We start from the raw sequence: 55,415 nt of genomic DNA on the forward strand, positions 1-55,415 counted from the left end.
GCGCCGCAGGTTGATCTCGGCCGGGCTGCCCGCGCCCTCGCAGATCACCGCGTCGTGGGTGGCCCGCAGCTCCTCCAGACAGGCCAGCACCGGCTCGAAGAGCGTCTGCTGCCGCCCCCCGTGGTAGCCCTTGGCGCTCATCTCGCCGACCGGCCTGCCCATCAGGACGACCTGGCTGGACCGGTCGCCGCCCGGCTTGAGCAGCACCGGGTTCATCAGCGCGGTCGGCTCGACGCGGGCGGCCTGCGCCTGCATGGCCTGCGCGCGCCCGATCTCGGCGCCCTCCCGCGTCACGAAGGAGTTGAGGGACATGTTCTGCCCCTTGAACGGCGCCACCTTGACGCCCTGCCGGACCAGCCAGCGGCAGATGCCCGCCGTGACGACGCTCTTGCCCGCGTCCGAGGTCGTCCCGGCGACGAGCAGCCCCCCACCCCTCACTTCGTCCTCCGCTTCACCGTGGCGTCGAATACCGTGTCGGTCAGGATCCGGCCGCCCACGCAGGCGGCCAGGGTCAGCCAGGTCACCCGGCGGGAGAGCCGGACGGCCCGGTCGACGTCGGCGACCTCCACGGGCCGCCCCTCCCCGTTCAGGACGGGCCGGTGCTCGACCCGCCCGCCGTACGAGAGCGTCCCCCCGAGCCGTACCCCGAGCGCGCCCGCGAAAGCCGCCTCGACCGGTCCGGCGTTGGGACTGGGGTGCTTCCCGGCGTCCGCCCGCCAGGCCCGTACGGCCCCGCGCGGATCGCCGCCCGCGACGGCCGCGAGGGCCGCGGTGAGCCGGGCGCCCGGCCAGCCGGCCAGGTCGTCGAGGCGGGCCGAGGCCCAGCCGTAGCGGAGGTGGCGGGGCGACCTGTGGCCCACCATGGCGTCCAGCGTGTTGACGGCGCGGAAGCCGAGCAGCCCCGGCACGCCCGCGACCGCGCCCCACACGAGGGCGCCGACGACGGCGTCGGAGGTGTTCTCGGCGACGGACTCGACGACCGCGCGGGCCATCCCGGGCCCGTCCAGGTGCTGCGGGTCGCGTCCGACGAGGTGCGGCATCCGCTCCCGGGCGACCTCCAGGTCGCCGGCGGCGAGCGCCCCGCCGATGGCGCGGGCCTCCCGGCCCAGGGTCGTCCCGCCGACGACGGCCCACACCGCGGCGGCGGTCAGCGCGACGGAACCGGCGCGGCTGCCGCGCACCGCGCGGGCGGCCAGCGCCCCGGCGGCGACGGCGCCGCCCGCGCAGACGGCGGTGTGCAGGGCGCCCCGGCCCCGGTGGTCGCGCCACAGGCGCCGCTCGACGGCGGCGGCGGCCCGGCCGAAGACGGCGACGGGGTGCCCGCAGCGCGGATCGCCGAGGACCAGGTCGACGGCGAGGCCGGCGGCCGCTCCGTACGCGAAGACTGCGGTGGCTCGGGAAGCCACGGGGGTACGGCCGGGCATGGCGGCGTGTCCTCACTCAGGGTCCGCGCCCTGGGTCGACGTGACCGGCGGCGAGAGTTCCTGACTCCCGGAACCCGCTGGTCGCTGGGGTCCGGTCACAGTGGCGGGACCGCGCCGGAATCGCACCGGGCTTCCTCTCCATTGCCGCCGTATTGGCCCCGGCAGTCCACCACGCCCCGCGAACGGCCGTCAACTCACCCTTGACCTGCGACGGGTCACTGTGCGGAGCGCCACAGACACGAGGGCCGGGCCCGCCCTCGCGTGGAGGTGCGGACCCGGCCCCGGGGGCGTCGCGGGTCAGACGACGATCAGGTAGATGCCGTACGCGACGGCCGCCGCGCACAGCGCGAAGCAGGCGTAGGCGCCGGTGCGGGCGAGGGCGGCGGAGCCACCCTGGGCCGCGGCCTTCTCCTGCTTGCCGAGGCCGACGATCCCGAGGGTGAAGAGGCCCACGAGGGCGACGGTCGCCACGAGGCTGACTCCGAAGACGGAGCCGAGGGCTGCCCAGTCGATCTTCATGGCTTGGTTCCCGTTTCCTTAGGGGTGATCGGAGGAGTGCCCGGAGGTGCCCGGAAGGCTTTCCGGCACGGGCTCAGACCGCGGCGGCCGGGGCCGGGGGAGCGGCGGGGTCGCCGGGGGCCGGCGCGTGGATGGTGGCCTTGAGGCCGTCGTCCGCGACGGCGGCGACGGAACCGGCCGGCGGCGGGGTGACGGCGGCGATGGCCGTGGTCACGACGCCGGGGGTGCCGGAGTCGTCGCCGTCCAGGTCGTCGGCGGTGACGTTGTGGTGGTCGACCGGCTGGCGGCGGGAGAGCGCCCAGATCACGGCCGAGCCGCCGACGAGGAGGGCCGCGGTGACGGCGATGCCCCAGGTGCCCTGCTTGGTGAGGAACTCGGCGGCGGCGCCGACGAGACCGGCGGCCGGAAGGGTCAGGCCCCAGGCGACGAACATCCGGGTGGCGGTCGACCAGCGGACGACGCCGCCCTTGCGGCCGAGGCCGGCGCCCATCACGGCACCCGAGCAGGACTGGGTGGTGGAGAGGGAGAAGCCGAGGTGCGAGGAGGCCAGGATGACCGTCGCGGCGCTGGTCTGGGCGGCGAAGCCCTGCTGCGGCTGGAGGTCGGTGAGGCCCTTGCCCATGGTGCGGATGATGCGCCAGCCGCCGAGGTAGGTGCCGAGCGCGATCGCCATGCCGGCCGAGACGATGACCCACAGGGGCGGGTTCGAGCCCGGGGCGACGACGCCCTGGGTGACCAGGGCGAGGGTGATGATGCCCATCGTCTTCTGCGCGTCGTTGGTGCCGTGGGCGAGGGAGACGAGACCGGCGGAGGCGATCTGGCCGGCGCGGTAGCCCTTGGCGGTCGCCTTGGCCTCCGGGTCGGCCTTGATCTTGTACGTCAGCTTGGTCGCGGCCATCGCGGCGAGACCGGCGACGATCGGCGCCGCCACGGCCGGGATGAGGACCTTGGTGACGATGGTGGAGCCGTTCACGGCCGACCAGCCGGCCGACATGACCGCGGCGCCGATGAGGCCGCCGAAGAGGGCGTGGGAGGAGCTGGACGGCAGGCCCAGGAGCCAGGTCAGCAGATTCCACAGGATGGCGCCGACGAGGGCCGCGAAGATCACTTCCGTGCGGATGCCCTCTTCGTTGATGATCCCGCCGGAGATCGTCTTGGCGACCTCGACGGACAGGAACGCGCCCACCAGGTTCAGCACGGCGGACATGGCCACCGCCGTCTTGGGCTTCAGAGCGCCGGTCGAGATGGTCGTCGCCATCGCGTTGGCGGTGTCGTGGAAACCGTTCGTGAAATCGAACACGAGAGCTGTCACGACCACAATGGCGAGCAGCAGCGTGATGTGTTCCATTTACCCAGGCAATCGTTTGACGTCAGTGGCTGGTCGAACGTAAGCAACCTGAGTGAACGGAAGGTGAACTGGGCAGGGCTTCATGGTGTCCCTAACCGGGGCCGTGAGATTCCGCTTCCGCCGCCCGGCACCCCCCTGTCCAGCATCCGGTCACCCCGCGACCACGGGTAATCCCGCCCCCCACGGGGCGCACCGGCCCCGTGCCGCCCCCGTCCCGCCCGGCGCGTTCCGCCCGCTGGACGGAATCATCCGCACGGGGCACGCCCCGAGGAGACCCTCGTCACTCCCCGGAGGGAGCCCTCCGCTTCTCCGGCCCCGCCTCCCGCCCCCTCTCCCGCCTCCCCCCGTCCGGCCCCGTCCGGTGGCAGCCTCCACGGCCCCGTGGCGACACTGGAGCGTGCGCCCGGCTACAGCGACGGCAGCGGCCGTCACCACCCTGATCGGTGTCGGAGCGGCCGTCGTCGCGGCCGGCCGGCACGCCGGCGACGTCGCCCTCCGGGCCACGTCCGGCCGGCCCCTCCCCGGCGACCCCCGGCTCACCGTGCACGCCACGGGACCCGAGCGGGTCACCCTCACCCGCAGCCTCGCCTCGCTGCGCCCCGGCACGTACGGGATGACGGCCCCCGGCCTCCACGCGGTCACCGGCCCCGTCCTCGACCACGTGCCGCACACCGCCGACACCGTCGTCCGCCGGCTCGAACGCGTCGAACTCGGCGCCCTCGCGCCCGGCAGCCGGATCCGGCTCACCCCCCAGCTGCACACCGGCACCCCCGAGACCGCCCTCGGCCTCCCCCACGAGGACGTCGAGATCCCCGGCGAACTCGGCCCCCTGCCCGCCTGGCTCGTCACCGGCCCCCGTGCCACCTGGGTCATCGCCCTCCACGGCCTCGGCGCCGGCCGCGAGCACGCGCTGAACCTCCTCCCCTTCTACGCCCGCCGCCGCGTCCCCGTCCTCGTCCCCGCCTACCGCGGCGACGACGGCGCCCCCGCCCCGGCGGACGGCCTCACGCGGCTCGGCGACACCGAATGGCGCGACGTCGACGCCGCCCTGCGCTACGCGATCCGCCGCGGCGCGACCAAGATCGTCCTGCACGGGTGGGGCACCGGCGCCACGATGGCGCTGCGCGCCGCCGCCGAGTCGGGGGTGCGCGACCGGATCGCCGGCCTCGTCCTCGACTCCCCGGTCCTCGACCGCGAGGCCACCGTCCGCAACCTCGCCGCCGCGCGGGGCGTGCCCGCACCGCTCGTCCCGCTCGCCGTCCGCGCGGCCCTCGGCGACGCCGGGCCGCACGCCGACCACGAGGCCGCCGCCGATCCCGGCGCGCTGCGCGTCCCCGTCCTCCTGGCGCACGGACCCGACGACACGATCGCCCCCTGGGAGCCCTCCGTCGAACTGGCCGCCCGCCGCCCCGACCTCGTCAGCCTCCTCACGGTCCGCCAGGCCCCCCACACCGCCATGTGGAACGCCGACCCCCTCCGCTACGAGGAAGCCCTCCGCCGCTACCTCACCCCTTTCCTGTAACCGGCCCCGCCGTTCCGTCGTGGGCGGTCGTTCCGCGAGGTGCGGCGCCTCCGTTCCGTCGTGGGCGGTCGTTCCGCCGGGGCGGAACGGGTGGGCACGACGGAACGGCACCCTTCGCGGGTGCCTCCGCACATGTGCCTGGACCCGCACCCCAAGTGCACCGTGCACGGGGTGCGGGTCCAGGCCCGGAAAGCCTCGGCCCGGCAGGGGGCGCCGTCCCTGTGCCCACCCGTCCCGCCCTGCGGGACGCCTGCCCACAGGGACGACGACGGGGACGCGGCCCGCGGAGGGACGGCGGGGCGGCACGGGTCGTGGGGGTGGCGGAGGCGGCGGCCGGGACGGCGCGGGGGATTCCGATTGGGCTTTCGGGCCGTCAGGGGGAAGACTGCCCCAGTGACGTCTCGAAAGCCCGATGAACCATTGGCGCGCAACTCCAGACTCCGACTCGTCCGTCCGCGGTCACTGGCCACCGCCCGACGGGCCGCGACGACGCGGCGCACCCGGCCTGCCCCGAGGCCGCCCGAGGGCACCCCGCCCCGCGCGGAACTGGCCCGCCAGGCCAGGCTGGTCCTCGCCGACGCGGTCCGGATCGCCCGCTGGGCCGCCACTCCGCGGGGCCCGCAGGCACGTCCCCGTACGGCCTCCTCCCCGGCCTCCGCCCCCGCTTCCGCTTCCGCCGCGACGGGCCCGCTCGACACCTCCGCCGCGGTCGAACGGGCCGCCGCCGACCTGGACCTGACGCCGGAACGGATCCGGGCCGGCTGGGACCGGGCCCGGCTCGCCGGCCTGGTCGAGCTGCACGGCGCGACGGTCCGCCCCGGCTGGCGGCTCCAGGCGTGGGACCGCGACGACTCCGCCGTGCTCCGCGGCTGGGTCGCGCTCCTCGACGCCTGGTCCCTGGTCCATCCGGCCCCGGAGGGCGTCGCGCCGGGCGCGGTCGCCGAGGTGGTGGAGGCGGTGCCGCAGGTCCTGTCCCTGCTCCAGCTCTCCCACGGCCCGGTCCTGGTCCCCGCCCTGCTGGACCTGCTGGGGCAGCGCGTGGACGAGCTCCGCGAGGAGCGCTGCGAGGTGCCGGGCGACGGCGCCCCGGACCAGCGGTCCGCCCCCGTACCGGCACCCGCCCCGGGCGAGGGCCTGCCCGCCCTGCTGGACTGGGCCCTGGAGGGCCTGGCCGAGGTGGGCGCGCTCACCCTGGACGACCGGTCCGCACCGGAGGGACGTCACGCGACCCTGACCCCGCTGGGCAACTGGGCGGTGTGGGTCAAGCTGGAGCAGATCTGCGTGGCCGCGCAGAGCCCCGCGGGGAACATCGAGCAGTCCGCCGCCGACATGCTCCGCGGCTGCGCCCGGCTGACCCCGGGCCCGGCCCGGGACGAGTACCGCGCCTGGCTCGCCGCCCGCACCCTGGCCGGCGCGATCGCGGAGCTGCTGGCCGCGGCGCGCGGCGAGGACGCCCTGCTGCGCGGGCTCGCCTTCGAGGCGCTGCGAGTCGTCGGCGCCCCGGCGGAGGCGGAGGTCCGCGCCGCGGTGGCCGAGCCCTCGCTGCGTCCCTACGCCCTGCTCTGGCTGGCGGAGTACGAGGGCGCCGACCCGGAGGAGGCCCCCGAGGTCCTCACCCGCGAGGAGGCGACCTGGCTCTGGGTGGACACCGCCGCCGCCGTCGCCGACCACGGCGAGAGCGAGCTGCTGGTGCGGCACCTGGATTCGGCCGTGCAGGGCACGGTGCCCGCGCTGCTCGACGAGGTGCGGGCCGTCGGCCACCCCCGGACGGTGCAGGTCCTGGTGGCGCTGGCCGCCGCGCACCCGGACCCGGCCCTGGCCAAGGCGGTCCGCCGGGCCGCCTTCCAGGTCCACACGGGCGGCGCCTGACCCCACGCCGGGCCCCGGCACGACCCGGGCCCCTCGTGCCATGGACCGGCGGTCCCGGTCCGCCGGCCCCGGGGCGCGGGCGCCGGAGCTCCCCGCCCCCGGCGTCCCGGGAGCCGTGCTCCCGGCCGGTGGGCGGGGTGACGGTCTCCGCGCCGTGCGCCGCCGCGCGCACGTGGTGCTCGTCCGGGACCCGGACGCGGACCGCGGCGGAAGGCGGTCAGCGGAAGGTGTTGCACCGGGCCATGTCGCCCGTCCGGTAGCCCGTGTAGAACCACTGCTGCCGCTGCTCGGCCGAGCCGTGGGTCCAGCTCTCCGGGGTCACCCGGCCCTGGAAGCGCTCCTGGATCCGGTCGTCGCCGACGGCCGCCGCCGCGTCCAGGCCGTCGCGGATGTCGGCGTCGTCCAGCCGGGTGAGCAGCGGCCGGCCGGTGGACTCGTCGGGGGTGCCCGTCGCGTGCCGGGCCCACACGCCCGCGTAGCAGTCGGCCTGGAGCTCGACGCGGACGGCGTTGGAGTCCGCGCCGGTCCGCCCGTCCTGGGAGCGGCTGAGCGTCCCCATCAGGTTCTGGATGTGGTGTCCGTACTCGTGGGCCACCACGTACGCCTGGGCGAAGGGTCCGCCGCTGGAGCCGAACTTGGTCCGCAGCTCCTCGAAGAAGCCCAGGTCCAGGTAGACCTGCCGGTCGCCGGGGCAGTAGAAGGGGCCGACCGCCGAGCTCGCCGCGCCGCAGGCGGTGTTGACCCGCTGGCTGAAGAGGACGGTGGAGGCGGGGGCGTAGGTGCCGCCCCTGCGGGTGTACTCGCCCCGCCAGTAGTCCTGGAGGCTGTTGACCACGGCCACCGTCCGGCAGTCCTGCCGGCTGTTGGCGTCGGCGCCGGTCCGGCACGCCTGGTTCACCTGGGCCGCCGAGGAGGCGCTGGCCGCGGGCTGGTCCTCGTCTCCGGAGGAGAGGCCCAGCTGCTCGGGGCCCACGCCGAAGAGGACGCCGAGGACCAGGGCGATGAGGCCGATGACCCCGCCGCCGACGGTCGCCCTGCCGCCGGGGATCCGGCTGCCGCGGACGTCCTTGACCTCCGAGGTGTCCAGACGGGCGTCGTCGTCGAACTGCACGGTCCACCTCCGCGTCGCCGCGGCGGCCCTCGCCGCCCTCCGCCGAGTATCGGCCGACCAGAGCCCTCTCGCCCCTTTTGTTCCCTCTGTTGGGCAGTGAGAGAAAAGTCCCGATATCGCCCTGTCGCCCGCATGGCCGAAAACCAGTTGCAGGCGCCCGATAGAATGGCCGCATGGACATTCTCCCCTGGGACATCCTCCCCTGGGTGCACTAGCGGCGTCGCAGCCCGTCACCAGTCGTCATCCGCCGTACCCCCACCGCCCTGGAGTCTGTCCGTGATCACCGCTTCCGGCATCGAGCTGCGCGCCGGCGCCCGCATCCTCATCGAGAACGCCTCCTTCCGCGTCGCCAAGGGCGACCGCATCGGCCTCGTCGGCCGCAACGGAGCAGGCAAGACCACCCTCACCAAGTGCCTGGCCGGCGAGGGCCAGCCCGCCGCCGGCACCATCGCCCGCTCCGGCGAGGTCGGCTACCTCCCGCAGGACCCGCGCACCGGGGACCTCGACGTCCTCGCCCGCGACCGCGTCCTCTCGGCCCGCGGCCTGGACGTCCTCATCCGCAAGATGCGGATGAACGAGGAGCGGATCGCGACCGGCTCCGGCGCCACCCGCGAGAAGGCCCTCAAGCAGTACGAGCGCCAGGAGACCGAGTTCCTCACCAAGGGCGGGTACGCCGCCGAGGCCGAGGCGGCCACCATCGCCGCCGCCCTCGGACTGCCCGACCGGGTCCTCGGCCAGCCGCTGCACACCCTCTCCGGCGGTCAGCGCCGCCGCATCGAGCTCGCCCGCATCCTCTTCTCGGACGCCGACACGCTGCTCCTCGACGAGCCGACGAACCACCTCGACGCCGACTCCATCACCTGGCTGCGCGACTACCTGAAGGCCTACCGCGGCGGCTTCATCGTCATCTCCCACGACGTCGACCTGGTCGAGACCGTCGTCAACAAGGTCTTCTACCTGGACGCCAACCGCTCCACGATCGACGTCTACAACATGGGCTGGAAGCTCTACCAGCAGCAGCGCGAGGCCGACGAGAAGCGCCGCAAGCGCGAGCGCCAGAACGCCGAGAAGAAGGCCGCCGCGCTCAACTCGCAGGCCGACAAGATGCGCGCCAAGGCCACCAAGACCGTCGCCGCGCAGAACATGGCCAAGCGCGCCGAGCGCCTGCTCTCCGGCCTGGAGGCGGTCCGCGTCTCCGACAAGGTCGCCAAGCTGCGCTTCCCGGAGCCCGCGCCCTGCGGCAAGACCCCGCTCACCGCGGAGGGCCTGTCCAAGTCGTACGGCTCCCTGGAGATCTTCACCGACGTCGACCTGGCCATCGACAAGGGCTCCCGGGTCGTCATCCTCGGCCTCAACGGCGCCGGCAAGACCACCTTGCTCCGCCTCCTCGGCGGGGTCGAGAAGCCCGACACCGGCCAGGTCACCCCCGGCCACGGCCTCAAGCTCGGCTACTACGCCCAGGAGCACGAGACCCTCGACCCGGAGCGCACGGTCCTGGAGAACATGCGCTCCGCCGCCCCCGACCTCGACCTGGTCGAGGTCCGCAAGACGCTCGGCACCTTCCTCTTCTCCGGCGACGACGTGGACAAGCCGGCCGGGGTGCTCTCCGGCGGCGAGAAGACCCGGCTCGCGCTCGCGACCCTGGTCGTCTCCTCGGCCAACGTGCTCCTGCTCGACGAGCCCACCAACAACCTCGACCCGGCCAGCCGCGAGGAGATCCTCGGCGCGCTGCGCACCTACAAGGGCGCGGTCGTCCTGGTCACCCACGACGAGGGCGCCGTCGAGGCGCTCGACCCGGAGCGGATCATCCTGCTCCCGGACGGCGTCGAGGACCTGTGGGGCCCGGACTACGCGGACCTGGTCGCCCTCGCCTGACCCGGGACTGGATCATTCGGCGCAGCGCCGGATCCGTCATCTGAGTGAGAAGGTCTCGTACCTCCGTCACGGGCCCTGCCGAATCCTTCCGGCAGGGCCCGTGGCGTATGCGCGCGCTCTTCACTCCGCTGACCTGCCGGTCCCTTGATCCATTCGCCCGAGGGGCGGGTTCCGGCCGTGCGGAATGGGGGGCTCCGTTCGTGAGGACGTCCTACTCGTCCGCAAACCCGGCAGGACGGACCTTGTCGAATGGGTGGCCAGGACGACGGGTAGGGGTGATCATGAGAAGTCCAGAGCGCACTTCCCATGAGGAGGCACGGGTGGCCGAGACTCTGAAGAAGGGCAGCCGGGTGACCGGCGCCGCGCGCGACAAGCTCGCGGCAGACCTGAAGAAGAAGTACGACTCCGGTGCGAGCATCCGGGCGCTGGCCGAGGAAACCGGCCGCTCCTACGGATTCGTCCACCGGATGCTCAGTGAATCCGGAGTCACGCTGCGCGGTCGCGGCGGGGCGACACGAGGCAAGAAGGCAGCCTCGGCCTGACGCCGGGGGCGGCTCGGCCGGGTCCATCGGGACGTCCCCGGTGGGCACCCGGTCGGTCCTGCGACCGGCCGGGTGGTTACTGTGCAGTCACTTAGCATCGGATGCAGTGCTGCACCGGAACCGGAGGCGCCCCATGACCACGCCCGACGACGCCCAGCTCGTCTTCGACAAGGACGGTGTACGGCTCACCGTCGAGGACGCCGTTGCCACGGTGACCCTGACCAATCCGGCGAAGCGCAACGCCCAGTCTCCCGCTCTGTGGCGGGCGTTGACGGAAGCCGGCCGGTCTCTTCCGGGCAGCGTGCGGATCGTCGTCCTGCGCGCCGAAGGCCAGTCCTTCTCCGCGGGACTCGACCGACAGGCCTTCACGCCCGAGGGCTTCGACGGAGAGCCGTCCTTCCTCGACCTCGCACGGGGTTCCGACGCGGACCTCGACGCGGTCATCGCCGAGTACCAGGAGGCGTTCACCTGGTGGCGCCGCAGCGACCTCGTGTCCATCGCGGCCGTCCAGGGCCACGCCATCGGTGCGGGCTTCCAGCTCGCCCTCGCCTGTGACCTGCGGGTCGTCGCCGAGGACGTGCAGTTCGCGATGCGCGAGACCAGCCTGGGCCTCGTCCCGGACCTCACCGGGACGCACCCGCTGGTCTCCCTCGTGGGCTACGCCCGCGCGCTGGAGATCTGCGCCACCGGCCGCTTCGTCCACGCGGACGAGGCCGAGCGCATCGGCCTGGCCAACATCGCCGTGCCCGCCGCCGAACTCGACGCCGCGGTACGGGACCTCGCCGCCGCCCTGCTCGCCGCGCCGCGCGACGCGGTCGTCGAGACCAAGGCGCTGCTCCAGGGCGTCGCCGGCCGCTCCTACGAGGAGCAGCGCGTCGCCGAGCGCGCCGCCCAGGCCCGCCGCCTGCGCGACCTCGCGGGCCTCGGCGACTGACACGCCCTAGCGCAGCTCCGTCACGAGGACGGTGACCGCGGCGCCCGAGGGGGCCGCCGCGGCCGCCGCCGTGCGCGCCGCCCGGGCCACCTCGGCCGGCGGGCGGCCCGCCGTGACCGCGCACTCCACCCGCACCGCGTCCGGGCCCCGGTGCACCGGCGGGCCCAGCGCGTCCGTCACCCCCGCCACCCCCGGCACCCGCAGCACCGCCAGGGCCACCGGGTCGTCCGTCGCGGGCGAGGTCCGGCCGGGCGCCGGGGGAGCGGGCTCCTCCTCGGGTGCCCGGTCCAGCAGGTCCGTCACCCGCAGATCGGCCTCCGTCACCGCCAGGCCCAGCCCCTCCGCCGCCGCGAGCAGCACGGCCCGCACCTCCTCCGCCGTCTCCGGCAGCGGTCGTCCCGCCACCGCCGCGAACTCCGCGTCGATCCGCAGCGGCCCCGGCGGCAGGCCGCCCGGCGGCACCGGGAAGGACCCGTCCGGGGGCGCGGCGAAGGCCCCGCCGGCCGGGCCCCCGTCCGCCGCGCCGATCCGCAGCGCGCCCGGCACCGCCCCCCGTACGGCCGAAGCCGCCCGGAGCAGTACCTCCCGGGCCGCCCGCTCCGCGAGCCAGGTCCCCTCCGCCGCCGTGCCGAGCGGCAGCAGCCTGCCCGGCGCCAGGCGGTCGCGGACCGCCGCCGTCCATCCGTCACCCGTCGTCATTCCCCCAGCCTGCCGTATCCCCGGAGCGAGGTCGGGTAACCGGCCTTAGTGTGAGCGAAGAAGCCCGAAATATCCCAGAAGGGGCTGAATCTGATGACGGACAGCGAACGCAGTGCCGAGAACAACCCGATCGCCAAGCGGGGCGGCGGCGCCCCGGCCTCCCGGGGCCGGACGACCATCGCCGACGGGGTGGTCGAGAAGATCGCCGGAATGGCCGCCCGTGACGTCGACGGCGTCCACGCCATGGGCAGCGGGTTCTCCCGCACCCTCGGCGCCGTGCGCGACCGCGTCCCCGGCGGCGGGAACAAGGCCGGGGTCACCCGGGGCGTCAAGGCCGAGGTCGGCGAGGTGCAGACCGCCCTCGACCTGGAGATCGTCGTCGAGTACGGCTTCTCCATCGCCGACGTCGCCGGGGCCGTCCGGGAGAACGTCATCACGGCCGTGGAACGGATGACCGGCCTGGAGGTCGTCGAGGTCAACATCGCGGTCAGCGACGTCAAGCTGCCCGACGACGAGGACGAGGAACCCGAGTCGCGGCTCCAGTAGCCGGCCGGCGGGGGAACGGGGACCGAAGAGCCCGGAAAGGGGTTCAGGATGAACATGGCGGTGGTCGGCCTGCTGGCCGGCATGGGTCTCGGCTTCGCCGGATACTTCGGCGGCTTCGGGGCGTTTCTGCTGGTCGCGGCCCTCGGCGCGATCGGCTTCGTGGTCGGGCGCTTCCTCGACGGCGACCTCGAACCCGGGGACCTCCTCCGGGGCCGCGACCGCGGCGACCGGCGGCGGTGACCGCGGGTGGCCACGGACGTCACGGAGCGGGTGCCGCAGCCGGCCCCGGTGCGCGAGCGCGGGGCGACCACGATCGCCGACCGGGTGGTCGCCAAGATCTCCGCACGCGCCGCCCGGGAGGCCCTGGGCGGCGTGCCGGAGGGCGGCCGCCCGCCGCACGCCTCGGTCGTGGTCCACCGGGACGCGGCCCGGATCTCGGTCAGCGTGGAACTCGGCTACCCCGCCGACGTGGGCCGCCGCTGCGGCGCCGTCCGCAGCCGGGTCCGCAGCCGGGTGGAGCAACTGGTCGGCATGGAGGTCCACGAGGTCGCCGTGCACGTCGAGCGCCTCCACTCCCCGCGCACCGCCCCCACCGCCAGGAAGGGCCGGACGGCATGACCACACCCGAACGGCCCACCGTCCCCGCCCCGGCGCCCCCCGCCCCGGCGGACGGACCCGGCGGCGCCGAGGACGTCCCCGTCCTCGCGGGGACCGGACCGGACGCCGAACGGGTCCGCCGCTTCTGGTCCGCGCGACGGATCCCCGCCGCGCTGCTCGCCGCCGTCGTCCTCGGCGGCGCCGGACTCCTGCTGTACGACGTGGCCGCCGTCCGCGCCGGCCACACGGCCATGAGCTGGCGGCGCGAGCTCGCCGACGGCCTCGCGACCCACTCCCTCGACGACACCGCCGTCCTCGCGGGCGCCGCCGTCGCCGTCCTGCTCGGCGTCTGGCTCCTGGTGCTGGCGGCCACCCCCGGCCTGCGGTCCGTGCTGCCGATGCGCCGCGAGCACCCCGACGTCCGGGCCGGGCTCGACCGTGAGGCCGCCGCGCTCGCCCTGCGCGACCGGGCCATGGAGGTGTCCGGCGTGCAGTCCGTGAAGGTCCGGGTCGGCCGCTCCAAGGCCGCCGTCCGGGCCGTCTCCCACTTCCGGCCGCTCGACGACGTCCGGACCGAGGTGGAGGCCGTCCTCGCCGGCGGCGTCCGGGACCTGGGGCTCGCCCGCCCGCCCGCACTCACCGTCCGGGTGGACCGTCCGTCCGACAAGAAGGGGTGAGGAAACCGCCGTGAACGCCCCCGTCACCGCCGTCCTCCGGCGCGTCAACAGGATCCTGCTCGGCCTCGCCGGGCTGCTCCTCGTCCTCGTGGGCGGCGCCGTCCTCGCCGCGGGCCTCGACCTGTCCGTGCCGTCCTGGTGGCCCTGGTCGGGCCCCTCCGACGTGCTGCTGTCCGCCGCCGACCGGCGGCGGTGGCGCGACGAGGGCTGGTGGTGGCCGGCGGTCATCGCGGCCCTCGGGATCGTCGTCCTGCTCGCCCTGTGGTGGCTGCTCGCGCAGTTCCGCCGGGCCCGGCTCGCCGAGGTCCTGGTCGACACCGGCGACGGCGACGCCGCCGTGCTGCGCGGCCGGGCCCTGGAGGACGTCCTGGAGGCGGACGCCGCCGCGCAGGAGGGCGTGGTCCGCGCGAAGGCCGTCCTCACCGGCCGCCGCACCGCCCCCCGTACCCGCGTCGCGCTCCTCCTGGAGCCGTACGCCTCCCCGGGCGACGCCCTGACCGGACTGAGCGGCGAGGCGCTGGCCCGCGCCCGGACCTCCGCGGGGCTCGCCGCCCTGCCCACCGAGGCCCGCCTGCGAGCCGTCAAGCACCGGGCCCGCCGGGTCAACTGACCCGGCGCCGGCCGACGGGGGCCCGGGAGCCGCGGCGACGAGGGCTCAGAAGCCGTGGCGGGCGCCGCCGTCGACCGGGAGCATCACCCCGGTCAGGTAGGAGGCGGCGGGGGAGAGGAAGAAGGCGGCCGTGCGGCCGAACTCCTCCGGCGTGCCGTAGCGGCGCAGCGGGATCCTCGCCTCGTTGGCCGCCCGGGCCGCCTCCGCGTCGCCGGAGAGCGCGTCGAGCTGCCGGACCCGGTCCGTGTCGATCCGGCTCGGCAGCAGGCCGATCACCCGGATCCCGCGGGGACCCAGGTCGTCGGAGAGGGACTTGGCGAAGCCGGCGAGACCGGGGCGCAGCCCGTTCGAGATGGTCAGGCCCGCGATCGGCTCGTGCACCGACCCCGACAGGACGAAGCCGATCACCCCGCCGTCGCCGAGCGTCTCGGCGGCCGCCCGGGCGAGCCGCACCGCGCCGAGGAAGACGGTGCCGAAGGCCGCCGCCCACTCCTCGTCGGTGTTGTCCGCGGCGAAGCCCGGCGCCGGGCCGCCCACGCTGATCAGGATGCCGTCGAAGCCGCCGAACCGGGCCCGGGCCTCCGCGATCAGCCGCGCCGGGGTCGCCGGGTCGTCGTTGTCGGCGGCGAGGCCCGCCGCCCCCTCGCCCAGCTCCGCGACCGCCTCGGCGACGGTCGCCTCCTCGCGCCCGGTGACCAGCACCCGGGCGCCCTCGGCGAGCAGCGCCTCCGCAGAGGCCCGGCCGAGCCCCCGGGTCGCGCCGGTCACGACGTACACGCGGTCCTTCAGTCCAAGATCCATGGGCCTATCCTGCCGCCTCGTCCCCGGCGAGGGCGAGCGCCGTGCCCACCAGCCCGATGTGGCTGAACGCCTGCGGGAAGTTGCCGAGCTGCCGGCGCGTCACCGGGTCGTACTCCTCGGCGAGCAGCCCCACGTCGTTGACCAGCCCCGCGAGCCGCTCGAACAGCTGCCGGGCCTCCGCCTCCCGGCCGGTCGCCCGCAGCGCGTCCGCGAGCCAGAAGGAGCAGACGAGGAAGGCGCCCTCCTGGCCGGGCAGTCCGTCGACCGCGCCCGGGCCGGGGGTGTAGCGCCGCAGGAAACCCCCGTGGTCGAGCCCGGCGCGCACCGCGTCCACCGTGCCCACCACCCGGGGGTCGTCCGGCGGCAGGAAGCCGACCCGGGGGATGAGCAGGGTGGCGGCGTCGAGTTCGGCCGAGCCGTACGACTGGGTGAAGGTGTTCCGCACCGGGTCGTACGCCCTCGCGCACACGTCCGCGTGGATCTCGTCCCGCAGCGCCCGCCAGCGGCCCGGGTCCCCGGGCAGCGAGGGGTCAGCCTCCAGGGTGCGCACCGCCCGGTCGGCCGCGGCCCAGGCCATCACCTTGGAGTGGGTGAAGTGGCGGCGGGGCCCGCGCACCTCCCACAGCCCCTCGTCGGGCTCGCGCCAGTGCGACTCCAGGAAGCCGAGCAGGCTCAGCTGGAGGTTCCAGGCGTGCCGCTCGGCCGGGATCCCGGCCTCGCCCGCGAGGTACAGGGTGTCCATGACCTCGCCGTACACGTCGAGCTGGAACTGCTCCACGGCCGCGTTCCCGGTGCGGACGGGGAGCGAGTCGGCGTAGCCGCGCAGCCAGGGCAGCGGGGTCTCGGGGAGCCGCCGCTCGCCGGCGGGCCCGTACATGATCTGGAGGTCGGCGGGGTCGCCGGCGACCGAGCGGAGCAGCCAGTCGCGCCAGGCCGCCGCCTCGTCGGCGTACCCGGCGGCGAGCAGCGCGCCGAGGGTGAGGGAGGAGTCGCGCAGCCAGCAGGCCCGGTAGTCCCAGTTCCGCACCCCGCCGAGCTCCTCCGGCAGGGAGGTGGTGGGGGCGGCGACGATCCCGCCGGTGGGGGCGTAGGTGAGCGCCTTGAGGGTGATGAGGGAGCGGATCACGGCGGAGCGGTACGGTCCCCGGTAGGTGCAGCGGGCCGTCCACTCCCGCCAGTCGGCGAGCGACTGCTCCAGGGCCTCGAAGGGGTCGACGAGCGGGGGCCGCCGCTCGTGGGAGGGGTGCCAGGTGAGGACGAAGGCGACCTTCTCCCCGGCGGCCACGGTGAAGGAGGAGCAGGTGGCGTACTGCTGGCCCCAGGTCTTCACCGGCGGCTCGCTGCGCAGCCAGACGGCGTCGGGGCCCGCGACGGCGACCCGGTGCCCCTCGGACCTGCGCACCCACGGCACGATCGAGCCGTAGTCGAAGCGGAGGCGCAGCACGGAGCGCATCTCCACCCGGCCGGTGACGCCCTCGACGATCCGGACGACGTCCGGGGCGCGGTCGCGCTGGGGCATGAAGTCGGTGACCCTGACGGTGCCGGTACGGGTCTCCCAGAGGGTCTCCAGGACCAGGGAGTCCTCGGCGTAGCCGCGCGAGGCGCAGGTGCCGGCGCCCTGGGGGGCGATCCGCCAGTGGCCGTTGTCCTCGTCGCCGAGGAGGGCGGCGAAGCAGGCGGCGGAGTCGAAGCGGGGCAGGCACAACCAGTCGATCGAGCCGTCGCGGGCGACGAGCGCGGCGGTCTGGAGATCGCCGATCAGGGCGTAGTCGTCGATGCGTCGGGTCACGCTCTGGGCTGTTCCCGCAAGCGGCGGCGGTCAATCAGCGGGGCGGGGCGGCCCCGACCGCGCCGGCCTCCTCGCCGGTCTCCTCCCGCGGTGTCCCCGGGGCGCCGCCGGGTTCCGCGGCGGCCGCCTCCCGGTCGCGCTTCTCGCGGCGGGCGAGGACGAACCAGCCGACGGGCACGCCGGCGGAGAAGAGCCACCACTGGACGGCGTACGCCATGTGGGCGCCGATCGAGTCGTGGTCCGGTTCGGCGATCTGTTCGGGGGAGCCGCCGGCCGGTTCCGGCGCGGTCTGCTCGACGTAGCCGCCGAGCACCTCACGGCCGATCAGCTCGGCCTGCTGCCGGCTGCTGATGAGCATCACCTGGCGGTCGGGCAGGCCCTTGAGGTCCTTGATGCCGCTGGCGCCGGTGGTCTCGTCGGCCTTGAGGCGGCCGGTGACGGTGACCTCGCCCCGGGGGGCGGGCGGGACGTCGGGGTAGTCGCGCTGGTTGGCGGCGGCGGGCACCCAGCCCCGGTTGACCAGCACGATCCGGCCGTCCTTCAGGACCAGCGGGGTGAGGACGTGCGCGCCGACCCGGTCGTCGGAGGAGGTGCGGCGCCGGACGACCACCTCGTGGGCGGTGTCGAAGGTGCCGGTGGCGGTGACCCGGCGCCAGTAGTCCTCGCGGGGGACGACGTGGCCGGGGGAGGTGAGCTCCTCGACCGGCACCGGCCGGGCCTCCAGGTTGTCCGCGATCAGGGTGTTCTGGGCGACCCGGCGTTCGTGCCGGTGGAACTGCCAGAAGCCCAGCTCGATCATCACGGGGATGAGGACGAGGGCGACGAGGGTGAGGATCACCCACTGCCGGGACAACAGGAAGCGGTACACCCCACGACCGTACGACACGGGCGCGAGGTGTCCGCACACGGGGTCGGGTGCCGGAGCCACCCGCTCAGGAATCGTTTCCTCACGTGCCGTTCCGGGTCACACCCGGTCGACGATGCCCGCCTTCCCCTCGGCGCGGGCGCAGTGGGCGCCGCAGTACCACTTCCCGTCGGCCTCGACGCCCTGCCCGATCACCTGGACCCGGCAGTGCTCGCAGATGGGCGCCATGCGGTGGATGGCGCAGGCGAAGCAGTCGAAGACGTGCACCGCGCCCTGCGCGTGCACCTCGAAGGACATGCCGTAATCGTTTCCGCAGACCTCACAACGTGCCATGCGCCACAGGGTGGGCCCCCGGGCCCGCGCGCGCCGCGCGGCACGCCCGCCGGGGGCCGGGGCGTCACCCGTCTGCCGGGGCCACGTCCCGCAGCAGGTGGGCGTAGGCGGCCTCGTCGACGACCGGGGTGCCGAACGCCTTCGCCTTGACCGCCTTGGAGGTGCCGGCGTCCGGGTCGTTGGTCACCAGGAGGCTGGTCAGCCGGGAGACGGAGGTGGCGACGTGCAGCCCGGCCTCGACCGTGCGGTCCTCCAGGAGCTCGCGGTCCACGGAGGTGTCGCCGGAGAAGGCCACCCGCATGCCCTGCTTGAGCGGCTTGTCGGTCTCGTACCGGCCGGGGTTGGGGTACGGGCAGGCGGGCCGCTTCCGCGAGGGGCGCCAGCCCCCCGCGCGGTACGCGGACCCGGCCGGGGTGCGGGCGGGCGAGGAGGCCCACTCGGTGAGCGGACGGCACTCCAGGAGGGGCAGCCGGACGCCCCGCTCGGCGGCGGCGCGCAGGCTCGGGCGGAACGCCTCGGCGAGCACGCGCGCGTCGTCGAGGGCGTTGTGCGCGCGCTGCTGCACCACCCCGAAGTGGGCGGCCAGCGACTCCAGCTTGTGGTTGGGCAGCGGCAGCGACAGCTCCTTGGAGAGCGCGATGGTGCACAGCCGCTGCCGCACGGGCGCGGTGAGCTCGGCGCGGGCGTACTCCCGGGCGATCATCTGCCAGTCGAACATCGCGTTGTGCGCGACGAGGACCCGGCCGTCGAGCCGGGCCGAGAACTCCTCGGCGATCTCCGGGAAGAGCGGCGCCCCTTCGAGGACGTCGCTGGTGAGGCCGTGGATCCAGACCGGGCCGGGGTCCCGCTCCGGGTTCACCAGCGTGTACCAGTGGTCCTCCACCTCGCCCCGCGCGTCGAGCCGGTAGACGGCGGCGGAGACGATGCGGTCGTCGCGGGCGAGACCGGTGGTCTCCACGTCGACCACCGCGTACCCCTGCGGGTAGGCGGTCGGCCACGTCGCTGCTGTCGTGCGGTCGTCGAGCATGGTCATTGAGAATACGGCCCGCGACCGACACCCCCGCCCCCGCTGTCCTCGATGTCCGCTATGTCACTCCCGGTCGGGGTGCCGGGGCGGGGGCGGGACCCTGTCGGTGGTCGGGACTCCACCAGTGGTCGGGGCTCCACCGGCGGCCGGGATCCCACCGGCGTCCGGGCCTCCGTCGGCGGCCGGGGCCCCGTCAGCGGCCGGGAGTCCACCGGCATCAGGGACCCCGTCCCCGTCCGCCAGGAGCCCCCGCACCAGCGCGCGCACCGAGGCCGCGAAGAGCCGCCCGGTGTCCGGCGGGGCCGCCAGGGCGCGGGCCAGCGGGGGATCCGCGTCGGCGGTCTCGGTGCGCCACAGCTCCTCCTCCGCCGGGGACTGCGCGGGCGACCGCTCGCGGTTGCGCTCCAGGAGCACGTGGCCGACGGTCTGGAAGGAGACCGCGCGGACCAGCTCCGCCGCCCGCTCCCCGCGCAGCCCCGCCGCGTGCGCCTCCCGGACCAGGGCCCGCTGGGCGGGCAGGAACATCCGCTCGGTCAGGCCCCGCTCGTGGACCATCGCCACCAGGTGCGGGCGCTCGCGCAGCGCCCGGCGCAGGGCGTGCGCCACCGAGGCGATCCGCTCCACCGGGTCCCGCCCGCGCGGCCGGATCGCGCTCAGCTCGGCCACCGTCCGCTCGGCCAGCGCGTCGAGCAGCGACTCGCGGTTGCCCACGTGCCAGTAGATCGAGGTCACCGCGGTGTCGAGCGCGGCGGCGAGCCCCCGCATGGTGAGCCCGTCCGGGCCGTGCGCCCGCACCAGGGCCGCCGCCGCGTCCAGGACCTCCTCGCGGCTGAGCGCGGGCCGTGCCATCCCCATCCCCCTGACGTCCCGTCAATTCCCGTCGTGCACGGGTCTTCACCCTTCATCGACGGCGGTGTAACAGTGTTACAGGCCGTCGCCCCGACAGGTCGGGGAGGCCGGCGGCCGCATCCGTCCGGAAGGGTGGTACGACATGGCACGCGTACGGTACGGGGCGCGCACCGCGGCGGAGACCGCCGTCGCCCGCGCCGCGGCGGCGAGGCTCCCCGACATCTGGTCCACCGGAGTGGTCGCCCTCTGGGAGACCGACCCCGACGCGGTGGCGGCCGTCCTGCCGCCCCCGCTGGAACCCACCGGCCGCCCCCTGGTCCGGGTCACCATCAGCCGGGTGGACCTGCCGGGCTATCCGCTCGGCGCCGGCTCGGTCTCGGTGGCCGCCGCCCACGGCGCCGTCGAGGGCTGGTACCCGCTGGTCATGCCGATGACCCACGAGCGGGCCCTGATCGGCGGCCGGGAGGTCTTCGGCGAGCCGAAGAAGCTCGGCGAGGTCGTCGTGGAGCGCGACGGGCTGGTGGTGAACGCCCGCCTCGCCCGGCACGGCATCGCCTTCGTGGAGGTGCGCGGCGCCGTCTCCGGCCCGCTGCCGCCGCCCGCGCCCGCCGAGAGGACCGACTTCTACTTCAAGTTCCTGCCCGGCGTGGAGGGCGCCGGCTTCGACGCCGACCCGGTCCTCGTCCACTGCGTGCGGGGCGAGAAGGTGCGCCGGCTGGAGCGGCTCACCGGCGACGTCGTCCTGCGCGAGTCGATGTACGACCCCGTCGCCGACCTCCCGGTCCGCCGGCTCGTCGAAATCACCCTCGGCGAGAAGACCACCGACCAGCGCGGCCGGGTCGCCGGACGGGTCTCCGCCGAGGCCCTGCTGCCCTACGTCCACCAGCGCTACGACGACCCCGCGCAGATCCACGACGGCCCGCCGGAAGGAAGCGTCTGATGGAGCTCGGGGAAGGACAGGTCGCCGTCGTCACCGGCGCCGCGAGCGGCATCGGCCGGGCCATGGCCCGCCGCTTCGCCGCCGAGGGCCTCGCGGTCGTCCTCGGCGACGTCGAGGAGGGACCGCTCGCCGAGGCCGCCGAGGAGCTGGCGGCGGACGGGGCGCAGGTGCTCGCCCGGACCGTGGACGTCTCCGACCGGGACGCGGTACGGGCCTTCGCCGACGCCGCCTACGAGACCTTCGGCGCCGTCCACGTCCTCTGCAACAACGCGGGCGTCGGCTCCGGCGCCGAGGGCCGCATGTGGGAGCACGAACCGAACGACTGGAAGTGGGCCTTCGCGGTCAACGTGTGGGGCGTCTTCCACGGCGTCCAGGCATTCGTCCCCCGCATGCTCGCGGGCGGCGAACCCGGCCACGTGGTCAACACCTCCTCCGCCGACGGCGGCATCGCCCCGCTGCCCACCGCCTCCGTCTACGCCGTCACCAAGGCGGCCGTCGTCACCATGACCGAGTCCCTCTACGCCCATCTGCGGGCCGAGCAGGCGCGCGTGGGCGCGTCCGTCCTCTTCCCCGGGCCCCACATGCTCCGCACCGGCCTGTGGGAGTCGCACCGCAACCGGCCCGGGCGGTACGCCAAGGAGCGCCCGCGCCGCACCCCGTACCGCTCCCTCGACCAGTGGGAGGCCGCCATGAAGGAGGCCGGCCACGAGATCGCCTTCACCCCGGTCGAGGAGGTCGCCGAGCACGTCGTCGAGGGGATCAGGGCCGACCGGTTCTGGATGCTCCCGGCGAGCGGGCACAGCGACCGGCAGATCACGGCGCGCTCGCGGTCCATGCTCGACCGCGCGAACCCGTCCTACCTGGAGAGCTTCATCCTCGACTGACCCGACCGAGGGGCATGGCCATGAGCTATGAGGACCCGTACCTGATCATCTCGTCCGACTGTCACGCCGGGCTCCCCACCGAGGAGTACCGGCCCTATCTGGAGTCCCGCTTCCACGGCGCCTTCGACGACTTCCTCGCCGGGCGCGAGGCCCGCCGCGAGGCGATGACCCGCCTCGGGGTCCGCAACGAGGACTTCGCGCACCAGTGGTTCAGCGACCACGAGGAGGGGCTGCGCGGCGGCTGGGACCACGCGCAGCGGATCAAGGAGCTGGACGGCGACGGCGTCGCCGCCGAGGTCGTCTTCCCCGACGCGGACGCCGTCGACAGCCAGACCGCCGCCCCCTTCGGCGTCGGCCTCGGCCTCTCGGGCGACCAGGACCCCGAGCTCGGCATGGCGGGCGCCAAGGCGCACAACCGCTGGCTCGCCGAGTTCGTCGCCCACGACCCGGCCCGGCACTGCGGCGTCGCCCTCCTCCCCGTCACCGCCGACGTCCGCGAGGTCGTCGCCGAGATCCACCGGGCCAGGGAGTCCGGCCTCGGCGCCCTGATGATCCCGTCCATGTGGGTCGACAAGGCGCCCTACCACGACCGGCGCTACGACCCGGTGTGGGCGGCCGCCGCCGAGACCGGGATGCCGGTCGTCACCCACTCCGGGGCCGCGCCCCGCGAGGAGTACGGCGACCACCTCGGCATCTACGTCTCCGAGGTCACCTGGTGGCCCGCCCGGCCGCTGTGGTTCCTGCTCTGGTCCGGGGTCTTCGAGCGGCACCCGGGCCTGCGGTTCGGCGTCGCCGAGTCCGGCTGCTGGTGGCTGCCGAACCTGCTGTGGTTCATGGACCGGCTCTACCTCGGCGCCCACGGCGGCAAGAAGCTCTCGCCCTTCGCCGAGCTGCGGCGCCCGCCGAGCGAGTACCTGGACCGGCAGGTCTTCGTCTGCGCCACCAACACCAAGCGGCGCGAGCTGGCGCAGCGGTACGAGATCGGCGTCGACAACATCCTGTGGGGCTCGGACTTCCCGCACCCCGAGGGCACCTGGCCGAACACCCGGGCCTGGCTGCGCAGCACCTTCCACGACATCCCGGTGGGGGAGACCCGGCGGATGCTGGGCCTGGCCGCCGCCGAGGTCTTCGGATTCGACGTCCACCGGCTGGATCCGATAGCCAGGCGGATCGGTCCCACCCCCGCCGACCTCGGCCAGCCCGCCGACCAGACCGCCGTCGAGGCGTCCTGGGCCCGCTCCCGCGAGACCGGCCGGCACTGGCTCACCGGCGGCGACTTCCCGGTCACGGGCCCGGCCGCCGGTCCGGCCGCGGGGGTGACCCCGTGACCGACCGCCCCGCCGCGGCCCCCGCCGACCGCTACACCGTGATCTCCGCCGACTGCCACGCCGGCGCCGACCTCCTCGACTACAGGCCGTACCTGGAGAAGCGGTTCCACGACGACTTCGACGCCTGGGCGGCCGCGTACGTCAACCCGTACGAGGACCTCCTCGCCGACACCGCCGACCGCAACTGGAACTCCGGCCGGCGGCTGCGCGAGCTGGAGGAGGACGGCATCGTCGCCGAGGTCGTCTTCCCCAACACCATCCCGCCCTTCTTCCCCTCCGCCTCCCTCATGGCCCCGGCCCCCACCCGGGAGGAGTTCGAGCGGCGCTGGGCGGGCCTGCGCGCCCACAACCGCTGGCTCGCCGACTTCTGCGCCGAGGCCCCCGGCCGCCGGGCCGGCGTCGCCCAGATCCTCCTGAACGACGTGGCCGAGGCCGTCCGGGAGATCCGCCGCGCCCGCGCGGCCGGCCTCACCGGCGGCGTGCTGCTCCCCGGCACCCCGCCCGGCAGCGGCCTGCCGGAGCTGCACTCGGAGACGTACGACCCGATCTGGGCCGTCTGCGAGGAGCTGGACGTCCCCGTCAACCACCACGGCGGCTCCGCCTCCCCGCCGCTCGGCGACGAACCCGCCGCCCGCGCGGTCTTCATGGTGGAGACCACCTGGTTCTCCCACCGGGCCCTGTGGCACCTGGTGTTCGGCGGCGCCTTCCGCCGCCACCCCGGCCTCAGGCTGGTCCTCACCGAGCAGGGCTCCGGCTGGATCCCCGGCGTGGTCGAGATGCTGGACTACTACCACGGGCGGCTGGTCGCGGCGGCGGGCCGGGCGGCCACCGCCGAGTCGAAGTTCGGCGCCGGGCTCGCCGACTCCATGGGCCGCAGCCCCGGCGAGGTCTGGCGGGACAACTGCTTCGTCGGCGCCAGCTTCATGCGCCCCCACGAGGTGCCGCTGCGCCACCGGATCGGCCTCGACAAGATCATGTGGGGCAGCGACTACCCGCACGACGAGGGCACCGCCCCGTACTCGCGCGAGGGGCTCCGCCTCGCCTACGCGGGCCTGCCGCGCGCGGAGGTGGCGGCGATGGTCGGCGGCAACGCGGCCCGCGTCTACGGCTTCGACCTCGCCGTCCTCGACCGGCTCGCGGCCGTCCACGGCCCGTCCGTCGAGGAGGTCGCCACCCCGCTGGAGAAGGTCCCGGACGGCGCCACCAGCCCGGCCTTCGCCCCGGGCGGGTCGGTCCGCGTCTGGTGACGCGGGGGGTGCGACCCTCCAGAGGTGACCGCACCCCCCGCACACGAGCCCCACGGCGGGGCACTCGGCTCCCGCCTCAACTGGCTCCGGGCCGCCGTGCTCGGAGCCAACGACGGCATCGTCTCCACCGCCGGCCTCGTCGTCGGCGTCGCCGGCGCCACCGGGGCCAGGGACGCCCTCCTCACCGCCGGCCTCTCCGGCCTCCTCGCGGGCTCCCTCTCCATGGCGGTCGGCGAGTACGTCTCCGTCTCCGTCCAGCGCGACTCCGAGACCGCCGCCCTCGCCACCGAGAAGCAGGAGCTCCACGAGAGCCCCGAGGCCGAGCTCGACGAGCTCACCGCCCTCCTCACCGCCCGCGGCCTCACCCCCGGCGTCGCCCGCGAGGCCGCCGAACAGCTCACCGAACGCGACGCCCTGCGCGCCCACGCGCGCGTGGAGCTCGGCATCGACCCCGACGACCTCACCAACCCCTGGCACGCCGCCTGGGCCAGCTTCCTCGCCTTCACCGTCGGCGCCCTGCTCCCGCTGCTCGCGATCGTCCTCCCGCCCGCCTCCCTCCGGCTCTGGATCACCGTCGGCTCCGTCCTCACCGCCCTCACCCTCACCGGCTGGTGGGCCGCCCGCCTCGCCGCCGCCCCCGCCCCGCGGGCCACCCTCCGCACCGTCGCGGGCGGCGCCCTCGCCATGGCCGTCACCTACGCGGCCGGCTCGCTCCTGGGCGTGGCCGGGGTGTGACCGGCGCCCGCTTGTCGGAAGCCGCCAAAGCCTGCTGACAAGCCGTCTCGCATACTTGTCGGTAACGGCGTCTAGCCCTCCGCGGGGGCGGGACCTACCGTCGACGCATGCCGAACCTGCCCGATGTCGTGCTCTGGTCCATACCGGCGTTCGTCCTGCTCACCGTCGTGGAGATGGCGAGCTACCGGTTCCACCCCGACGAGGACGCCGCCGGGTACGAGGCCAAGGACGCCGCCACCAGCATCGGCATGGGACTCGGCAGCCTCTTCACCGACCTCGTGTGGAAGGTCCCGATCGTCGCGGTCTACGCCGCCGTCCACGAGCTCACCCCGCTCCGCGTGCCCGTCCTGTGGTGGACGGTCCCGCTGATGCTGCTCGCCCAGGACTTCCTCTACTACTGGTCGCACCGGGGCCACCACGTCGTCCGGCTGCTGTGGGCCGGTCACGTCGTGCACCACAGCAGCCGCAGGTTCAACCTCTCCACCGCCCTGCGCCAGCCCTGGACCGGCTTCACCTCCTGGCCGTTCTACCTGCCGATGATCGCCCTCGGCGTGCACCCCGCCGCCGTCGCCTTCTGCTCCTCGGTCAGCCTCGTCTACCAGTTCTGGATCCACACCGAGCGCGTCGACCGGCTGCCCCGCCCCTTCGAGCACGTCCTCAACACCCCCTCCCACCACCGCGTCCACCACGCCTCCCAGGGCGGCTACCTGGACCGGAACTTCGGCGGGATCCTCATCCTCTGGGACCGGGCCTTCGGCACCTGGACCGGTGAGACCGAACGGCCCGTCTACGGCCTCACCAAGAACATCGAGACCTACAACCCGCTCCGCGTCGCCACCCACGAGTACGCCGCCCTCGCCCGCGACGTCCGCGCCGCCGGCGACTGGGGCGAACGGGCCGGCCGGATCTTCCGGGGCCCCGGCTGGCAGCCGGGTCCCCGCACCGCCCCGTCCCCCGACCCGACCGCCGCCCCGGAGCCCGCCGCGTGAGCACCCCCGACACCACCGCCCCCGACACCACCGCCCCCGACACCACCGCTCCTGACGCCACCGCCCGCACCGCCACCCCCGGCGCCCGCACCGCCGTCCCCGCCGGCCCCCTCGCCCTCCCGCGGATCCTGCTCGGCGCCTTCCTCCTCGCCGCCCTCGTCGACCTCGGCTCCCTCCTCGCGGGCGCGGACACCGGCCACCTGATCGCCAAACCGCTCCTGCTGCCGCTGCTCGCCGCCTATGCGGCCGTGCGGGGCGCCCCCCGGCTCCTCGTCGCCGCGCTCCTCCTCGGCTGGGGCGGTGACGTCCTCCTCATGCTCGACCCCGACTGGGCCTTCCTCGCCGGGATGGGCTCCTTCGCCGTCGGCCACGTCTGCTACCTGGTCCTCTTCGGCCGCCGCCGCACCTCCCCGGCCCTCGGCGTCCTCTATGCCCTCCTCCTCGCCGGCACCGTCGCCGCCCTCTGGTCCGGGCTCCCCGCCGACCTGCGGATCCCCGTCGCCGGCTACTCGCTGCTGCTCACCGCGACGGCGTACCGCTCCAGCTCGCTGGGGGCCGTCGCCGGCACCGGAGGCGCGCTGTTCCTGCTCTCCGACACCCTCATCGCCACCGGCATCGCCGGCCTTCCCCAGCTGCCGGCTCCGGACTTCTGGGTCATGCTGACGTACATCGCCGCCCAGTACCTCCTGGCCACGGGTGGCCTGAAAGCGATGTACGGTAAACGTCGTACAACAAGCTGACCCGGACGAGGAACCATGCGCGCCACCACCATTCACGCCCCCTTCGACATGCGCGTGGAGGAGGTGCCCGACCCCGTCGTGCAGGACCCCGCCGACGTCGTCGTGCGGGTCCTGCGCGCCTGCATCTGCGGCAGCGACCTGTGGGCCTACCGCGGCGAGTCCGCCCGGCAGCCCGGCCAGCGCATCGGCCACGAGTTCCTCGGCGTCGTCGAGGAGACCGGCTCCGAGGTCCGCGGCTTCCGGCCCGGCGACCTCGTCGTCGCCCCCTTCGTCTGGTCCGACGGCACCTGCGACTACTGCGCCGAGGGCCTCCAGACCTCCTGCCCGAACGGCGGCTTCTGGGGCTCCGCGGGCTCCGACGGCGGCCAGGGCGAGGCCGTCCGCGTCCCCTTCGGCGACGGCACCCTCGTCAAGCTGCCCGCCGACGCCGCCTCCGACGACCGGCTCCTGACCGCCCTGCTCGCCCTCTCCGACGTCATGGGCACCGGCCACCACGCCGCCCTCGGCGCGGGCGTCCGCCCCGGCTCCACCGTCGCCGTCGTCGGCGACGGCGCCGTGGGCCTCTGCGGCGTCCTCGCCGCCAAGCGGCTCGGCGCCGAGCGGATCATCGCCCTCGGCCGCCACCCCGCCCGCACCGACATCGCCCGCCTCTTCGGCGCCACCGACGTCGTCGCCGAGCGCGGCGAGGCCGCCGAGGCCGCCGTCCGCGAACTCACCGGCGGCCAGGGCGCCCACGGCGTCATCGAGGCCGTGGGCACCGAGCAGTCCATGCGGACCGCCGTGAACATCGCCCGCGACGGCGGCTCCGTCGGCTACGTCGGCGTCCCCCACGGCTCCGGCACCGGCCTCGACCTCTCCGTCATGTTCGACCGGAACATCGCCCTGCGCGGCGGCGTCGCCCCCGTCCGCGCCTACCTCCCCGAGCTGCTCGCCGACGTCCTCGACGGCCGCATCGACCCGTCCCCGGTCTTCGACCTCACCGTGGACCTCGACGGCGTCCCCGCCGGCTACCGGGCCATGGACGAGCGCACCGCCCTCAAGGTCCTCGTCAAGCCGTAGGACCGCCCGGGGCCGCCCACACCGGGGCGTCCGCCCCCGCGACGCCCGGCGGACGCGACCAGCCCGCCGGGCCGCCCTCGTACGCCACCGGTGACACCGCGTGCCGCAGCCGCCCCAGCGGCCCCTCCGACTCCGCGAGGTGCCGCCCGGGGTCGTACCGGGGCAGTCCGTGCGTCAGCCAGTGCCCGGTCTGCGCCAGCGCGAGGCGGACCAGACGGCTGCCGCCCTCCCGCTCCTGCTCGGTCAGCGAGCGCAGCACGGCCGCCGCGAGGAGGTAGCCGCTGCCGTGGTCGAGGGCCTGTGCGGGCAGCGCGCCCGGCTCCCCGGCCGTGCCCTCCGTGACCGCGATGCCGGTGGCCACCTGCACCAGGCTGTCGAAGCCGCGCCGCCCGCCCCACGGGCCGTAGTCGCCCCAGGCCGAGAGCCGGGCGGTCACCAGACCGGGCCGGTGCAGGTCGAAGCGGTCGAGCGCGCCCGGCCGGTAGCCGGTGACCAGCACGTCGGCCGCGTCGAGGAGTTCTCCGAAGGCGCGCCGGTCCGAGGGGCTGTCCAGGTCCAGGGCGGCCGTCCGCTTCCCGACGCCGGTGTCCGCGTGCTGGTCGGGCAGTTCCGGGCTGTGCGGCGGGTCGATCCGCAGCACGTCCGCGCCGAGCAGCGCCAGGGTCCGGGTGGCGACCGGGCCCGCGATCACCCGCGTCAGGTCGAGCACCCGCAGCGGCCCGTCCGCGCGCCGCCGCGGCGCCGCCCCGTCGAGCCGCTCCCGGGTCAGCAGCGGCCGGCCGGCCACCGCCCGGCCCTGCTCGTGGGCGGCCCACTCGCCGGGCGTGCGCAGGGCGACGGCCAGACCCCCGGCCGCGTACACCGCCGCCTCCGTCTCGACGGCGGTGCGCTCGCCGATCGCCTCCGCCACCGCGTCCACGGAGTCCGCGACGCCGAGCGCGGCGAGCAGCGCGGCCTTGTGGTGCGGGTAGTTGGCATGGGTGCGGACCCAGCCGTCGGACGCCCGCCAGAGCCGCGACAGCGGCGCGAAGTTCACCGGCGCCCGCCCGTCCACCCGCAGGTGGCGCTCGCTCACGAAGGCGGTCGCCACCGCCCCGTCGTCCACCCGTACGGGCCCCGGAAGCCCGGCCCGCTCCACCGCCGCGAGCCCGCAGACCGCCACCGTCGCCCGCGCCAGGTCCATCACCGGCAGCCGGGCGGGCAGCAGTCCCGACACCCCGCCGAACTCCACCCGGTCGACCAGGGCGGGATCGCCGCCCAGGACCGCCCACAGCGCTTCCGTACCGCTCCGTACCGTGCTTTCCATGCCCGCACTATGGCACTGAGTGCCACCCCTGGACGCGGAAAGGGCCCCGATGTGGCACACCACACCGGGGCCCGCCGACGTCAGGACGTCAGCGCCTCAGCACCTCACGACGTCAGGAGGTCGGCACCTCAGGACGTCAGCGCTTGCGGACGGCGTCCAGCGCGTCCACCAGACCGGCCCCGTAGAAGCCGTTCTTCTGCTTGCCGCCCTCGCAGACGGCGTCGATCTTGCCGTCGCCCTCGATGTCGTACGGGTTGGTGCACGCGTGCTCGTCGGCCTGCGCGTACAGCAGCGCCTTCAGCGCGGCCGGGCTCGCCTTCGGGTGCGTCGACTTCAGCAGCGCGAGCACACCGGCGGCGTGCGGCGACGCCATCGACGTGCCGCCCTTGTAGACGTAGCCGCCGTTGACCGTGGTCGACAGGATCAGACCGTTGGTGGCCGGGGCCTCCGGGGTCTGGTAGGCGGTGCGGTCGCCACCGGGGGCGGCGACGTCGACCACGCCCAGGCCGTAGTTCGAGTAGGACGCCTTCAGGCCCTTCGCGCCGGTCGCGGAGACCGTCACGACGCCCGGCAGCTGCGCCGGGTAGTCGTAGCACTCGCTCGGGTCGATGATCCGGTCGCCCGGAGTGGTGTCGTTCGGGCTGGAGTTGTCCAGGATCGCGTCCGACGCGAGGTCGAACTTGGAGTTGCCGGCCGCGGCCACGTTGACCGTGCCCTTCTTCTCCGCGTACCGGGTGGCCCGGGTGACCGCCTCGATGAGGGCCTTCTGGTCCTCGTCCGTCTTGCAGGCGAACATCCACGGGTCGGTGTAGTAGCTGTTGTTCGTGATGTCGACGCCGTGCTCGGCCGCCCACACGAAGCCGCAGACCACGGCCTCGGTGTAGAAGTAGCCGTCCGGGGTGGACACCTTGATGCCGGCGATCTTCACGCCCGGCGCGACACCGGTGACGCCGACGCCGTTCTTGGCGGCGCCGACCGTGCCGGCGACGTGCGTGCCGTGGTCCGACTCGCCCGGCTTCGGACGCCACGAACCGGCGGTGGTGTCCGGCTTGCCGGAGACGCAGTTGGCGGACGCCTTCGCGTCGAAGTTCGGCGCCAGGTCCGGGTGGGTGTCGTCCACGCCCGTGTCGATGACGCCGACCGTCACCCGGCTGCTGCCGAGGGTCTTCTCGTGGGCCTTGTCGGCCTTGATGGCCGGCAGGTCCCACTGCAGGGGCTCCAGCGGGTCCTGCCCGTCCGTGGCGCTCGCGGCGGCGGCGGTGGCCTCGGCGGCGGTCAGCTCCTGCGAGCCGCCGCCGACCGAGTCGTCGCCCTGCACCGAGAGCGGGGCGGTCCGGGTCGCGCCCGCCGACACCACGCCGCGCGCCGTGCGGATCTGCTGCGCGAAGGCGGGGTTCTGCGAGTGGACGACGACGACGCCTATCTGGTCGTACGCGACGACGACCTCGCCGCCCGCGGCGGCTATCGCCTTCTTCACCGAGGCGGCGGTCTTGCGACCCCCCTCGACGTTGACGACGTACGAGAGCTTCTCGCCCGTCGCCACGGCGGTGGCGGCCGCCGGGGCATCGCTCAGCTCCGCGGCGGAGGCGGCGCCGGAGGGAAGGAAGCCGAGCGAAGCGGTGAGCGCGAGACCAGCAGGCAGAGCAAGTGCCCGGCCGCGCCTCGATCCCAGATGAGCCATGGGTTCTCCACATCATCCGTCTGTACCGCCCGGACGCGGGGTTGCGCGCGGGCGGGTGCATGACGGCTGAAGCTATCGCCGATCTTCCCTGCTCATCAATGAGTTGAGAGGGGCTGATGAAGATTTCCTGAAGAAATTCTTTCCGCTGAACCGCTTCGCATCCGGCGCCGTGCCGTTGAGCAGGGGAGGGGCTCCGGCCGGAGCCTCCCGCTCCCGCACCCCAGGTGAGGTCCCCGTTGATCCAGCCGTCCGCCCCCGCGTCACGAGGAGATTCCGTGGCTACCGAAGCAGTACCACCGCAGAGAAAGGCCACCGAGACCGCTCCCGGTCCCGGCCCCGGTTCCGATCCCGGTCCCGGTCCCGCCCGGCCCACCACGGAGCAGTTCGTCGAGGTCCAGCAGAGCGAGGAGTTCGGCGAACTCCGCCGCACCTACCGCTCCTTCGCCTTCCCCCTGACGGTCGCCTTCATCACCTGGTACCTGCTCTACGTGCTGCTCTCCAACTACGCGGGCGACTTCATGGGCACCCGCCTGTTCGGCAACATCAACGTGGCGCTCGTCCTGGGCCTCGGCCAGTTCGCCACCACCTTCCTCATCGCCTGGCTCTACTCCCGCCACGCCGCGCTCCGCCTCGACCCCAAGGGCGAGGCCATCAAGGCCCGTATGGAGGGCGACGCATGAGCACCCCTGCCGCCCCCCTCCTGCTCGCCGCCGGCGACGCCACCACCGAGCACCGCCCGCTGATCATCGGCCTCTTCGCCGCCTTCGTGATCGCCACCCTGGCCATCACCGTCTGGGCCGGCCGGCAGACCCGCAGCACCGCCGACTTCTACGCCGGCGGCGGCCAGTTCACCGGCTTCCAGAACGGCCTCGCGATCTCCGGCGACTACATGTCCGCCGCGTCCTTCCTCGGCATCAGCGGCGCCATCGCCCTCTTCGGCTACGACGGCTTCCTCTACTCCATCGGCTTCCTCGTCGCCTGGCTCGTCGCCCTGCTCCTGGTCGCCGAACCGCTGCGCAACTCCGGCCGCTTCACCATGGGCGACGTCCTCGCCTACCGGATGCGCCAGCGCCCCGTCCGCACCGCCGCCGGCACCTCCACCATCGTGGTCTCGATCTTCTACCTGCTCGCGCAGATGGCCGGCGCCGGCGTCCTCGTCTCGCTGCTCCTCGGCATCAAGAGCGACGGCGGCAAGATCGCGATCGTCGCCCTGGTCGGCGTCCTGATGATCGTCTACGTCACCATCGGCGGCATGAAGGGCACCACCTGGGTGCAGATGGTGAAGGCGGTGCTCCTCATCGTCGGCACCCTCCTCATCACCTTCCTCATCCTGCTGAAGTTCGACTTCAACCTGTCGTCCCTGCTCGGCGCCGCCGCCGACAACAGCGGCGCGGGCGCCGCCTTCCTGGAACCCGGCCTCAAGTACGGCGTCAGCGCCACCTCGAAGCTCGACTTCCTCTCCCTCGGCATCGCCCTCGTCCTCGGCACCGCGGGACTGCCGCACATCCTCATCCGCTTCTACACGGTGCCCACCGCCAAGGCCGCCCGGAAGTCGGTCAACTGGGCCATCGGCATCATCGGCGCCTTCTACCTGATGACGATCGTCCTCGGCTTCGGCGCCGCCGCCCTGCTCAGCAGCAAGACCATCCGGGAGTCCAACCCCTCGGGCAACACGGCGGCCCCGCTCACCGCCCTGGAGGTCGGCGGCGGTGCCGGCTCCACCGGCGGCGCGATCCTCCTCGCCGTCATCTCGGCCGTCGCCTTCGCCACCATCCTCGCCGTGGTCGCCGGCCTCACCCTGGCCTCCTCCTCGTCCTTCGCCCACGACATCTACGCCAACGTGATCAAGCGCGGGAAGGCCACCGAGAAGCAGGAGATGCGGGCCGCCCGCCTGGCCACCGTCCTCGTCGGCGTCGTCTCGATCGGCCTCGGCGCCCTCGCCCGCGACCTCAACGTCGCCGGCCTGGTCGCCCTCGCCTTCGCGGTCGCCGCCTCGGCCAACCTGCCGACGATCCTCTACTCGCTCTTCTGGAAGCGGTTCACCACCCAGGGCGCGCTCTGGTCGATCTACGGCGGCCTGGTCTCCTCCGTCGTCCTCGTCCTCTTCTCCCCGGTCGTCTCCGGCGGGAAGAACTCCATGTTCAAGGGCGTCGACTTCCACTGGTTCCCGCTGGAGAACCCGGGCCTGGTCTCCATCCCGCTCGGCTTCCTCCTCGGCTGGCTCGGCTCCCTCCTCTCCAAGGAGGAGCCCGACCGGGGCAAGTACGCCGAGCTGGAGGTCAAGTCCCTCACCGGCGTCGGCACCGCCGCCGCGGTCGAGCACTGACCGGGTCCGCGCGCTGACCGGCGGGCCCGTCCGGACCGCAGCGCAGTCGCCCGTATACGTTCCGCAGCGATCCACCGGCCGCGTCGTAGAGTTCTACGACGCGGCCGGTGCCGTCCTCGTGACAATCGGCCCGTGCCCCGTGTCCGACCGGTCACGTAGGCTCGGACGAGAAGCCAACCTGGAGAAGAGGAGGGGGGACCGGTGCTCCTCGACACGTACGGCCGCATCGCCACCGACCTGCGGGTTTCCCTCACCGATCGGTGCAATCTGCGGTGCACCTACTGCATGCCCGAAGAGGGCCTGCAATGGCTCGCCAAGCCCGACCTCCTCACCGACGACGAGATCGTCCGGCTGATCCGGATCGCCGTCACCGACCTCGGCGTCACCGAGGTCCGCTTCACCGGCGGCGAACCGCTGCTCCGCCCCGGCCTCGTCGGGATCGTCGAGCGCTGCGCCGCCCTGGAGCCCCGCCCGAGGATGTCCCTGACGACCAACGGCATCGGACTCAAGCGCACCGCCGCCGCCCTCAGGGCCGCGGGCCTCGACCGGGTCAACGTCTCGCTGGACACCCTGCGCCCCGAGGTCTTCAAGACCCTCACCCGCCGCGACCGCCACCACGACGTCCTCGACGGCATGGCCGCCGCCCGCGACGCCGGCCTCACCCCGGTGAAGGTCAACGCCGTCCTGATGCCGGGGCTCAACGAGGACGAGGCCCCCGACCTGCTCGCCTGGGCGATGGAGGAGGGGTACGAGCTCCGCTTCATCGAGCAGATGCCGCTCGACGCCCAGCACGGCTGGAAGCGCGACGGCATGATCACCGCCGGGGACATCCTGGAGTCCCTCCGCACCCGCTTCACCCTCACCCCCGAGGGCGACGGGGAGCGCGGCTCCGCCCCGGCCGAGCGCTGGGTCGTCGACGGCGGGCCGCACACGGTCGGCGTGATCGCCTCCGTCACCCGCCCGTTCTGCCGCGCCTGCGACCGCACCCGGCTCACCGCCGACGGCCAGATCCGCACCTGCCTCTTCGCCACCGAGGAGACCGACCTGCGGGCCGCCCTCCGCGCGGACGCGCCGTCCCCCGCCTCGGACGCCGCCGTCGCCGAGCTGTGGAAGAAGGCCATGTGGGGGAAGAAGGCGGGCTCGGGCCTCGACGACCCGAGCTTCCTCCAGCCGGACCGCCCGATGTCGGCGATCGGCGGCTGAGACCCCGGCGGGCGATGGGCGGCAGACTCCTCGGGGGGCGATCGGGCGGCCGCCCCCCCGGGGGGTGATCGGCGGCCGAGGCCCCTGTCGACGACAGGGACCGGGCCCCCGTCAGTGCCCGGAGTCCGCGTCCCCTTCGGCCTCCCACGCGGCGAAGGACACGACGTCCTTCAGGAATCCCCGCACCCCCAGGAACTGCGACAGGTGCTCGCGGTGCTCCTCGCACGCGAGCCACGTCTTGCGCCGCTCCGGCGTGTGCAGCTTGGGGTTGTTCCAGAGGAGGACCCAGACGGCTTCGGTCCGGCATCCCTTGGCGGAACAGATCGGCTTCTCTTCGCTCACTGGACCATTGATCACCCGGTCATTGTCCAGCAAGGGCGATGCCGAGCAGCCACGGGGGGAGCTGCCCGGCATCGGTCCGTCGCTCCGACGGGGGATGCGGAGCGCGTACGCAGTATGTCACGGCACCCCGGGTGCGGTGCACCGGAACTTCACGATTGATCTGAGCTTTTCCTGAGGTTCCCGCAGCCCTTCCCGCCACGCTCCGTCACCGGCCCGGGCGGCCCCGCCGCGGCCGCTCCCTCAGGTGCGTTCCGCTCCGGGTTCCGCCGGGCCGTCGCCCGCCCCGAGCGCCGGCCGCACCGGCGCCGGCATGAAGGTCGAGGGGAGCGAAGGGGCGCTCTCGCGGCCCGCGTTGGCGATCACCACCGCGATGTACGGCAGGAGCACGCCGAGCGCCAGCGCCACGACCGCCACGTGCCGTTCCACGTTCCACAGCACCGCCGCGGCGATCACGGAGAGCGTCCGCACCGACATGGAGATGACGTACCTCCGCTGCCTGCCCCGGACGTCGTCCGCGAGCCCCTGCCGGGCCCCGGTGATCCGGAAGACCTCGGGTCCGCCCTGCTTCCGCATCGTGTTCCACCACCCGCCGCTCGCGCCGGGCGCTCCCCGGGCCCGGACCTCGCACCACCGTACGCCCACCCCTCCGGACGGACGAGACCGGGGCACGGACGGCGGCGCCCGACATGCGCCGTATGGCCGAGGGAACGAGACTGGGGCCACACCCGCACGAGGAGGCACGGACATGAGTTGGTTGTGGGCGATCATCGTGGGTTTCGTCCTCGGTCTGATCGCGAAGGCGATCCTCCCGGGGAAGCAGCAGATCCCCCTCTGGCTGACGACGATCTTCGGCATCCTGGGCAGCGTCCTCGGCAACGCGGTCGCGACCTGGATCGGCGTCAACGACACCAAAGGCATCGACTGGACCCGGCACCTGCTCCAGCTCATCGGCGCCGTGGCCGTGGTCGGCGTCGGCGACATGGTCTGGGCCTCGCTGAAGGGCAACCGGCGGCGCGCCTGACCCGCCCGGACACGCCGGAGGCCCGGTACGGCGCTCGCCGTACCGGGCCTCCGGCGCGTCCGTCAGGACCGCCGCGGACTAGCCGGCGTACTCGATCGCGGCCAGGTTCTTCTTGCCGCGCCGCAGCACCAGCCAGCGGCCGTGCAGCAGCTCGCCGGCCTCGACGACGGCGTCCTCGGCGGTCACCTTCACGTTGTTCACGTAGGCGCCGCCCTCTTTCACCGTGCGCCGCGCGGCTGACTTGCTCGCCACCAGGCCGACCTCGGCGAACAGGTCCACGACCTGGCCCAGCTCCGTCACGCGCGCGTGCGGCAGCTCGGAGAGCGCGGCGGCCAGCGTCGGCGCGTCCAGCTCGGCCAGGTCGCCCTGCCCGAACAGCGCCCTGGAGGCGCCGATGACGGCCGCGCACTGCTCGGCGCCGTGCACCAGCGTGGTCAGCTCCTCGGCGAGCGCCCGCTGCGCGGCCCGCGCCTGCGGCCGCTCGGCGGTCTGCGCCTCCAGCTCCTCCAGCTCCTCGCGGGACTTGAAGGACAGGATCCGCATGTACGTCGAGATGTCCCGGTCGTCCACGTTCAGCCAGAACTGGTAGAACGCGTACGGGGTGGTCATCTCCGGGTCCAGCCAGACGGCGCCGCTCTCGGTCTTGCCGAACTTGGTGCCGTCCGCCTTGACCATCAGCGGCGTCGCGAGCGCGTGGACCTCGGCGCCCGGCTCCAGGCGGTGGATCAGGTCGAGGCCGGCCACCAGGTTGCCCCACTGGTCCGAGCCGCCCTGCTGGAGCGTGCAGCCGTAGCGCCGGTACAGCTCCAGGAAGTCCATGCCCTGGAGGAGCTGGTAGCTGAACTCGGTGTAGCTGATGCCCTGCTCGGACTCCAGCCGGCGGGCCACGGAGTCCTTGGTCAGCATCTTGTTGACCCGGAAGTGCTTGCCGATGTCCCGCAGGAACTCGATCGCCGACAGGCCGGCGGTCCAGTCCAGGTTGTTCACCATGACCGCCGCGTTCTCCCCCTCGAAGGAGAGGAAGGGCTCGATCTGGGAACGCAGCCGGTTCACCCAGTTCGCGACCGTCTCCGGGTCGTTCAGGGTGCGCTCGGCGGTCGGCCGCGGGTCGCCGATCTGGCCGGTGGCCCCGCCGACCAGCGCCAGCGGCCGGTGACCGGCCTGCTGGAGCCGGCGGACGGTGAGGACCTGGACCAGGTGGCCGACGTGGAGACTGGCCGCGGTCGGGTCGAAACCGCAATAGAACGTGACGGGACCGTCCGCGAGCGCCTTGCGCAGGGCGTCCTCGTCGGTGGACTGGGCGAAGAGCCCGCGCCACTTCAGCTCGTCGACGATGTCCGTCACGGTCGTCAGTCTCCTCGGATCGTTGCGTGGTGAAGGCCCAGTCTAGGCGGGTCAGACGCCCTTGCTGACCGAGCTCATGTTGAAGTCGGGCACCCGCAGCGCGGGCATCGCGGCCCGGGTGAACCAGTCGCTCCACTCGCGCGGCAGGGTCCGCTCCGTCCGGCCCGCCTCGGTGGCCCGCGACAGCAGGTCCACCGGGGACTCGTTGAACCGGAAGTTGTTGACCTCGCCGACCACCTCGCCGTTCTCGACGAGGTAGACGCCGTCCCGGGTCAGGCCGGTGAGCAGCAGCGTCGCCGGGTCGACCTCGCGGATGTACCAGAGGCAGGTCAGCAGCAGCCCGCGCTCGGTGGCCGCCACCATCTCCTCCAGGGAGCGCTCGCCGCCGCCGTCCAGGATCAGGTTCCCCGCCCCCGGCGCCACCGGCAGACCGGTGAGGCCCGCCGTGTGCCGGGTGGTGATCAGCCGGTCGAGCACCCCGGCCCGCATCCACTCCACCGGAGCCACCGGCAGGCCGTTGTCGAAGACCGACTCGTCGTCGCCGGAGGAGTGCGCGATCACGAAGGGCGCGGACTCCAGGCCCGGTTCGTTCGGGTCGCTGCGCAGGGTCAGCGGCAGTGGGGAGAGGGTCTCGCCGAGCCGGGTGCCGCCGCCGGGCCGGGAGAAGACCGTCCGGCCCTCCACCGCGTCCCGGGCCATCGACGACCACAGCTGGTAGATCAGCAGGTCGGCCACGGCGGTCGGCGGCAGCAGCGTCTCGTACCGGCCGGCCGGCAGCTCGATCCGCCGCTCGGCCCAGCCCAGCCGCACCGCCAGCTCGGCGTCGAGCGCCGCCGGGTCCACGTCCTTGAAGTCCCGGGTGGAGCGCCCGGCCCAGGCGGAGCGCGTCCTGTCGGGCGACTTGGCGTTGAGCTCCAGGGTGCCGTTGGGCTGGTCGTGCCGCAGCCGCAGCCCGGTCGAGGTGCCCAGGTAGGTGGAGGTCAGCTCGTGGTTCGCGAAGCCGTACAGCTCCCGGCCCCCCGCCCGCGCGCGGGCGAAGGCCTCGCCGAGCGCCGGGGCGAAGTCGGCGAAGACGGCGGAGGAGGTCTCGGCGGGCGCGTCGGTGAAGTCGGGGGAGGAGGGCACGCCCTCGACCAGCGGCTGCGCGTCCTCGGCGGGCCCGGCCGCCCGCGCCGCCGCCTCGGCGGCCCGCACCAGCGGCTCCAGGTCCTCCGCGGTCACCGCGGAGCGCGACACCACGCCGGAGGCGGCGCCCTCGGCGCCGTCCACGGTCGCGACCACGGTGAGCGTACGGCCCCGGGTCACGCCGTTCGTGGTGAGCGCGTTGCCCGCCCAGCGCAGGTTGGCCGAGGACTCCTCGTCCGCGATGACGACGCACCCGTCCGCGCGGGACAGCTCCAGGGCCCGCTCGACGATCTCGTAGGGCTTGCTGACGCGGCTCATCGACCGGCCTCCTGCGTCGTGTTGAGGATGTTGACGCCCCGGAAGAGGGCGGAGGGGCAGCCGTGCGAGACGGCCGCGACCTGGCCCGGCTGGGCCTTGCCGCAGTTGAAGGCGCCGCCGAGGACGTACGTCTGCGGGCCGCCGACCTGCTCCATCGAGCCCCAGAAGTCGGTGGTGGTCGCCTGGTACGCCACGTCCCGCAGCTGCCCGGCCAGCCGGCCGTTCTCGATGCGGAAGAAGCGCTGGCCGGTGAACTGGAAGTTGTACCGCTGCATGTCGATCGACCAGGACCGGTCGCCGACCACGTAGATGCCCCGCTCGACGCCGCCGATCAGGTCCTCGGTGGACAGGCCGCCCGGGTCGGGCCGCAGCGACACGTTCGCCATCCGCTGCACCGGCACGTGGCCGGGGGAGTCCGCGAAGGCGCAGCCGTTGGACCGGCCGAGGCCGGTGAGCTTCGCGATCCGGCGGTCCGTCTGGTAGCCGACGAGCGTGCCGTCCTTCACCAGGTCCCAGGACTGCGCCTCGACGCCCTCGTCGTCGAAGCCGATCGTGGCGAGCCCGTGCTCGGCCGTGCGGTCGCCCGTCACGTTCATCACCGAGGAGCCGTACGCCAGCTTGCCCAGCTGGTCGAAGGTGGCGAAGGAGGTGCCCGCGTACGCCGCCTCGTAACCCAGCGCCCGGTCCAGCTCGGTGGCGTGGCCGATGGACTCGTGGATCGTCAGCCACAGGTTGGACGGGTCGACGACCAGGTCGTAGCGGCCGGCCTCGACGCTCGGCGCCCGCATCTTCTCGGCGAGCAGCTCCGGGATCTCGTCGAGCTCCTTGTCCCAGTCCCAGCCGGTCCCCGTGAGGTACTCCCAGCCCCGGCCGACCGGCGGCGCGATCGTCCGCATCGAGTCGAACTCGCCGGTCGTGCCGTCCACGGCGGTCGCGGTGAGCTGCGGGTGGAGCCGCACCCGCTGCTGGGTCGTGACGGTGCCCGCCGTGTCCGCGTAGAACTTGTTCTCGAAGACCGTGAGCAGCGAGGCGTCCACGTGCGCCACCCCGTCGGCCCGCAGCAGCCGCGCAGACCAGTCGGCCAGCAGCGCGCTCTTCTCCTCGGCCGGCACGGAGAACGGATCGATCTCGTACGAGGAGATCCACGTCCGGTCCGCGTGCACCGGCTCCGCCGCCAGCTCCACCCGCTCGTCCGAGCCGGCCGCAGCGATCACCCGCGCCGACAGCTGCGCCATGGCCACCGCCTGCGAGGCGACCCGGGCGGCCCCGTCCATGGTGAGGTCGACCCCGGAGGCGAAGCCCCAGGCCCCGCCGTGCACCACCCGGACCGCGTAGCCGAGGTCGGTGGTGTCCGACGAACCCGCCGGCTTGGCGTCCCGCAGCCGCCAGGCGGCGGAGCGGACCCTTTCGAGGCGGAAGTCGGCGTGCTCGGCGCCGAGCGCCCGCGCCCGCGCGAGCGCCGCGTCGGCGAGCGCCCTCAGCGGAAGGGCCGTGAAGGCCGGATCGATGGAATGGGCCCCAGTTGGCACAGCTGTCTCCTGTCGTATGAGACCGGTCGTCCCGATCATGTCGCGCTTTGGGCCGGGATGCCCAGGGATTTCTGTAGGGACCCGACAGTGACATCCGTACGCCACTGTCGGGGCCCGATTCCGCGGATCGCTGAACGGGCCGATAGGTTTTCGCTGTACCAGACCGCTATCGAAAGGGTGATCCGTTGAGCCGCTCGGTTCTCGTCACCGGAGGAAACCGGGGCATCGGCCTCGCCATCGCCCGCGCGTTCGCCGAGGCGGGCGACAAGGTCGCCTACACCTACCGGTCGGGCGAGCCGCCGGCCGAGCTCGCCGAGCTGGGCTGCCTCGCGGTCCGGTGCGACATCACCGACGCCGAGCAGGTGGAGCAGGCGTACAAGGAGATCGAGGAGAAGCACGGCCCGGTCGAGGTCCTCGTGGCCAACGCCGGAGTGACGAAGGACCAGCTCCTCATGCGCATGTCCGAGGAGGACTTCACGTCCGTCCTCGACACCAACCTCACCGGCACCTTCCGCGTGGTCAAGCGCGCCAACCGCGGCATGCTCCGCGCCAAGAAGGGCCGCGTCGTCCTCATCTCCTCGGTCGTCGGTCTGCTGGGCTCCGCGGGCCAGGCCAACTACGCCGCCTCCAAGGCCGGCCTGGTCGGCTTCGCCCGCTCCCTCGCCCGCGAGCTCGGCTCGCGGAACATCACCTTCAACGTCGTCGCGCCCGGCTTCGTCGACACCGACATGACCGCCGTGCTCACCGACGAGCAGCGCGCGGGCATCGTGTCGCAGGTCCCGCTCGGCCGCTACGCGCAGCCGGCGGAGATCGCCGCGGCCGTGAGGTTCCTCGCCTCCGACGACGCCTCGTACATCACTGGAGCCGTCATCCCGGTTGACGGCGGACTGGGAATGGGTCACTGATCACCATGGCTGGAATCCTCGAGGGCAAGAAGATCCTCATCACCGGTGTGCTGATGGAGTCCTCCATCGCCTTCCACGCCGCGAAGCTGGCCCAGGAGCAGGGCGCGGAGATCATCCTCACCGCCTGGCCCCGGCCGACGCTGACCGAGCGCATCGCCAAGAAGCTCCCGCACCCGGAGAAGGTCAAGGTCCTGGAGCTCGACGTCTCCAACGACGAGCACCTCGCCCGCCTGGAGGGCCAGGTCCGCGAGCACCTGGGCGACCGCCTCGACGGCGTCGTGCACTCCATCGGCTTCGCCCCGCAGGACGCGCTCGGCGGCAACTTCCTCAACACGCCGTTCGAGTCCGTCGCCACCGCCATGCACGTCTCGGCCTTCTCCCTGAAGTCCCTGACGATGGCGCTGCTGCCGCTGATGAGCGAGGGCGGCGCGGTCGTCGGCCTCACCTTCGACGCGAAGTTCGCCTGGCCGCAGTACGACTGGATGGGCCCGGCCAAGGCCGCCCTGGAGGCCACCAACCGCTACATGGCGCGCGACCTGGGCAAGCAGGACATCCGCTGCAACCTGGTCTCGGCCGGCCCGCTCGGCTCCATGGCCGCCAAGTCCATCCCGGGCTTCGGCGAGCTGGCGAAGGTCTGGGACAGCCGCTCCCCGCTGACGTGGGACCTCTCCGACCCGGAGCCGGCCGGCCGCGCCATCGTCGCGCTGCTCTCCGACTGGTTCCCGAAGACCACCGGCGAGATCGTCCACGTCGACGGCGGCCTGCACGCGATCGGCGCCTGACCGCTCCGCACGGCACCGCACCGCTCCGCACGGCACCGCACCGCTCCGGCCGGGGCCGGGCGCGGGTCCCTTCCCGGGACCGGCGTCCGGCCCCGCGCCGTTTCCCGACTCGAAAAGTCCGGCGGGGCACCGCAGACTGGTCGGAGCGTGTCGTTCCGGCTACTCACGGGGAGGAGGTACGGGCATGCGCGCGCTCCGCCGCGGCTTCGCCGCCCACGCCTCGGTCGCCGCCCTGCTCCTCGGGACCGCCGTCGCCGCGGAGGTCCACGCGGCCCCCGCCCCCGCCGAGGACACCGCCGCGGCCGTCGCCGCCCGGGGGACCGAGGACTTCGGGGCCTCCTGCCTCACCGTCGTCGAGGGCACCCGGGTGACCGCCCACTGCCGCAACCCCTACCCGCGGACCGACCGGATACGGCTCCACGTGGAGTGCGACCCCTGGTGGGACCTCGACACGGACAGCGCGCCCGTGGACGTCGCGCCCGCCGACCACGCGAGCGTCACCGCCCGCTGCTGGAAGGAGGTCCGCTCCGCGTGGGTCACCCACGAACCGGCGGATCCGGCTCCTCCCGCCCGCCCAGGCACATGAACGGATAGCCGGCCGCCTCCTCCGCCGCCCGCTCGGCGTCCCCGGCGCGGATCGCGTCCACCAGGCGCGCGTGGTCCATGTGGTTCTCCGGCCGCAGCACCTGCCCGACGTCGTCGCGCAGCCACTCCCGCAGAAGATCGCCCAGGTCCGCGTAGAGCTCCGTCAGGACGTCGTTGCCGGAGGCCGCCACCACCGCGTGGTGGAAGGCCGCGTCCACCGTCACGAACCGCTCCGCGTCCCCCGACTCCCACGCCTCCTCGCGCCGGACGAGCAGTGCGTCCAGCTGCTTCAGGTCCCGCTCGGAGCGGCGCCGCGCCGCGAACCGCGCGGCGGCCGACTCCAGCGTGGAGCGCAGCTCGGCCACGTGCCGAGGGTCGGAGCCGGCGAAGCGCCGGTGCATCACCCCGGCCAGCTCGCTCGTCGCTGCCACGTAGGTGCCGGAGCCCTGCCGGATGTCGAGCAGCCCGTTGTGGGCGAGGGCCCGTACGGCCTCCCGGACCGTGTTGCGGGCCACGCCCAGCTGCTCGACCAGCTCGGGCTCGGTGGGGATCCGCGAGCCGACCGGCCACTCGCCCGAGGTGATCTGGTTCCGCAGTTCGGCGATCACCTGGTCGGTCAGACCGGTGCGCCGGGGGTGCCCGAGGGCCATGGGGGACTCACCTTCCGCAGGACGGGACGCGACCGTCTTCCGAGATCATGGTTCGAGATTGGACAACCAATCATCCCATGATTCTATGATGGTTCCATGTCAGACGAGCCGAAGACCCTCGAACCCGCCGTCACCCGGCCGGTCTCCACCCCGGAACCCCCGACACCCACCCCGGACGGCGGCCGCGCCGCGCGCTGGGCCCTCGTCCTCGTCCCCGTCGGCCTCGTCCTCGCCGCGCTCAACCTGCGCCCCGCGATTACCAGCCTCGGCGCCCTCCTCGAAGAGGTCAGCGCCGACCTGCACATGAGCGGCACCGTGGCCGGAGTCCTCACCTCCGTGCCGCCGCTCTGCTTCGCGGCCTTCGGCATCACCGCCCCCCGCCTGGCCCGCCGCTTCGGCCCCGCCGCCGTCGTCTGCGCCGGCATGGCCGCCATCTGCGCCGGCCTGCTGCTGCGCCCCTTCGCGACCGGCACCGCCGCCTTCCTCGCGGCCAGCGCCCTCGCCCTCATGGGCATCGCGGTCAGCAACGTCCTCATGCCGGTGATCGTCAAGCGGTACTTCCCCGACCGCATCGGCAGCATGACGGGCCTGTACTCCATGGCCCTCGCGCTCGGCACCTCGCTCGCCGCGGCGCTCACCGTCCCCATGACCGACGCCCTCGGCGGCGACTGGCGCATCGGCCTCGGCGTCTGGGGCGCCCTCGCCGCCCTCGCCGTCCTGCCCTGGCTCCCGCTCCTGCGGGACCGCACCGGCGCAGCCCGTACGGAGCGGGGCGCCCCGGCCGGTGGAACCGCACCGGCCGCTCCCGCCGCCGGGGCCGCGCCCCGCCCGATGGTCCGCAGCCGCACCGCCTGGGCCCTCGCCTGCTTCTTCGGCCTCCAGGCCACCGGCGCGTACATCACCATGGGCTGGATGCCGCAGATCTTCCGCGACGCCGGCGTCCCCGCCTCCACCGCGGGCGTCCTGCTCGCGGTCACCATGGTCATGGGCGTCCCGCTCGCCTTCGTCATCCCGCGCCTCGCCACCCGGATGCGCAACCAGGCCCCGATCGTCATCGCCCTCGGCTCCTGCGGCCTCGTCGGCTACACCGGCCTCTTCCTCGCCCCGGCCGGCGGCGCCTGGGCCTGGGCGGTGCTCCTCGGCATCTCCAACTGCGCCTTCCCGCTCGCCCTCACCATGATCGGGATGCGCTCGCGGACCGGCGCCGGCGTCGTCCGGCTCTCCGCCTTCGCCCAGAGCGTCGGCTACCTCATCTCCATCCCCGGCCCCCTCCTCGTCGGCGTGCTCTACCAGCACAGCGGCGGCTGGGGCGTGCCGATCGCCCTCATGGGCGGGCTGATGGTGCCGCAGATGATCGTGGGCTCGCTCGCCGGACGGGACCGGACGATCGAAGACGAATCCTGAGATGCGAGACTGCTCCCATGCCCGTTCTCGAACCCAATCCCCAGGGCGGCCAGAAGAAGCTGCTCGTCGTGCTCGGCGCGATGCTCGGCATCACGGTCGTCATCGCCGTCATCGCCTCCTTCGCGTCCCCGTGAGCCCGCTCCGCGACCCCGCTCCGCGAGCCCGGCCCGTGACTCCGCTCCGCGACCCCGCTCCGTGAGCCTGCTCCACGACCCCGCTCCGTGAGCCCCTTCGCCCGGGAACCCCGGTGCGGGGGTAGGGACAACCCCCGCATCCCCTAGGGGAAAGTCTCAGGGGCGAGTGGGTGGACCACCGGATGGGACGCGGCACCCGCGCTCCCTACGGTGGAGACACACCGCGACCAGCGGCATCCACCCCTCCCCGAGGACCACGCGCGTCCGGGGGACACTCCTCACGGAGGCGGTCATGACGGCCCTCACCCGCACCGGCGACCGGACCACGCCCGCCGGCGTCGACACCCGGCTGCCCTGGTGGGCCCTCGCCCTCCCGGTGGCCGCCTTCACCGTCCTCCTGCTGCTCGTCACCGGGCCCGGTGAGGCCGCCGCGACGGGTGGGGGCGGCGGTGTCGGCGACCTCGTCCAGCGGATCGGGCAAACCCTCGCTCTCTGAGCCAGGACGGGCTGATCCGTGCCAAGCTTGTGGACCATGAGCGTCGAAAAAACCCGCAGGATCGTGTTGCTCCGGCACGCGAAGGCCGACTGGGGCCAGGAGGCCGACCACGAGCGTCCGCTCGCCGAACGGGGCCGCAAGGACGCCCCCGTCGCGGGCCGCCGGCTCGCCGGCACCGGCATCCCCTTCGACCTGGCCCTCTGCTCGACCGCGGCACGCACCCGCGAGACGTGGAAGCTCGCCGTCCAGGAACTGCCCGAGCGCCCGCGGACGGTCTACGAGGAGCGGATCTACGAGGCGTCCCTCGGCGAGCTCATCGCCCTGCTCAACGAGGTCCCGGAGGAGGTGGACGACCTCCTCGTCGTCGGCCACAACCCCGGCATGCACGCGCTGGCCGACGCCCTCGCCGGCGAGGCCGACGGAGACCTCCTCGCCCGGATGAACCGCAGCGGCTACCCGACCTCCGCCTTCGCCGTCCTCACCTTCACCGGCACCTGGAAGTCCGTCGAGCACGGCGTCGGCCGCCTCATCGCCTTCTGGACCCCGCACGACTGACCGCGGGCACCGGTCCCCCCGGGCACCCGCCCGCGGGCCCGTATGCGAAGGGGCCCGGCCGTCCTCACGGCGACCGGGCCCCTTTCCGTACCGAACGGGGAGGGAGGCGGGCTCAGTGCGGCGCGTCCTCCTCGCCGAAGTCCGCCGCCTCGACCTCCTCGCGGGTGATCCCCAGCAGGTAGAGGACCGTGTCGAGGAAGGGCACGTTCACCGCCGTGTGGGCCGCCTCGCGGACCACCGGCTTGGCGTTGAAGGCCACCCCGAGCCCCGCGGCGTTCAGCATGTCCAGGTCGTTGGCGCCGTCGCCGATCGCCACCGTCTGCGCCAGCGGCACCCCGGCCTCCGCCGCGAAGCGCCGCAGCAGCCGCGCCTTGCCCGCCCGGTCCACGATCTCGCCCGTGACCCGGCCGGTGAGCTTCCCGTCCACGATCTCCAGGGTGTTGGCCTGGGCGAAGTCCAGCCCGAGCCGCTCCTTCAGGTCGTCCGTGACCTGCGTGAAGCCGCCCGAGACCACGCCCACCTGGTAGCCGAGCCGCTTCAGGGTGCGGATCAGGGTCCGCGCGCCCGGCGTCAGCTGCACTTCGGCGCGCACCTTGTCCACCACCGACGCGTCCAGGCCCTCCAGGAGCGCCACGCGCGCGTGCAGCGACTGCTCGAAGTCCAGCTCGCCCCGCATCGCCGCCGCCGTCACCTCGGCGACCTTCTCCTCGCATCCGGCGTGCGCCGCGAAGAGCTCGATGACCTCGTCCTGGATCAGCGTCGAGTCCACGTCCATGACGACCAGCCGCTGCGCCCGCCGGTGCAGCCCGGCGGACACCACGGCCACGTCCACGCCGATCGTGTGCGCCTCGGTGGCCAGCGCCGTCCGCAGCGCCTCCGTCCCGCAGCCCGAGACGGCGAACTCGACCGCCGTCACCGGATACTTCGCCAGCCGGAAGATGCGGTCGATGTTGCCGCCCGTCCCGGCGATCCTGGCCGCTATGGCCGCCGTCTGCTCCGCGGTCAGCGGGTGCCCGAGCACCGTCACGTGCGAGCGGCCCTCGCCGCGCGGCCGGTTGTCGCCGGTGCCCGAGATGATCTCGGCCTGGAGCTTCAGCGACTCGGCCCAGCTGTGCACGGTGGCGCGCAGCTCGCCCTGGGAGGCGACGGTCGGCTCGGTGACCAGCGCGCACAGCACCAGCCGCCCGCGCGAGACGACCTGTTCGATGTCGACGACGTCGACGGAGAAGGCGGCCAGGGTGTCGAAGAGGCCGGCGGTGATCCCGGGGCGGTCCTTCCCGAAGATCTTGACGAGAAGCGTGGGAACGTCCGCGGCGGGAACGGCGGGAACGTCCGGTGTCTGCGATGCGCTCATGGTGGTTCCACCGTATCGGGCACCCGGTGCCACCCGGCGCCCCGTCCCGCGTAGCGGACACCCGGCCGGACGAACCCCCGCGCCGGCCGGCCCGGCGGCCCTTCCCCGGGTCTTCACGCCGCCCGACTTTCGGATCCGGGACCCGGCCTGAAATAGTTCCCCAGGATGATTCGCCATCCCTAGGGCCCCCGCGACGGGGGTGCATCGGGGGACACACAGTGGGGCATGGAGTGCCAGAACTCGTACTCGAACTCAACGGCAGGACCTGGACGCTCGACGCGTCCCGGTCGTACACCCTGGGCCGCGACCCCCAGGGGGACCTGGCCATCGAAGACGCCAGGGTCTCGTGGCGGCACGCCACCATCAGCTGGAACGGCCGGAGCTGGGCCATCGAGGACCACGGCTCCACCAACGGCACCTTCGTCGCCGGGCAGCGGATCCAGCAGCTGGAGATCGGTCCCGGCACCGTCGTCCACCTCGGCAACCCGACGGACGGCCCGCGCCTGAACCTCAGCGCCGCGCACGCAGGACAGCCGGTGCACGCGCACCAGGGCGGCGGGCCCGTACAGCCGCCCGCCCAGCAGCCCGTGCAGCCGCCGGCGCAGCAGCCCGGCGGGCAGGCCGAGTGGGCCGCCCCCGCCGCCCCGCCGCAGCAGGGCGGTTGGCAGCAGCCCGCCCAGCCGCCGGCGCAGCAGCCCGGCGCCCAGGTCCCGCCGCACGTGCCCCACCAGAGCGGCGGCCCGGTCGAGCAGCTCGCGCAGAAGACCAACGGCGCCGCGGGGGCGTCGTCGGCCTACTCCGACCGCAGCCCGACCACCTTCCACCAGCTGGCCCTCGGCCACGTGATGCGCATCGGCCGCGCGCTCGAGAACGAACTGGTCGTCTCCGACCTCCAGGTCTCGCGCCACCACGCCGAGTTCCACGCCACGCCCGACGGCCGCATGGAGATCCGCGACCTCGGCTCGCACAACGGCACCTACGTCAACGGCCAGCCGATCCCCAAGGGCGGCAGCGCCCTCCTCGGCCCGCAGGACATCGTCGGCGTCGGCCACTCCACCTTCCGGATCGTCGGCGGCCAGCTGGAAGAGTTCGTCGACACCGGCTCGGTCTCCTTCTCGGCCCGCCACCTCACGGTCACCGTCGACGGCGGCAAGCAGATCCTCAAGGACGTCTCCTTCGGCGTCCCCGAGAAGTCGCTCATCGGCGTCATCGGCCCCTCCGGCTCCGGCAAGTCGACCCTCCTCAAGGCGCTCACCGGCTACCGGCCCGCCGACCAGGGCGACGTCCTCTACGACAACCGCAGCCTCTACAAGCAGTTCGCCGAGCTGCGCCAGCGCATCGGCCTGGTCCCGCAGGACGACATCCTGCACAAGGAGCTGACCGTCCAGAAGGCGCTCCGGTACGCCGCCAAGCTCCGCTTCCCCGGCGACACCGCGACCGCCGAGCGTGAGGCCCGCATCGACGAGGTGCTGCGCGAGCTCAAGCTCGACATCCACAAGGAGAAGAAGGTCACCTCCCTCTCCGGCGGCCAGCGCAAGCGCGTCTCGGTCGCCCTGGAGCTGCTGACCAAGCCCTCGCTGATCTTCCTGGACGAGCCGACCTCCGGCCTCGACCCGGGCATGGACCGCGACGTCATGCAGCTGCTCCGCGGCCTCGCCGACGACGGCCGCACGGTCCTCGTCGTCACCCACTCCGTCGCCGAGCTCGCCCTGTGCGACAAGCTCCTGGTGATGGCGCCCGGCGGCTCCGTGGCGTACTTCGGCCCGCCGGACGAGGCGCTGAACTTCTTCGGCTACTCCTCCTGGGCCGACGTCTTCTCCGCCTTCGAGAACTACCGCGACTACGACTGGGCCGGCCGCTGGAAGGGCTCGCAGCACTACCAGCTGTACGCCGCCGACATCGACGCCGTCGCCGCCCAGCCCGTCCACGTGCCGCAGCAGGCGATGTCCCGCCCGCCCAAGCCGCAGGGCTGGGGCTCCCAGCTGTGGACCCTGATCCGCCGCTACACCTCGGTGATCGTCTCCGACAAGGGCTTCCTCGCCCTCATGGTGATCCTCCCCGCGGTCATCGGCTCGGTCTCCGTGGTCATCCCGGCCGACTTCGGCCTCGCGCCGCCCACGCCGCCGTCCCGGTTCAACGGCGACGCCGGCATCATCATGCTGATCCTCACGGTCGGCATGTGCTTCTCCGGCGCGGCCAACTCCGTACGAGAGCTGATCAAGGAACGGGTCATCTACGAACGGGAGCGCGCCACCGGCCTCTCCCGCTCGGCCTACCTGATGTCCAAGGTCATCGTCCTCGGCGTCATCACGGCCTTCCAGGGCGTCATCCTCTGCGCCATCGGCTTCGCCATCCGCGACCTGCCCGCCGAGGGCCTGCTCATGCCGCCGGCCGTCGAGCTCTGCCTCGTCGTCATCGCGCTCGGCCTCACCTCGATGATGGTCGGCCTGGTCATCTCCGCGCTGGTGAAGACCGCCGAGAAGACGATGCCGCTGCTCGTCATGTTCGCGATCGTCCAGGTCGTCTTCACCGGCATCCTCTTCAAGGTCTTCGGCTCGCCCGGCCTGGAGCAGTTCGCCTGGCTCATGCCCTCCCGCTGGGCCATCGCCGGCGCCGGCACCACCCTGGACCTCGGCCACCTGATGGCGCCGTGGGACCCGAAGAACCCCACCGACCTGGACCCGCTGTGGGAGCACAGCGCCGGCCAGTGGGGCTTCAACATCGCCGTGCTGCTGGTCATGACCACGATCCTCGGCATCGCGGTCGCCCGGCTGCTGCGCCGCCACGAGCCCGAGGTCATGCGCGAATAACGGCCCCGCCGGCACACGCCACGAGGGCGGCACCCCGCACGGGGTGCCGCCCTCCGGCGTTCGCGTCGACGGCTCAGTACGCGCTGTTGACGTTGTCGATCGAGCCGTAGCGGTCGGCCGCGTAGTTGGCGGCGGCGACGATGTTGGCGACCGGGTCGTACTGGTCGAACTTGGTGCCCTTGACGTGGTACGCCTTGAACGTCGGGTAGATGACCTGGAGCAGACCCTTCGACGGGATGCCGTTCCGGGCGTTGATGTCCCAGTTGTTGATGGCGTACGGGTTGCCGCTGGACTCGCGCATGATGTTCTTGTGCAGGCCGTGGTATGAGCCCGGGATGTCGTGCTTGTCCATGATGAAGAGCGCCTCGCGGATCCAGCCGTCGAGGTTGTTCGCGAAGACCGGGGTGCGGGTGACGGAGCGGCTCGCCGCCGTCTTCGTCGCGGTCCGCTTCTTCGCCGCGGCCTTCGCCGCGGCCCGGGCCTTCGCCTTCGCGGCGGCCTTCGCCTCGGCGGCCCGCTTCTTCGCGGCCGCGTCGGCCTTGGCCTTCGCCGCCGCCTTGGCCTTCGCCTGCGCCGCGGCCTGCGCCTTGGTCTTCAGCGCGGCGTCCTGCTTGGCCTTCAGGCCGAGGGCGGTGTGCTGGTCCGACACGCTCGCCGCCAGCGCCTTCGCCTGCGGGCTGTTCGCGTCGTACGACCACGCCACCTTCTGGTGGGTGTTCAGCGCCAGCGGCTCGGTCTCCGTGGAGCCGTTGCCCGGCACCAGGGAGAGGGTGAGGGCGGCGGCGCCCAGAGCGGCGACACCGGCGATCGTGGCCTTGTGGGTCTTCTTCAGACCACGACTGTGGCCAGGGGCGTTCTGAGACATGACAGGACTACCTCTTCGGATCGCTGGGGGTCGCTGGGCCGGGGCGGCGCTGCGCCTGCTCGGCGGCGACGGGGGCAATTCTTAGCGGCAGCAAAATCGCCTGGCAAAGGTGTGACGTACGAAGCGGGATAGTGGATCAGGGGCCCGTGTACATGCCCGACACAGGCGTTCAAGGCCGATTCGTCCCGCCCCGAACCACCCCATACCCCTCCACTAGGGAGCTTCGTAAGTGACCTGCGCCCTATGCCCGGGCTCACACGGCACACCCGAGAAACTCACCCTTGGTTGCGTCAGCAACGCACACGGTGAGCGTTCTCCGCCGGAAGGAGGAGGGAACCCCCCTCGAACTCCTCCCGAAGAGGGCACCCCCCTCCCCAGCAGGCCGTACCCGTCCCGCCCCGCCGCCCCGAAGGACCCGCACGCGGAGGGCGTCTCGGCCGAGCGGGCGCCCCGGGGCGGGCCGGACCGCTCCGGCCCGCCCCCCCACGCACGCACGCGCGTGGCGTCCCGGACGCCGATGACGGCCTGGGCGGCGCGCACCCCACCCACGCGCGCGCGTGGCGGACGCGCCCCGCGGGGCAGTACGTCGGCGTCTATCCCCCCCGCACGCGCGCGCGTGGCTCCTCTTACCCGTGGGGGAGTCCCGGGGCCCCTTACCCGTGGGAGGGGAGTCCCGGATCCCCGCTCCCCACGAGGCCCGGGACGGCCCCGCCACCCCCGACAGCCCCGCCCGGCCCTCCTCCCCCCACCCCCGGCGGGGGGCCCTCGGACCTAGGTCCCGCGACCCGTCCCCCCGCCGTCCACAGCCCCATACGGGCCGTCGCCCCCCGCCGGTACGGTGAGGCCATGAGCCACCGACCGAGCTCCGGCCTCGCCGCCGTGAGCACCGCACTCCTGGCGATGAGCCGGCAGATGGAGGTCCGCGACGTCCTCAAGACGATCGTGGCCTCCGCCCGCGAGCTCCTCGACGCCGAGTACGCGGCCCTGGGCGTCCCCGACGACCACGGCGGCTTCGCCCAGTTCGTCGTCGACGGCGTCACCGACGAGCAGTGGAAGGCCATCGGCCCGCTGCCCCGCCAGCACGGCGTCCTCGCCGCGATGCTCCACAAGGCCGAGCCCGAGCGGCTCGCCGACGTCCGCGAGGACCCCCGCTTCGGCGGCTGGCCCGACGCCCACCCCGAGCTCTCCGACTTCCTCGGCCTCCCCGTCCGCGACGGCGACGAGATCCTGGGCGCCCTCTTCCTCGCCAACAAGCGCTGCCCCAAGCCCGAGGGGAGCTGCGGCTTCACCGCACAGGACGAGGAGCTCCTCGGCATCCTCGCCCAGCACGCGGCCATCGCCCTCACCAACGCCCGGCTGTACGAGCGCAGCCGCGAGCTCACCATCGCCGAGGAGCGCTCCCGGCTCGCCCACGAGCTGCACGACGCCGTCAGCCAGAAGCTCTTCTCCCTCCGGCTCACCGCCCAGGCCGCCGCCGCCCTCGTCGACCGCGACCCGGCCCGCGCCAAGGGCGAGCTCCAGCAGGTCGCCGCCCTCGCCGCCGAGGCCGCCGACGAGCTGCGCGCCGCCGTCGTGGAGCTCCGTCCGGCCGCCCTGGACGAGGACGGCCTCGTCCACACCCTGCGCACCCAGGTCCAGGTCCTCGACCGCGCCCACACCGCCCGCGTCGTCTTCGACAGCCCCGGCATCCGGGCCCTGCCCGCCGCCCAGGAGGAGGCCGTCCTCCGGGTCGCCCAGGAGGCCCTGCACAACGCGCTGCGGCACGCCGACGCGGCCCTGGTCACCGTCACCCTCACCCGGCACGGCCAGGGCGCCCGGCTCACCGTCGCCGACGACGGCCGCGGCTTCGACCCCGGCACCGTCCGCAGCGCCGGCCGTCACCTCGGCCTGGTGTCCATGCGCGACCGCGCCGCCGGAGCCGGTGGTGCCCTCACCGTGACCTCCGCCCCCGGCGAGGGCACCACGATCGACATGGAGGTCCCCGGTGGCTGACCGGCTCATCCGCGTGCTCCTGGTCGACGACCACCAGGTCGTCCGCCGCGGCCTGCGCACCTTCCTGGAGGTCCAGGACGACATAGAGGTCGTCGGCGAGGCGTCCGACGGCGCCGAGGGCGTCGCCCGCGCCGAGGAGCTCCGCCCCGACGTCGTCCTCATGGACGTCAAGATGCCCGGCACCGACGGCATCGAGGCCCTGAAGCGGCTCCAGGCCCTCGCCAACCCGGCGAAGGTCCTCGTCGTCACCAGCTTCACCGAGCAGCGCACCGTCGTGCCCGCCCTGCGCGCCGGTGCCTCCGGATACGTCTACAAGGACGTCGACCCCGAGGCGCTCGCCGGCGCCATCCGCTCCGTCCACGCGGGCCACGTCCTGCTCCACCCCGAGGTCGCGGGCGCCCTCCTCTCCCAGGACGACCCCCAGGGCGGTACGGGACGGGGCACCACCCTCACCGAGCGCGAGCGCGAGGTCCTCGGCCTCATCGCCGACGGCCGCTCCAACCGCGAGATCGCGCGGGCCCTCGTCCTCTCCGAGAAGACGGTGAAGACCCACGTCTCGAACATCCTCATGAAGCTCGACCTGGCGGACCGCACCCAGGCGGCGCTCTGGGCGGTCCGCCACGGCCTCACCACCTGATGCGCCCCCGTCACGCGCCGGGGCGCACGCCCGTTCAGAAGGTCATACCGTCGGGTGTACATCCCCCGTTCGGCGCAACCCGGCGGGGCGATCGGCGTTCTCCAAGGCGTGCTGCGGCGGACCGGCCGCAGCGATGACCAGGAGGAAGTACCAAGTGAAGAACTTCAAGAAGGCCGCCGCCCTCACCATGGTCGCCGGTGGCATCGTCGCCGCCGGTGCCGGTGTCGCCTCCGCCCACGGCGCCGAGGCCGAAGGCAAGGCCCTCAACTCCCCGGGTGTCGCCTCCGGCAACGCGGTGCAGGTCCCGGTCCACGTCCCCGTGAACGTCTCCGGCAACACGGTCAACGTGATCGGCCTGCTCAACCCCGCCTTCGGCAACCACGCCCTCAACGGCTGACCGCCCCCCCATCGTGCGCGGCCCCCGGAACTCCACTCCGGGGGCCGCGCCCGTTCCCGCGCTCCTCCCGCGCCCCCCCCGCACCGCTCGGCGCCGGGGTGCCCCCGGGCTTCTGAACGCCGCGCCGCACCCCGTCCGCCGGCCGACCGGAAGCCCGCCGGCCGACCGGAAGCTGCCGGCCGACCGGAAGCTGCCGGCCGACCGGAAGCTGCCGGCCGACCGGAAGCCCGCCGGGCGCCGGCGCCCGTGCGCCGGTCAGAAGCCCCGTTCCCGCTCCCGTTCCTCCACCCACGCGTTGTACGCCGCGACCTGCGCCCGCCGGGCGACCCGCTCCACCGGCGCCAGCGCCGCCCCCCGTGCCGCCATCTCGGACGCGCTGACCGCGCCCCCGTGACCGTCGCCGTATGCCAGGCCGACCATCAGGCCGATCCGCCGGGCCAGCTCCAGCACCCGGACCGCGCGCGGCGGGTAGCCGGGGGCCAGGACCTCGCGGCCCGCCTCCGCCCGCGCCCGGTACGCCTCGCGCGCCGCCTCCGCCGCCGGGCCCGACGCGGCCACGTCCAGCCGGGTCAGGGCCGCCGTGGCGTCCCGCAGCGCCTCCGCCAGCTCCCGCTCCGCCTCGCTCAGCGAGGGCACGTCGGCCGGCGGGGCCTCCCGCACGGCCAGGCAGTGCCACACCACCTCGACGTGCACGTCCCCGCGCGGGCCCGCCTCGGAGACCTCCGGCACGAGCCCGTACGGTGCCCCGTACCCGACCACCGCCTCCTCCGCCTCCAACGCGCGCGCGTTGAAGTCCGGCGGCCCGCTCAGCCCCAGCGGGTGCCCCGGCGCCGGCAGGGCCACCCGCCACCCGGTCACCCCGAGCCGCCGCAGCCGCCCCAGCGCCAGCGTCAGCCCCACCGGACCCGCCTCACCCGGCAGCCCCGCCACGCGGTGCACCGCGTCCTCCCCGACAATCGCCAGCGCCGCGTCGTCCGGCGACACCGCCCCGGCCAGCAGGGCATTGCCCCAGGCGGCCAGGCGTCCTGAACGTGGTTCCGAAAGCATCCCCCCAGAGTAGGGACCCGAACGACGCCCTAGGGACCGGGCCGCCCCGCCGATGACGTAGGTTTTCCCGTGGACGCCGCATCCGCGGCCCAAGGCGACGACACGAGCCGACACGACTCGACGGCAAGGGGAGACAACGCGCTCATGAGCGATGTACTGGACCTGGTGGACGTATCCGTGGTCCGCGACGGACGGGCTCTGGTGGACGGGGTCTCCTGGTCGGTCAAGGAAGGCGAGCGCTGGGTCATCCTCGGTCCCAACGGGGCCGGCAAGACCACCCTCCTGAACGTCGCCTCCAGCTACCTCTACCCCTCCTCCGGCAGCGCCACCATCCTCGGTGAGCGCCTCGGCTCCGTCGACGTCTTCGAGCTGCGCCCCCGCATCGGCATGGCCGGCATCGCCATGGCCGAGAAGCTGCCCAAGCGCCAGACCGTCCTCCAGACCGTCCTCACCGCCGCGTACGGCATGACCGCCACCTGGAACGAGGACTACGACCCGGTCGACGAGGAGCGCGCCCGCGCCTTCCTCGACCGCCTCGGCATGAACGACTACCTGGACCGCAGGTTCGGCACCCTCTCCGAGGGCGAGCGCAAGCGCACCCTGATCGCCCGCGCGATGATGACCGACCCCGAGCTCCTCCTCCTCGACGAGCCCGCCGCCGGCCTCGACCTCGGCGGCCGCGAGGACCTCGTCCGCCGTCTCGGCCGCCTGGCCCGCGACCCGTACGCCCCCTCCATGATCATGGTCA

General features: G+C 73.9%; 57 protein-coding genes and 1 riboswitch (2 of these 58 only partly in view). Of the genes, 34 read left to right on the top strand and 23 right to left on the bottom strand.

The annotated features are described in order from the left end of the window. From IE326_RS30155 to IE326_RS30170, 4 genes are all read right to left on the bottom strand, one after another. Positions 1-438, bottom strand: the 5' portion of a protein-coding gene (locus IE326_RS30155) for a cobyric acid synthase (protein ID WP_150227565.1). The gene continues 1,071 nt to the left of window position 1, outside the view; the window shows 438 of its 1,509 coding nt (coding positions 1-438); its start codon is at positions 436-438; the stop codon falls past the left edge of the window. Next, on the bottom strand, positions 435-1,424 hold the full coding sequence (locus IE326_RS30160; protein ID WP_190043843.1) for a cobalamin biosynthesis protein: 990 nt from the start codon (positions 1,422-1,424) through the stop codon (positions 435-437). Before IE326_RS30160 ends, IE326_RS30155 begins: the two co-directional genes overlap by 4 nt. A 54-nt stretch (positions 1,425-1,478) precedes the next feature. Further along, positions 1,479-1,561: riboswitch (cobalamin riboswitch) on the bottom strand. A gap of 160 nt (positions 1,562-1,721) precedes the next feature. Further along, positions 1,722-1,943 (bottom strand): hypothetical protein, encoded by a 222-nt coding sequence (locus IE326_RS30165; protein WP_150227563.1) that lies wholly within the window; start codon positions 1,941-1,943, stop codon positions 1,722-1,724. A 73-nt stretch (positions 1,944-2,016) separates the two neighbouring features. Beyond that, the gene (locus tag IE326_RS30170; protein WP_190043844.1) at positions 2,017-3,291 is read right to left on the bottom strand and encodes an inorganic phosphate transporter; all 1,275 of its coding nucleotides are present in this window, start codon (positions 3,289-3,291) and stop codon (positions 2,017-2,019) included. Positions 3,292-3,688: 397 nt separating this feature from the next. Between IE326_RS30170 and IE326_RS30175 the strand changes: the two genes are divergently transcribed. Both IE326_RS30175 and IE326_RS30180 read left to right on the top strand, forming a co-directional pair. Next, positions 3,689-4,813, top strand: a complete 1,125-nt coding sequence (locus tag IE326_RS30175; RefSeq protein ID WP_150227561.1) for an alpha/beta hydrolase — start codon at positions 3,689-3,691, stop codon at positions 4,811-4,813. Between the two features lie 393 nt (positions 4,814-5,206). Beyond that, complete coding sequence (locus IE326_RS30180) at positions 5,207-6,682, top strand: hypothetical protein (RefSeq protein WP_373310314.1); 1,476 nt, start codon at positions 5,207-5,209, stop codon at positions 6,680-6,682. 217 nt (positions 6,683-6,899) lie between these two features. Here IE326_RS30180 and ypfJ read toward each other — a convergent pair whose 3' ends face one another. Next, complete coding sequence (ypfJ, locus tag IE326_RS30185; RefSeq protein ID WP_150227559.1) at positions 6,900-7,793, bottom strand: KPN_02809 family neutral zinc metallopeptidase; 894 nt, start codon at positions 7,791-7,793, stop codon at positions 6,900-6,902. Between the two features lie 276 nt (positions 7,794-8,069). Between ypfJ and abc-f the strand changes: the two genes are divergently transcribed. The 3 genes from abc-f (at position 8,070) to IE326_RS30200 (ending at position 11,144) form a co-directional block, all read left to right on the top strand. Then, positions 8,070-9,668, top strand: a complete 1,599-nt coding sequence (gene abc-f, locus IE326_RS30190; protein ID WP_190043845.1) for a ribosomal protection-like ABC-F family protein — start codon at positions 8,070-8,072, stop codon at positions 9,666-9,668. 320 nt (positions 9,669-9,988) lie between these two features. After that, complete coding sequence (locus IE326_RS30195; protein WP_006123601.1) at positions 9,989-10,210, top strand: helix-turn-helix domain-containing protein; 222 nt, start codon at positions 9,989-9,991, stop codon at positions 10,208-10,210. 133 nt (positions 10,211-10,343) lie between these two features. Next, the gene (locus IE326_RS30200) at positions 10,344-11,144 is read left to right on the top strand and encodes an enoyl-CoA hydratase/isomerase family protein (protein ID WP_150227557.1); all 801 of its coding nucleotides are present in this window, start codon (positions 10,344-10,346) and stop codon (positions 11,142-11,144) included. 6 nt (positions 11,145-11,150) lie between these two features. Here the strand turns inward: IE326_RS30200 and IE326_RS30205 are convergent, their stop codons facing one another. Further along, positions 11,151-11,843 carry a hypothetical protein gene (locus tag IE326_RS30205; protein WP_190043846.1) on the bottom strand — a complete coding sequence of 231 codons (693 nt, stop codon included), beginning with the start codon at positions 11,841-11,843 and terminating at the stop codon, positions 11,151-11,153. Positions 11,844-11,936: 93 nt separating this feature from the next. Here IE326_RS30205 and IE326_RS30210 point away from each other — a divergent pair, with 93 nt between their 5' ends. From IE326_RS30210 to amaP, 5 genes are read left to right on the top strand one after another with little or no spacing between them, the layout of a single operon-like run. Next, positions 11,937-12,389, top strand: a complete 453-nt coding sequence (locus IE326_RS30210) for an Asp23/Gls24 family envelope stress response protein (protein WP_150227555.1) — start codon at positions 11,937-11,939, stop codon at positions 12,387-12,389. A 48-nt stretch (positions 12,390-12,437) separates the two neighbouring features. Next, positions 12,438-12,629 carry a hypothetical protein gene (locus IE326_RS30215; protein ID WP_030746309.1) on the top strand — a complete coding sequence of 64 codons (192 nt, stop codon included), beginning with the start codon at positions 12,438-12,440 and terminating at the stop codon, positions 12,627-12,629. 6 nt (positions 12,630-12,635) lie between these two features. Further along, a complete protein-coding gene (locus IE326_RS30220) occupies positions 12,636-13,007 on the top strand; it encodes an Asp23/Gls24 family envelope stress response protein (RefSeq protein ID WP_150227554.1) in 372 nt (123 codons plus the stop codon). Beyond that, entirely contained in the window at positions 13,004-13,663 is a 660-nt protein-coding gene (locus tag IE326_RS30225; protein WP_150227553.1) for a DUF6286 domain-containing protein, read from the top strand. Before IE326_RS30220 ends, IE326_RS30225 begins: the two co-directional genes overlap by 4 nt. Before the next feature lie 10 nt (positions 13,664-13,673). Then, positions 13,674-14,273, top strand: a complete 600-nt coding sequence (gene amaP, locus IE326_RS30230) for an alkaline shock response membrane anchor protein AmaP (RefSeq protein ID WP_150227552.1) — start codon at positions 13,674-13,676, stop codon at positions 14,271-14,273. 45 nt (positions 14,274-14,318) lie between these two features. Here the strand turns inward: amaP and IE326_RS30235 are convergent, their stop codons facing one another. The 6 genes from IE326_RS30235 to IE326_RS30260 form a co-directional block, all read right to left on the bottom strand. Then, entirely contained in the window at positions 14,319-15,074 is a 756-nt protein-coding gene (locus tag IE326_RS30235) for an SDR family oxidoreductase (RefSeq protein WP_150227551.1), read from the bottom strand. A gap of 4 nt (positions 15,075-15,078) precedes the next feature. After that, positions 15,079-16,863 carry a glycoside hydrolase family 15 protein gene (locus tag IE326_RS30240; protein WP_190043847.1) on the bottom strand — a complete coding sequence of 595 codons (1,785 nt, stop codon included), beginning with the start codon at positions 16,861-16,863 and terminating at the stop codon, positions 15,079-15,081. 34 nt (positions 16,864-16,897) lie between these two features. Next, complete coding sequence (locus IE326_RS30245; protein ID WP_190043848.1) at positions 16,898-17,731, bottom strand: SURF1 family cytochrome oxidase biogenesis protein; 834 nt, start codon at positions 17,729-17,731, stop codon at positions 16,898-16,900. A gap of 96 nt (positions 17,732-17,827) precedes the next feature. Further along, the gene (locus IE326_RS30250) at positions 17,828-18,061 is read right to left on the bottom strand and encodes a metallothionein (protein ID WP_037706760.1); all 234 of its coding nucleotides are present in this window, start codon (positions 18,059-18,061) and stop codon (positions 17,828-17,830) included. 64 nt (positions 18,062-18,125) lie between these two features. Continuing rightward, complete coding sequence (locus IE326_RS30255; RefSeq protein WP_150227548.1) at positions 18,126-19,094, bottom strand: DEDDh family exonuclease; 969 nt, start codon at positions 19,092-19,094, stop codon at positions 18,126-18,128. 57 nt (positions 19,095-19,151) lie between these two features. Next, positions 19,152-19,937, bottom strand: coding sequence for a TetR/AcrR family transcriptional regulator (locus tag IE326_RS30260; RefSeq protein ID WP_190043849.1), 786 nt, complete (start codon positions 19,935-19,937; stop codon positions 19,152-19,154). Positions 19,938-20,079: 142 nt separating this feature from the next. Here IE326_RS30260 and IE326_RS30265 point away from each other — a divergent pair, with 142 nt between their 5' ends. From IE326_RS30265 to IE326_RS30300, 8 genes are all read left to right on the top strand, one after another. Then, entirely contained in the window at positions 20,080-20,877 is a 798-nt protein-coding gene (locus tag IE326_RS30265) for an acetoacetate decarboxylase family protein (RefSeq protein WP_190043850.1), read from the top strand. Then, entirely contained in the window at positions 20,877-21,761 is an 885-nt protein-coding gene (locus IE326_RS30270) for an SDR family NAD(P)-dependent oxidoreductase (RefSeq protein WP_150227545.1), read from the top strand. Before IE326_RS30265 ends, IE326_RS30270 begins: the two co-directional genes overlap by 1 nt. A gap of 20 nt (positions 21,762-21,781) precedes the next feature. Further along, positions 21,782-23,089, top strand: a complete 1,308-nt coding sequence (locus tag IE326_RS30275; RefSeq protein WP_150227544.1) for an amidohydrolase family protein — start codon at positions 21,782-21,784, stop codon at positions 23,087-23,089. Further along, complete coding sequence (locus IE326_RS30280; RefSeq protein ID WP_150227543.1) at positions 23,086-24,336, top strand: amidohydrolase family protein; 1,251 nt, start codon at positions 23,086-23,088, stop codon at positions 24,334-24,336. The genes IE326_RS30275 and IE326_RS30280 overlap by 4 nt, the downstream gene beginning before the upstream one ends. A 24-nt stretch (positions 24,337-24,360) precedes the next feature. Further along, the gene (locus IE326_RS30285) at positions 24,361-25,071 is read left to right on the top strand and encodes a VIT1/CCC1 transporter family protein (RefSeq protein ID WP_190043851.1); all 711 of its coding nucleotides are present in this window, start codon (positions 24,361-24,363) and stop codon (positions 25,069-25,071) included. A gap of 107 nt (positions 25,072-25,178) precedes the next feature. Next, positions 25,179-26,060, top strand: a complete 882-nt coding sequence (locus IE326_RS30290) for a sterol desaturase family protein (RefSeq protein ID WP_190043852.1) — start codon at positions 25,179-25,181, stop codon at positions 26,058-26,060. Between the two features lie 125 nt (positions 26,061-26,185). Next, positions 26,186-26,800 carry a lysoplasmalogenase gene (locus IE326_RS30295; RefSeq protein ID WP_229915784.1) on the top strand — a complete coding sequence of 205 codons (615 nt, stop codon included), beginning with the start codon at positions 26,186-26,188 and terminating at the stop codon, positions 26,798-26,800. A gap of 15 nt (positions 26,801-26,815) precedes the next feature. Beyond that, positions 26,816-27,859: a zinc-dependent alcohol dehydrogenase family protein gene (locus IE326_RS30300; protein WP_190043854.1), complete on the top strand. Its 1,044-nt coding sequence runs from the start codon at positions 26,816-26,818 to the stop codon at positions 27,857-27,859. Here the strand turns inward: IE326_RS30300 and IE326_RS30305 are convergent. Beyond that, positions 27,849-29,165: a CoA transferase gene (locus IE326_RS30305; RefSeq protein ID WP_190043855.1), complete on the bottom strand. Its 1,317-nt coding sequence runs from the start codon at positions 29,163-29,165 to the stop codon at positions 27,849-27,851. The two genes, IE326_RS30300 and IE326_RS30305, sit on opposite strands and share 11 nt — an antisense overlap. A 136-nt stretch (positions 29,166-29,301) precedes the next feature. Continuing rightward, positions 29,302-30,846, bottom strand: a complete 1,545-nt coding sequence (locus IE326_RS30310) for a S8 family peptidase (protein ID WP_150227537.1) — start codon at positions 30,844-30,846, stop codon at positions 29,302-29,304. Between the two features lie 275 nt (positions 30,847-31,121). Here IE326_RS30310 and IE326_RS30315 point away from each other — a divergent pair, with 275 nt between their 5' ends. The 3 genes from IE326_RS30315 (at position 31,122) to moaA (ending at position 34,375) form a co-directional block, all read left to right on the top strand. After that, complete coding sequence (locus IE326_RS30315; protein ID WP_190043856.1) at positions 31,122-31,526, top strand: DUF485 domain-containing protein; 405 nt, start codon at positions 31,122-31,124, stop codon at positions 31,524-31,526. Beyond that, on the top strand, positions 31,523-33,172 hold the full coding sequence (locus IE326_RS30320) for a monocarboxylic acid transporter (protein WP_150227535.1): 1,650 nt from the start codon (positions 31,523-31,525) through the stop codon (positions 33,170-33,172). The genes IE326_RS30315 and IE326_RS30320 overlap by 4 nt, the downstream gene beginning before the upstream one ends. 201 nt (positions 33,173-33,373) lie before the next feature. After that, positions 33,374-34,375 (top strand): GTP 3',8-cyclase MoaA, encoded by a 1,002-nt coding sequence (gene moaA, locus IE326_RS30325; protein WP_150227534.1) that lies wholly within the window; start codon positions 33,374-33,376, stop codon positions 34,373-34,375. Positions 34,376-34,486: 111 nt separating this feature from the next. On the opposite strand, the gene IE326_RS30330 is transcribed toward moaA, so the two are convergent. After that, positions 34,487-34,717 (bottom strand): hypothetical protein, encoded by a 231-nt coding sequence (locus IE326_RS30330; RefSeq protein ID WP_190043857.1) that lies wholly within the window; start codon positions 34,715-34,717, stop codon positions 34,487-34,489. A gap of 240 nt (positions 34,718-34,957) precedes the next feature. Further along, entirely contained in the window at positions 34,958-35,290 is a 333-nt protein-coding gene (locus IE326_RS30335; protein ID WP_150227532.1) for a DUF3099 domain-containing protein, read from the bottom strand. A gap of 172 nt (positions 35,291-35,462) precedes the next feature. Here IE326_RS30335 and IE326_RS30340 point away from each other — a divergent pair, with 172 nt between their 5' ends. Continuing rightward, on the top strand, positions 35,463-35,738 hold the full coding sequence (locus IE326_RS30340) for a GlsB/YeaQ/YmgE family stress response membrane protein (protein ID WP_190043858.1): 276 nt from the start codon (positions 35,463-35,465) through the stop codon (positions 35,736-35,738). A gap of 78 nt (positions 35,739-35,816) precedes the next feature. Here the strand turns inward: IE326_RS30340 and tyrS are convergent, their stop codons facing one another. From tyrS to IE326_RS30355, 3 genes are read right to left on the bottom strand one after another with little or no spacing between them, the layout of a single operon-like run. After that, positions 35,817-37,082, bottom strand: coding sequence for a tyrosine--tRNA ligase (gene tyrS / locus IE326_RS30345; RefSeq protein WP_150227530.1), 1,266 nt, complete (start codon positions 37,080-37,082; stop codon positions 35,817-35,819). 51 nt (positions 37,083-37,133) lie between these two features. After that, positions 37,134-38,525 carry a metallopeptidase TldD-related protein gene (locus tag IE326_RS30350; RefSeq protein ID WP_150227529.1) on the bottom strand — a complete coding sequence of 464 codons (1,392 nt, stop codon included), beginning with the start codon at positions 38,523-38,525 and terminating at the stop codon, positions 37,134-37,136. After that, the gene (locus IE326_RS30355; RefSeq protein ID WP_373310353.1) at positions 38,522-40,033 is read right to left on the bottom strand and encodes a TldD/PmbA family protein; all 1,512 of its coding nucleotides are present in this window, start codon (positions 40,031-40,033) and stop codon (positions 38,522-38,524) included. The genes IE326_RS30350 and IE326_RS30355 overlap by 4 nt, the downstream gene beginning before the upstream one ends. A 206-nt stretch (positions 40,034-40,239) precedes the next feature. Between IE326_RS30355 and fabG the strand changes: the two genes are divergently transcribed. The 3 genes from fabG (at position 40,240) to IE326_RS30370 (ending at position 42,327) form a co-directional block, all read left to right on the top strand. Next, entirely contained in the window at positions 40,240-40,959 is a 720-nt protein-coding gene (gene fabG / locus IE326_RS30360; protein ID WP_190043859.1) for a 3-oxoacyl-[acyl-carrier-protein] reductase, read from the top strand. A 5-nt stretch (positions 40,960-40,964) separates the two neighbouring features. After that, complete coding sequence (gene fabI / locus IE326_RS30365) at positions 40,965-41,741, top strand: enoyl-ACP reductase FabI (protein WP_150227526.1); 777 nt, start codon at positions 40,965-40,967, stop codon at positions 41,739-41,741. 184 nt (positions 41,742-41,925) lie between these two features. Beyond that, a complete protein-coding gene (locus IE326_RS30370; protein WP_150227525.1) occupies positions 41,926-42,327 on the top strand; it encodes a hypothetical protein in 402 nt (133 codons plus the stop codon). Here IE326_RS30370 and IE326_RS30375 read toward each other — a convergent pair. Next, positions 42,278-42,976, bottom strand: a complete 699-nt coding sequence (locus IE326_RS30375; protein ID WP_150227524.1) for a FadR/GntR family transcriptional regulator — start codon at positions 42,974-42,976, stop codon at positions 42,278-42,280. The two genes, IE326_RS30370 and IE326_RS30375, sit on opposite strands and share 50 nt — an antisense overlap. 96 nt (positions 42,977-43,072) lie before the next feature. Between IE326_RS30375 and IE326_RS30380 the strand changes: the two genes are divergently transcribed. The 4 genes from IE326_RS30380 to IE326_RS30390 all read left to right on the top strand — a co-directional run bounded on the left by IE326_RS30380 (position 43,073) and on the right by IE326_RS30390 (position 45,565). Further along, the gene (locus tag IE326_RS30380; protein WP_190043860.1) at positions 43,073-44,380 is read left to right on the top strand and encodes a CynX/NimT family MFS transporter; all 1,308 of its coding nucleotides are present in this window, start codon (positions 43,073-43,075) and stop codon (positions 44,378-44,380) included. A 17-nt stretch (positions 44,381-44,397) separates the two neighbouring features. After that, positions 44,398-44,514, top strand: coding sequence for an SGM_5486 family transporter-associated protein (locus IE326_RS41610; RefSeq protein ID WP_268983046.1), 117 nt, complete (start codon positions 44,398-44,400; stop codon positions 44,512-44,514). A gap of 292 nt (positions 44,515-44,806) precedes the next feature. Continuing rightward, positions 44,807-45,010 (top strand): hypothetical protein, encoded by a 204-nt coding sequence (locus IE326_RS30385; protein ID WP_150227522.1) that lies wholly within the window; start codon positions 44,807-44,809, stop codon positions 45,008-45,010. Between the two features lie 36 nt (positions 45,011-45,046). Continuing rightward, positions 45,047-45,565, top strand: coding sequence for a SixA phosphatase family protein (locus tag IE326_RS30390; protein WP_190043861.1), 519 nt, complete (start codon positions 45,047-45,049; stop codon positions 45,563-45,565). 112 nt (positions 45,566-45,677) lie between these two features. On the opposite strand, the gene serB is transcribed toward IE326_RS30390, so the two are convergent. Further along, positions 45,678-46,919, bottom strand: coding sequence for a phosphoserine phosphatase SerB (gene serB, locus IE326_RS30395; protein WP_190043862.1), 1,242 nt, complete (start codon positions 46,917-46,919; stop codon positions 45,678-45,680). 218 nt (positions 46,920-47,137) lie between these two features. Between serB and IE326_RS30400 the strand changes: the two genes are divergently transcribed. Beyond that, positions 47,138-49,729, top strand: coding sequence for an ABC transporter ATP-binding protein/permease (locus IE326_RS30400; RefSeq protein WP_190043863.1), 2,592 nt, complete (start codon positions 47,138-47,140; stop codon positions 49,727-49,729). 73 nt (positions 49,730-49,802) lie between these two features. On the opposite strand, the gene IE326_RS30405 is transcribed toward IE326_RS30400, so the two are convergent. Then, the gene (locus tag IE326_RS30405) at positions 49,803-50,594 is read right to left on the bottom strand and encodes a transglycosylase SLT domain-containing protein (protein WP_190043864.1); all 792 of its coding nucleotides are present in this window, start codon (positions 50,592-50,594) and stop codon (positions 49,803-49,805) included. Positions 50,595-51,440: 846 nt separating this feature from the next. Between IE326_RS30405 and IE326_RS30410 the strand changes: the two genes are divergently transcribed. The 3 genes from IE326_RS30410 (at position 51,441) to IE326_RS30420 (ending at position 53,620) form a co-directional block, all read left to right on the top strand. Further along, positions 51,441-52,586 (top strand): GAF domain-containing sensor histidine kinase, encoded by a 1,146-nt coding sequence (locus tag IE326_RS30410; RefSeq protein ID WP_190043865.1) that lies wholly within the window; start codon positions 51,441-51,443, stop codon positions 52,584-52,586. Further along, positions 52,579-53,223, top strand: a complete 645-nt coding sequence (locus tag IE326_RS30415) for a response regulator (RefSeq protein ID WP_030763248.1) — start codon at positions 52,579-52,581, stop codon at positions 53,221-53,223. Before IE326_RS30410 ends, IE326_RS30415 begins: the two co-directional genes overlap by 8 nt. Positions 53,224-53,377: 154 nt before the next feature. Then, the gene (locus IE326_RS30420; RefSeq protein ID WP_150227514.1) at positions 53,378-53,620 is read left to right on the top strand and encodes a chaplin; all 243 of its coding nucleotides are present in this window, start codon (positions 53,378-53,380) and stop codon (positions 53,618-53,620) included. A gap of 255 nt (positions 53,621-53,875) precedes the next feature. Here IE326_RS30420 and IE326_RS30425 read toward each other — a convergent pair whose 3' ends face one another. Continuing rightward, the gene (locus IE326_RS30425; protein WP_150227513.1) at positions 53,876-54,667 is read right to left on the bottom strand and encodes an Rv1486c family protein; all 792 of its coding nucleotides are present in this window, start codon (positions 54,665-54,667) and stop codon (positions 53,876-53,878) included. Positions 54,668-54,811: 144 nt separating this feature from the next. Here IE326_RS30425 and IE326_RS30430 point away from each other — a divergent pair, with 144 nt between their 5' ends. Beyond that, positions 54,812-55,415: the 5' portion of an ABC transporter ATP-binding protein gene (locus tag IE326_RS30430; protein WP_150227512.1), read on the top strand. The gene runs 188 nt beyond the window's last position; only the first 604 of its 792 coding nucleotides appear in the window; it begins with the start codon at positions 54,812-54,814; the stop codon falls past the right edge of the window.

The organism is Streptomyces filamentosus, from assembly GCF_014654895.1.
Classification (GTDB): domain Bacteria; phylum Actinomycetota; class Actinomycetes; order Streptomycetales; family Streptomycetaceae; genus Streptomyces; species Streptomyces filamentosus.

What these genes read in the sequence shown, in the direction of transcription:
- IE326_RS30160 (WP_190043843.1), bottom strand. Translation starts at nt 1,424, where the DNA reads ATGCCCGGCCGTACCCCCGTGGCTTCCCGAGCCACCGCAGTCTTCGCG.
- IE326_RS30165 (WP_150227563.1), bottom strand. Translation starts at nt 1,943, where the DNA reads ATGAAGATCGACTGGGCAGCCCTCGGCTCCGTCTTCGGAGTCAGCCTC.
- IE326_RS30170 (WP_190043844.1), bottom strand. Translation starts at nt 3,291, where the DNA reads ATGGAACACATCACGCTGCTGCTCGCCATTGTGGTCGTGACAGCTCTC.
- IE326_RS30200 (WP_150227557.1), top strand. Translation starts at nt 10,344, where the DNA reads ATGACCACGCCCGACGACGCCCAGCTCGTCTTCGACAAGGACGGTGTA.
- IE326_RS30205 (WP_190043846.1), bottom strand. Translation starts at nt 11,843, where the DNA reads ATGACGACGGGTGACGGATGGACGGCGGCGGTCCGCGACCGCCTGGCG.
- IE326_RS30210 (WP_150227555.1), top strand. Translation starts at nt 11,937, where the DNA reads ATGACGGACAGCGAACGCAGTGCCGAGAACAACCCGATCGCCAAGCGG.
- IE326_RS30215 (WP_030746309.1), top strand. Translation starts at nt 12,438, where the DNA reads ATGAACATGGCGGTGGTCGGCCTGCTGGCCGGCATGGGTCTCGGCTTC.
- IE326_RS30225 (WP_150227553.1), top strand. Translation starts at nt 13,004, where the DNA reads ATGACCACACCCGAACGGCCCACCGTCCCCGCCCCGGCGCCCCCCGCC.
- IE326_RS30235 (WP_150227551.1), bottom strand. Translation starts at nt 15,074, where the DNA reads ATGGATCTTGGACTGAAGGACCGCGTGTACGTCGTGACCGGCGCGACC.
- IE326_RS30250 (WP_037706760.1), bottom strand. Translation starts at nt 18,061, where the DNA reads ATGGCACGTTGTGAGGTCTGCGGAAACGATTACGGCATGTCCTTCGAG.
- IE326_RS30255 (WP_150227548.1), bottom strand. Translation starts at nt 19,094, where the DNA reads ATGACCATGCTCGACGACCGCACGACAGCAGCGACGTGGCCGACCGCC.
- IE326_RS30260 (WP_190043849.1), bottom strand. Translation starts at nt 19,937, where the DNA reads ATGGCACGGCCCGCGCTCAGCCGCGAGGAGGTCCTGGACGCGGCGGCG.
- IE326_RS30265 (WP_190043850.1), top strand. Translation starts at nt 20,080, where the DNA reads ATGGCACGCGTACGGTACGGGGCGCGCACCGCGGCGGAGACCGCCGTC.
- IE326_RS30270 (WP_150227545.1), top strand. Translation starts at nt 20,877, where the DNA reads ATGGAGCTCGGGGAAGGACAGGTCGCCGTCGTCACCGGCGCCGCGAGC.
- IE326_RS30275 (WP_150227544.1), top strand. Translation starts at nt 21,782, where the DNA reads ATGAGCTATGAGGACCCGTACCTGATCATCTCGTCCGACTGTCACGCC.
- IE326_RS30290 (WP_190043852.1), top strand. Translation starts at nt 25,179, where the DNA reads ATGCCGAACCTGCCCGATGTCGTGCTCTGGTCCATACCGGCGTTCGTC.
- IE326_RS30300 (WP_190043854.1), top strand. Translation starts at nt 26,816, where the DNA reads ATGCGCGCCACCACCATTCACGCCCCCTTCGACATGCGCGTGGAGGAG.
- IE326_RS30305 (WP_190043855.1), bottom strand. Translation starts at nt 29,165, where the DNA reads ATGGAAAGCACGGTACGGAGCGGTACGGAAGCGCTGTGGGCGGTCCTG.
- IE326_RS30310 (WP_150227537.1), bottom strand. Translation starts at nt 30,846, where the DNA reads ATGGCTCATCTGGGATCGAGGCGCGGCCGGGCACTTGCTCTGCCTGCT.
- IE326_RS30320 (WP_150227535.1), top strand. Translation starts at nt 31,523, where the DNA reads ATGAGCACCCCTGCCGCCCCCCTCCTGCTCGCCGCCGGCGACGCCACC.
- IE326_RS30335 (WP_150227532.1), bottom strand. Translation starts at nt 35,290, where the DNA reads ATGCGGAAGCAGGGCGGACCCGAGGTCTTCCGGATCACCGGGGCCCGG.
- IE326_RS30340 (WP_190043858.1), top strand. Translation starts at nt 35,463, where the DNA reads ATGAGTTGGTTGTGGGCGATCATCGTGGGTTTCGTCCTCGGTCTGATC.
- IE326_RS30350 (WP_150227529.1), bottom strand. Translation starts at nt 38,525, where the DNA reads ATGAGCCGCGTCAGCAAGCCCTACGAGATCGTCGAGCGGGCCCTGGAG.
- fabI (WP_150227526.1), top strand. Translation starts at nt 40,965, where the DNA reads ATGGCTGGAATCCTCGAGGGCAAGAAGATCCTCATCACCGGTGTGCTG.
- IE326_RS30370 (WP_150227525.1), top strand. Translation starts at nt 41,926, where the DNA reads ATGCGCGCGCTCCGCCGCGGCTTCGCCGCCCACGCCTCGGTCGCCGCC.
- IE326_RS30375 (WP_150227524.1), bottom strand. Translation starts at nt 42,976, where the DNA reads ATGGCCCTCGGGCACCCCCGGCGCACCGGTCTGACCGACCAGGTGATC.
- IE326_RS30380 (WP_190043860.1), top strand. Translation starts at nt 43,073, where the DNA reads ATGTCAGACGAGCCGAAGACCCTCGAACCCGCCGTCACCCGGCCGGTC.
- IE326_RS41610 (WP_268983046.1), top strand. Translation starts at nt 44,398, where the DNA reads ATGCCCGTTCTCGAACCCAATCCCCAGGGCGGCCAGAAGAAGCTGCTC.
- IE326_RS30385 (WP_150227522.1), top strand. Translation starts at nt 44,807, where the DNA reads ATGACGGCCCTCACCCGCACCGGCGACCGGACCACGCCCGCCGGCGTC.
- IE326_RS30390 (WP_190043861.1), top strand. Translation starts at nt 45,047, where the DNA reads ATGAGCGTCGAAAAAACCCGCAGGATCGTGTTGCTCCGGCACGCGAAG.
- serB (WP_190043862.1), bottom strand. Translation starts at nt 46,919, where the DNA reads ATGAGCGCATCGCAGACACCGGACGTTCCCGCCGTTCCCGCCGCGGAC.
- IE326_RS30405 (WP_190043864.1), bottom strand. Translation starts at nt 50,594, where the DNA reads ATGTCTCAGAACGCCCCTGGCCACAGTCGTGGTCTGAAGAAGACCCAC.
- IE326_RS30410 (WP_190043865.1), top strand. Translation starts at nt 51,441, where the DNA reads ATGAGCCACCGACCGAGCTCCGGCCTCGCCGCCGTGAGCACCGCACTC.
- IE326_RS30425 (WP_150227513.1), bottom strand. Translation starts at nt 54,667, where the DNA reads ATGCTTTCGGAACCACGTTCAGGACGCCTGGCCGCCTGGGGCAATGCC.